The organism is Prochlorococcus sp. MIT 1327 (assembly GCF_047304785.1).
Lineage (GTDB): Bacteria > Cyanobacteriota > Cyanobacteriia > PCC-6307 > Cyanobiaceae > Prochlorococcus > Prochlorococcus marinus_D.
The window spans coordinates 919904-975773 of the sequence record NZ_CP138972.1 but is presented as its reverse complement, the minus strand read 5'-3'; the positions used below and the strand labels follow the sequence as shown (position 1 = coordinate 975773).

The 55870-nt window shown below is 51.7% G+C and carries 59 protein-coding genes, 6 tRNA genes and 3 rRNA genes (2 of these 68 cut by a window edge); 37 read left to right on the top strand and 31 right to left on the bottom strand.

Annotated features, from left to right (window positions below; genetic code table 11):
* Positions 1-293: the 5' portion of a DUF4079 domain-containing protein gene (locus SIB80_RS04730; protein ID WP_063419684.1), read on the bottom strand. The gene continues 358 nt to the left of window position 1, outside the view; the window shows 293 of its 651 coding nt (coding positions 1-293); the start codon lies at positions 291-293; its stop codon lies beyond the left edge, outside the window.
* Complete coding sequence (cobI, locus tag SIB80_RS04725) at positions 293-1057, bottom strand: precorrin-2 C(20)-methyltransferase (RefSeq protein ID WP_063419685.1); 765 nt, start codon at positions 1055-1057, stop codon at positions 293-295. The genes SIB80_RS04730 and cobI overlap by 1 nt, the downstream gene beginning before the upstream one ends.
* A 62-nt stretch (positions 1058-1119) precedes the next feature.
* Here cobI and SIB80_RS04720 point away from each other — a divergent pair, with 62 nt between their 5' ends.
* Positions 1120-1677, top strand: a complete 558-nt coding sequence (locus SIB80_RS04720; protein WP_063419686.1) for a 1,2-dihydroxy-3-keto-5-methylthiopentene dioxygenase — start codon at positions 1120-1122, stop codon at positions 1675-1677.
* 371 nt (positions 1678-2048) lie between these two features.
* Here the strand turns inward: SIB80_RS04720 and SIB80_RS04715 are convergent, their stop codons facing one another.
* The 3 genes from SIB80_RS04715 to aroQ form a co-directional block, all read right to left on the bottom strand.
* Complete coding sequence (locus SIB80_RS04715) at positions 2049-2339, bottom strand: Nif11-like leader peptide family natural product precursor (protein WP_236066036.1); 291 nt, start codon at positions 2337-2339, stop codon at positions 2049-2051.
* Between the two features lie 264 nt (positions 2340-2603).
* Entirely contained in the window at positions 2604-3218 is a 615-nt protein-coding gene (locus tag SIB80_RS04710; protein WP_063419687.1) for a tRNA-(ms[2]io[6]A)-hydroxylase, read from the bottom strand.
* Positions 3215-3664 (bottom strand): type II 3-dehydroquinate dehydratase, encoded by a 450-nt coding sequence (gene aroQ, locus SIB80_RS04705; protein ID WP_063419713.1) that lies wholly within the window; start codon positions 3662-3664, stop codon positions 3215-3217. The genes SIB80_RS04710 and aroQ overlap by 4 nt, the downstream gene beginning before the upstream one ends.
* Before the next feature lie 24 nt (positions 3665-3688).
* On the opposite strand from aroQ, the gene SIB80_RS04700 reads away from it, so the two are divergent.
* The 3 genes from SIB80_RS04700 (at position 3689) to SIB80_RS04690 (ending at position 3937) form a co-directional block, all read left to right on the top strand.
* Positions 3689-3811, top strand: coding sequence for a hypothetical protein (locus SIB80_RS04700; protein WP_255327626.1), 123 nt, complete (start codon positions 3689-3691; stop codon positions 3809-3811).
* Positions 3774-3855: transfer RNA gene (locus SIB80_RS04695), tRNA-Tyr, on the top strand. The genes SIB80_RS04700 and SIB80_RS04695 overlap by 38 nt, the downstream gene beginning before the upstream one ends.
* Positions 3856-3865: 10 nt before the next feature.
* Positions 3866-3937: transfer RNA gene (locus tag SIB80_RS04690), tRNA-Thr, on the top strand.
* Positions 3938-4125: 188 nt separating this feature from the next.
* Here SIB80_RS04690 and SIB80_RS04685 read toward each other — a convergent pair.
* From SIB80_RS04685 to SIB80_RS04675, 3 genes are all read right to left on the bottom strand, one after another.
* On the bottom strand, positions 4126-4395 hold the full coding sequence (locus SIB80_RS04685; RefSeq protein ID WP_011129573.1) for a DUF1651 domain-containing protein: 270 nt from the start codon (positions 4393-4395) through the stop codon (positions 4126-4128).
* Between the two features lie 48 nt (positions 4396-4443).
* Positions 4444-4623 (bottom strand): hypothetical protein, encoded by a 180-nt coding sequence (locus SIB80_RS04680; RefSeq protein ID WP_041374894.1) that lies wholly within the window; start codon positions 4621-4623, stop codon positions 4444-4446.
* 281 nt (positions 4624-4904) lie between these two features.
* Entirely contained in the window at positions 4905-5132 is a 228-nt protein-coding gene (locus tag SIB80_RS04675; RefSeq protein WP_011826774.1) for a hypothetical protein, read from the bottom strand.
* A gap of 294 nt (positions 5133-5426) precedes the next feature.
* On the opposite strand from SIB80_RS04675, the gene SIB80_RS04670 reads away from it, so the two are divergent.
* Positions 5427-6026 carry a hypothetical protein gene (locus tag SIB80_RS04670; protein WP_063419688.1) on the top strand — a complete coding sequence of 200 codons (600 nt, stop codon included), beginning with the start codon at positions 5427-5429 and terminating at the stop codon, positions 6024-6026.
* Between the two features lie 102 nt (positions 6027-6128).
* Positions 6129-7523 carry an alanine/glycine:cation symporter family protein gene (locus tag SIB80_RS04665; RefSeq protein ID WP_236066032.1) on the top strand — a complete coding sequence of 465 codons (1395 nt, stop codon included), beginning with the start codon at positions 6129-6131 and terminating at the stop codon, positions 7521-7523.
* Between the two features lie 18 nt (positions 7524-7541).
* Here the strand turns inward: SIB80_RS04665 and SIB80_RS04660 are convergent, their stop codons facing one another.
* Complete coding sequence (locus tag SIB80_RS04660) at positions 7542-8993, bottom strand: glycoside hydrolase family 13 protein (RefSeq protein ID WP_205909564.1); 1452 nt, start codon at positions 8991-8993, stop codon at positions 7542-7544.
* Positions 8994-9033: 40 nt separating this feature from the next.
* Here SIB80_RS04660 and SIB80_RS04655 point away from each other — a divergent pair, with 40 nt between their 5' ends.
* The 3 genes from SIB80_RS04655 to SIB80_RS04645 all read left to right on the top strand — a co-directional run bounded on the left by SIB80_RS04655 (position 9034) and on the right by SIB80_RS04645 (position 12113).
* Complete coding sequence (locus SIB80_RS04655) at positions 9034-9174, top strand: hypothetical protein (RefSeq protein ID WP_169189840.1); 141 nt, start codon at positions 9034-9036, stop codon at positions 9172-9174.
* 25 nt (positions 9175-9199) lie between these two features.
* The gene (locus SIB80_RS04650; RefSeq protein WP_063419689.1) at positions 9200-10579 is read left to right on the top strand and encodes an aldehyde dehydrogenase family protein; all 1380 of its coding nucleotides are present in this window, start codon (positions 9200-9202) and stop codon (positions 10577-10579) included.
* A gap of 100 nt (positions 10580-10679) precedes the next feature.
* Positions 10680-12113, top strand: coding sequence for a LysM peptidoglycan-binding domain-containing protein (locus SIB80_RS04645; protein ID WP_063419690.1), 1434 nt, complete (start codon positions 10680-10682; stop codon positions 12111-12113).
* A gap of 18 nt (positions 12114-12131) precedes the next feature.
* Here SIB80_RS04645 and SIB80_RS04640 read toward each other — a convergent pair whose 3' ends face one another.
* Together SIB80_RS04640 and SIB80_RS04635 are read right to left on the bottom strand one after the other, a co-directional pair.
* Positions 12132-13625 carry a RecQ family ATP-dependent DNA helicase gene (locus SIB80_RS04640; RefSeq protein ID WP_236066034.1) on the bottom strand — a complete coding sequence of 498 codons (1494 nt, stop codon included), beginning with the start codon at positions 13623-13625 and terminating at the stop codon, positions 12132-12134.
* 62 nt (positions 13626-13687) lie between these two features.
* Positions 13688-14728, bottom strand: a complete 1041-nt coding sequence (locus tag SIB80_RS04635; RefSeq protein WP_063403532.1) for a hypothetical protein — start codon at positions 14726-14728, stop codon at positions 13688-13690.
* A 130-nt stretch (positions 14729-14858) separates the two neighbouring features.
* On the opposite strand from SIB80_RS04635, the gene SIB80_RS04630 reads away from it, so the two are divergent.
* Genes SIB80_RS04630 through mtnC form a run of 4 tightly spaced genes read left to right on the top strand, consistent with a single transcriptional unit; the run spans position 14859 to position 17316 of the window.
* Positions 14859-15065 carry a photosystem I reaction center subunit IV gene (locus SIB80_RS04630; protein WP_063399026.1) on the top strand — a complete coding sequence of 69 codons (207 nt, stop codon included), beginning with the start codon at positions 14859-14861 and terminating at the stop codon, positions 15063-15065.
* Between the two features lie 5 nt (positions 15066-15070).
* Positions 15071-15946 (top strand): DNA-formamidopyrimidine glycosylase, encoded by an 876-nt coding sequence (locus tag SIB80_RS04625; protein WP_063419691.1) that lies wholly within the window; start codon positions 15071-15073, stop codon positions 15944-15946.
* Between the two features lie 12 nt (positions 15947-15958).
* Entirely contained in the window at positions 15959-16579 is a 621-nt protein-coding gene (mtnB, locus tag SIB80_RS04620; RefSeq protein WP_063419692.1) for a methylthioribulose 1-phosphate dehydratase, read from the top strand.
* Complete coding sequence (gene mtnC / locus SIB80_RS04615; protein ID WP_063419717.1) at positions 16579-17316, top strand: acireductone synthase; 738 nt, start codon at positions 16579-16581, stop codon at positions 17314-17316. Before mtnB ends, mtnC begins: the two co-directional genes overlap by 1 nt.
* 107 nt (positions 17317-17423) lie before the next feature.
* Here mtnC and rrf read toward each other — a convergent pair.
* The 5 genes from rrf to SIB80_RS04590 form a co-directional block, all read right to left on the bottom strand.
* Positions 17424-17540, bottom strand: a 5S ribosomal RNA gene (gene rrf, locus SIB80_RS04610).
* Positions 17541-17647: 107 nt separating this feature from the next.
* A 23S ribosomal RNA gene (locus SIB80_RS04605) occupies positions 17648-20524 on the bottom strand.
* A 491-nt stretch (positions 20525-21015) separates the two neighbouring features.
* Positions 21016-21088, bottom strand: a tRNA-Ala gene (locus SIB80_RS04600).
* Between the two features lie 9 nt (positions 21089-21097).
* Positions 21098-21171: transfer RNA gene (locus tag SIB80_RS04595), tRNA-Ile, on the bottom strand.
* Positions 21172-21355: 184 nt separating this feature from the next.
* Positions 21356-22840: ribosomal RNA gene (locus tag SIB80_RS04590) — 16S ribosomal RNA — on the bottom strand.
* Together the 16S, 23S and 5S rRNA genes with 2 tRNA genes alongside form the textbook arrangement of a ribosomal RNA operon.
* Before the next feature lie 693 nt (positions 22841-23533).
* Here SIB80_RS04590 and SIB80_RS04585 point away from each other — a divergent pair.
* Positions 23534-25021: a glycoside hydrolase 100 family protein gene (locus SIB80_RS04585; protein ID WP_011131014.1), complete on the top strand. Its 1488-nt coding sequence runs from the start codon at positions 23534-23536 to the stop codon at positions 25019-25021.
* Positions 25022-25061: 40 nt separating this feature from the next.
* On the opposite strand, the gene petD is transcribed toward SIB80_RS04585, so the two are convergent.
* Positions 25062-25544, bottom strand: a complete 483-nt coding sequence (petD, locus tag SIB80_RS04580; RefSeq protein ID WP_011131015.1) for a cytochrome b6-f complex subunit IV — start codon at positions 25542-25544, stop codon at positions 25062-25064.
* A gap of 94 nt (positions 25545-25638) precedes the next feature.
* Entirely contained in the window at positions 25639-26295 is a 657-nt protein-coding gene (gene petB / locus SIB80_RS04575) for a cytochrome b6 (RefSeq protein WP_011131016.1), read from the bottom strand.
* A 59-nt stretch (positions 26296-26354) separates the two neighbouring features.
* On the opposite strand from petB, the gene ctpZ reads away from it, so the two are divergent.
* From ctpZ to SIB80_RS04540, 7 genes are all read left to right on the top strand, one after another.
* Positions 26355-27695 (top strand): carboxyl-terminal processing protease CtpZ, encoded by a 1341-nt coding sequence (gene ctpZ / locus SIB80_RS04570; RefSeq protein WP_063419327.1) that lies wholly within the window; start codon positions 26355-26357, stop codon positions 27693-27695.
* Positions 27692-28933: an HD domain-containing protein gene (locus SIB80_RS04565; RefSeq protein WP_063419326.1), complete on the top strand. Its 1242-nt coding sequence runs from the start codon at positions 27692-27694 to the stop codon at positions 28931-28933. Before ctpZ ends, SIB80_RS04565 begins: the two co-directional genes overlap by 4 nt.
* 38 nt (positions 28934-28971) lie before the next feature.
* Positions 28972-29649 carry a septum site-determining protein MinC gene (gene minC / locus SIB80_RS04560; protein WP_063419325.1) on the top strand — a complete coding sequence of 226 codons (678 nt, stop codon included), beginning with the start codon at positions 28972-28974 and terminating at the stop codon, positions 29647-29649.
* 153 nt (positions 29650-29802) lie between these two features.
* Positions 29803-30618 carry a septum site-determining protein MinD gene (minD, locus tag SIB80_RS04555; RefSeq protein ID WP_063419324.1) on the top strand — a complete coding sequence of 272 codons (816 nt, stop codon included), beginning with the start codon at positions 29803-29805 and terminating at the stop codon, positions 30616-30618.
* Positions 30619-30622: 4 nt separating this feature from the next.
* On the top strand, positions 30623-31003 hold the full coding sequence (gene minE, locus SIB80_RS04550) for a cell division topological specificity factor MinE (RefSeq protein WP_063419323.1): 381 nt from the start codon (positions 30623-30625) through the stop codon (positions 31001-31003).
* Between the two features lie 76 nt (positions 31004-31079).
* Positions 31080-31334 (top strand): response regulator transcription factor, encoded by a 255-nt coding sequence (locus SIB80_RS04545; RefSeq protein ID WP_236065979.1) that lies wholly within the window; start codon positions 31080-31082, stop codon positions 31332-31334.
* Positions 31325-31396, top strand: a tRNA-Thr gene (locus SIB80_RS04540). Before SIB80_RS04545 ends, SIB80_RS04540 begins: the two co-directional genes overlap by 10 nt.
* A gap of 123 nt (positions 31397-31519) precedes the next feature.
* Here the strand turns inward: SIB80_RS04540 and SIB80_RS04535 are convergent.
* Entirely contained in the window at positions 31520-31693 is a 174-nt protein-coding gene (locus tag SIB80_RS04535; protein ID WP_169189901.1) for a hypothetical protein, read from the bottom strand.
* A 482-nt stretch (positions 31694-32175) separates the two neighbouring features.
* Between SIB80_RS04535 and SIB80_RS04530 the strand changes: the two genes are divergently transcribed.
* On the top strand, positions 32176-32472 hold the full coding sequence (locus tag SIB80_RS04530; RefSeq protein WP_011131024.1) for a hypothetical protein: 297 nt from the start codon (positions 32176-32178) through the stop codon (positions 32470-32472).
* A 1103-nt stretch (positions 32473-33575) separates the two neighbouring features.
* Here SIB80_RS04530 and SIB80_RS04525 read toward each other — a convergent pair.
* From SIB80_RS04525 to SIB80_RS04495, 7 genes are all read right to left on the bottom strand, one after another.
* Entirely contained in the window at positions 33576-33803 is a 228-nt protein-coding gene (locus tag SIB80_RS04525; RefSeq protein WP_063419321.1) for a hypothetical protein, read from the bottom strand.
* A gap of 725 nt (positions 33804-34528) precedes the next feature.
* Positions 34529-35119 (bottom strand): L-threonylcarbamoyladenylate synthase, encoded by a 591-nt coding sequence (locus tag SIB80_RS04520; protein ID WP_063419320.1) that lies wholly within the window; start codon positions 35117-35119, stop codon positions 34529-34531.
* Positions 35091-36011 (bottom strand): peptide chain release factor N(5)-glutamine methyltransferase, encoded by a 921-nt coding sequence (gene prmC / locus SIB80_RS04515; RefSeq protein ID WP_063419319.1) that lies wholly within the window; start codon positions 36009-36011, stop codon positions 35091-35093. The genes SIB80_RS04520 and prmC overlap by 29 nt, the downstream gene beginning before the upstream one ends.
* A 9-nt stretch (positions 36012-36020) precedes the next feature.
* Positions 36021-37157: a DNA-processing protein DprA gene (locus SIB80_RS04510; RefSeq protein WP_063419318.1), complete on the bottom strand. Its 1137-nt coding sequence runs from the start codon at positions 37155-37157 to the stop codon at positions 36021-36023.
* Between the two features lie 12 nt (positions 37158-37169).
* Complete coding sequence (locus SIB80_RS04505) at positions 37170-37625, bottom strand: acyl-CoA thioesterase (RefSeq protein WP_063419317.1); 456 nt, start codon at positions 37623-37625, stop codon at positions 37170-37172.
* Between the two features lie 526 nt (positions 37626-38151).
* The gene (psbM, locus tag SIB80_RS04500; protein ID WP_011131030.1) at positions 38152-38256 is read right to left on the bottom strand and encodes a photosystem II reaction center protein PsbM; all 105 of its coding nucleotides are present in this window, start codon (positions 38254-38256) and stop codon (positions 38152-38154) included.
* 154 nt (positions 38257-38410) lie between these two features.
* Positions 38411-38773 (bottom strand): 2Fe-2S iron-sulfur cluster-binding protein, encoded by a 363-nt coding sequence (locus SIB80_RS04495; RefSeq protein ID WP_236065978.1) that lies wholly within the window; start codon positions 38771-38773, stop codon positions 38411-38413.
* Between the two features lie 252 nt (positions 38774-39025).
* Here SIB80_RS04495 and psbB point away from each other — a divergent pair, with 252 nt between their 5' ends.
* From psbB to SIB80_RS04440, 11 genes are all read left to right on the top strand, one after another.
* Positions 39026-40558: a photosystem II chlorophyll-binding protein CP47 gene (gene psbB, locus SIB80_RS04490; RefSeq protein ID WP_063397604.1), complete on the top strand. Its 1533-nt coding sequence runs from the start codon at positions 39026-39028 to the stop codon at positions 40556-40558.
* A 51-nt stretch (positions 40559-40609) separates the two neighbouring features.
* A complete protein-coding gene (locus SIB80_RS04485) occupies positions 40610-40717 on the top strand; it encodes a photosystem II reaction center protein T (RefSeq protein ID WP_011131033.1) in 108 nt (35 codons plus the stop codon).
* 213 nt (positions 40718-40930) lie between these two features.
* On the top strand, positions 40931-41407 hold the full coding sequence (gene nrdR / locus SIB80_RS04480) for a transcriptional regulator NrdR (RefSeq protein WP_063419315.1): 477 nt from the start codon (positions 40931-40933) through the stop codon (positions 41405-41407).
* 101 nt (positions 41408-41508) lie between these two features.
* On the top strand, positions 41509-42612 hold the full coding sequence (locus tag SIB80_RS04475) for a 30S ribosomal protein S1 (RefSeq protein WP_063419314.1): 1104 nt from the start codon (positions 41509-41511) through the stop codon (positions 42610-42612).
* 16 nt (positions 42613-42628) lie between these two features.
* Complete coding sequence (locus SIB80_RS04470; RefSeq protein ID WP_063419313.1) at positions 42629-43441, top strand: HAD family hydrolase; 813 nt, start codon at positions 42629-42631, stop codon at positions 43439-43441.
* Complete coding sequence (metK, locus tag SIB80_RS04465; RefSeq protein WP_063419312.1) at positions 43438-44697, top strand: methionine adenosyltransferase; 1260 nt, start codon at positions 43438-43440, stop codon at positions 44695-44697. The genes SIB80_RS04470 and metK overlap by 4 nt, the downstream gene beginning before the upstream one ends.
* A gap of 7 nt (positions 44698-44704) precedes the next feature.
* Complete coding sequence (locus tag SIB80_RS04460) at positions 44705-45988, top strand: FGGY-family carbohydrate kinase (protein WP_063419311.1); 1284 nt, start codon at positions 44705-44707, stop codon at positions 45986-45988.
* A gap of 189 nt (positions 45989-46177) precedes the next feature.
* Complete coding sequence (locus tag SIB80_RS04455) at positions 46178-46453, top strand: DUF2470 domain-containing protein (protein ID WP_011826823.1); 276 nt, start codon at positions 46178-46180, stop codon at positions 46451-46453.
* A 66-nt stretch (positions 46454-46519) separates the two neighbouring features.
* Entirely contained in the window at positions 46520-47197 is a 678-nt protein-coding gene (locus SIB80_RS04450) for a ComF family protein (RefSeq protein WP_413351885.1), read from the top strand.
* A 696-nt stretch (positions 47198-47893) separates the two neighbouring features.
* Positions 47894-47966 (top strand) — tRNA-Phe (locus SIB80_RS04445).
* 10 nt (positions 47967-47976) lie between these two features.
* Positions 47977-48231, top strand: a complete 255-nt coding sequence (locus SIB80_RS04440) for a hypothetical protein (RefSeq protein WP_011131041.1) — start codon at positions 47977-47979, stop codon at positions 48229-48231.
* Positions 48232-48380: 149 nt separating this feature from the next.
* Here SIB80_RS04440 and SIB80_RS04435 read toward each other — a convergent pair whose 3' ends face one another.
* Complete coding sequence (locus SIB80_RS04435) at positions 48381-48710, bottom strand: hypothetical protein (protein WP_063419309.1); 330 nt, start codon at positions 48708-48710, stop codon at positions 48381-48383.
* A 527-nt stretch (positions 48711-49237) separates the two neighbouring features.
* Between SIB80_RS04435 and SIB80_RS04430 the strand changes: the two genes are divergently transcribed.
* The 3 genes from SIB80_RS04430 to SIB80_RS04420 are packed head-to-tail and all read left to right on the top strand — an operon-like array spanning position 49238 to position 50581.
* The gene (locus tag SIB80_RS04430; protein WP_063419307.1) at positions 49238-49426 is read left to right on the top strand and encodes a hypothetical protein; all 189 of its coding nucleotides are present in this window, start codon (positions 49238-49240) and stop codon (positions 49424-49426) included.
* On the top strand, positions 49416-49949 hold the full coding sequence (locus tag SIB80_RS04425) for a phycobiliprotein lyase (RefSeq protein ID WP_063419306.1): 534 nt from the start codon (positions 49416-49418) through the stop codon (positions 49947-49949). The genes SIB80_RS04430 and SIB80_RS04425 overlap by 11 nt, the downstream gene beginning before the upstream one ends.
* Before the next feature lie 17 nt (positions 49950-49966).
* Positions 49967-50581, top strand: coding sequence for a chromophore lyase CpcT/CpeT (locus SIB80_RS04420; RefSeq protein WP_063419305.1), 615 nt, complete (start codon positions 49967-49969; stop codon positions 50579-50581).
* A 317-nt stretch (positions 50582-50898) separates the two neighbouring features.
* Here SIB80_RS04420 and SIB80_RS04415 read toward each other — a convergent pair whose 3' ends face one another.
* Positions 50899-52248, bottom strand: coding sequence for a HEAT repeat domain-containing protein (locus SIB80_RS04415; RefSeq protein WP_063419304.1), 1350 nt, complete (start codon positions 52246-52248; stop codon positions 50899-50901).
* A 505-nt stretch (positions 52249-52753) separates the two neighbouring features.
* Positions 52754-52963 carry a hypothetical protein gene (locus SIB80_RS04410; protein WP_169189832.1) on the bottom strand — a complete coding sequence of 70 codons (210 nt, stop codon included), beginning with the start codon at positions 52961-52963 and terminating at the stop codon, positions 52754-52756.
* Between the two features lie 1069 nt (positions 52964-54032).
* On the opposite strand from SIB80_RS04410, the gene SIB80_RS04405 reads away from it, so the two are divergent.
* Entirely contained in the window at positions 54033-54953 is a 921-nt protein-coding gene (locus SIB80_RS04405; protein WP_063419301.1) for a HEAT repeat domain-containing protein, read from the top strand.
* 3 nt (positions 54954-54956) lie between these two features.
* Here the strand turns inward: SIB80_RS04405 and SIB80_RS04400 are convergent, their stop codons facing one another.
* Positions 54957-55301: a hypothetical protein gene (locus SIB80_RS04400; protein WP_240951574.1), complete on the bottom strand. Its 345-nt coding sequence runs from the start codon at positions 55299-55301 to the stop codon at positions 54957-54959.
* Positions 55302-55760: 459 nt separating this feature from the next.
* On the bottom strand, positions 55761-55870 hold the end of the coding sequence (locus tag SIB80_RS04395) for a bleomycin hydrolase (protein ID WP_063419299.1). 358 nt of this gene lie beyond the right edge of the window; only the last 110 of its 468 coding nucleotides appear in the window; its start codon lies beyond the right edge, outside the window — the gene reads right to left on this strand; its stop codon occupies positions 55761-55763.

Below are 55870 nucleotides of genomic sequence, written 5' to 3'. Positions count from 1 at the left end.
AGTCGACCAACGCCAGCCAAGCCCCCAGGCGCCGCCTCGAACCAAGCGGCCAAATAGCTATGAAAAAAGGCGATTAACACTGCCACCAAAACACCTCCGGCAACCCAGCGGCCATGATCGGCATGTTCAACAGGCACCGAGGCAGGCAGCGGATTGATCTGCAAGCGCCGCTCGCGAGCCAAAGTGCCAAGCCGAATCGTGGCACCCACCACGGGATAGACAAACAAAATAATCAGCACGGGGTGCAACAAGCCAAACCACTGCATGGCGGTCAAAGAGAGAGCACTCGACATCAGGGCATCACCTCCGGCCAGCCTTGGCGCACCAACAACAACGAAAAATAGGGCTTAGCTGTTGCGGGCACCTCGCTGGCCTGCAACACCTGCTGATCGGGCCAGCCCAAATGCTGGGCAAAGAGTGCTGATTGCAATAAATTCCGCTCTTCGAGCATGGGCCTCACCCAGGCCCAGCGGTGCGCCAACTTGAGCAACGCCAGCACACGCCCAGCACCAGCAGCATCCTCTAGTAGAACCTCAAGCTCGCTGGATTGATCGGGGGTCGGCAAAAGCAAAAGTTGTTCCTGCTGCATCGCCAAGGGCCACTTACCTGCAGCAGCGGCGGCTGCAACGGCCGTGACCCCTGGGATCAGCCGAACCTGGCAATCAGGATGATGCTTCTTGAGAGCCAGCAAGATGTAAGAGCTTGTGGCAAATAGAGACACATCACCCTGACAAAGCACCACCACTCGCTCTCCTGCAGCAACGGCAGTTGCCAGTTGATCACTGGCCTCTCGCCAAGCCTGCTGGCGCGGTTCAGCGGCAGCCACCATCGGAAAAAGCAATGGCAGTTGGCGTTGCTCAGCACGAATCCATCGCGAGGCAATGCTCGCCGCCATCCCTTTGCCCCCTTGCCGTGCCACGGGATAGGCCACAACAGTGGCCGCTTCAATCGCCTCAATGGCAGCCAGGGTCAACAGGGCAGGATCACCAGGGCCCACCCCGACCAAGGTGAGAGCTGTAGTTGAAACAGCAGGGCTCGACAAAGCCGAACGAAACATTCAGCCGTCGTTCTAAGACGCCACGATCAAGATGGCTGCAAAGACCCCTTCAACCTCTGGGAATGAGTCGCCTCAGCATCCACCCCGAAGGCAGCACCAACGCCACAAGCCCGGCGGACCCCTTATTGGCGAGCGATGATCCTGCAGTGATCAAAGCCGAGCTGGCCAAACGGGGCATTGCATTCGAGCGTTGGCCAGCCAAAGTCACGCTCAATCAGAACTCAAGCGAATCCGACATCCTTGCGGCCTACGCCGCCGAGATCGCCCGAGTGCAGGCTGATGGCCGTTACCCCACGGTGGATGCAATCCGAATCACGCCAGACCACCCCGATCGTGAAGCGCTGCGCCAAAAATTCTTAGCCGAACACACCCATGCCGAAGACGAAGTTCGCTTCTTTGTAGAAGGGTGTGGCTTGTTCTGCTTACACATCGGCGCGGAAATGCTGCAAGTGCTCTGCGAACAAAACGACTGCATCAACGTGCCTGCCGGAACTCGCCATTGGTTCGATATGGGCAGCAAGCCACAGTTTTGTGCTGTGCGCTTCTTCGATAACCCAGAAGGCTGGATTGCAAACTTCACAGGGGATGCGATCGCCGAGAGATTCGCCAAGCTGCCATGAGGCTGAAGTTGGCTTCAGCTATGCATGCAGTGAGTGATCTAAGTGAACCTTGGCAAGGAATGCCTTGAGCTGTTCTTCTGGCAAGTATTCATAAGAGACTTTTTATTATCAAAGAGTCAACCTTACATGTGCCTATTGTCATCAATAAAACTTAGGGATTTGATGAGGCAAAGCATTATTGAATAGCACAAGAGTCTCTCTGACATTAATTTAGTATCTGCAAGACAATCGTGCAGGCATCGTATGTCGCTTTAAGCGAGTAGTGAGGTGTTATAGAAAAAAGCCTGTGATTGCAGGGCTTTTAGTTGCTCTAAGGTCATGGGATTTAAGCCTTAAGGAAGCCATAGCGATCATTAGCAAATCATGCTTTTCTAGAAATTTTTCATCTGGCATGTGAAATTAGCTGTATCGCACGGGTTAGAGGCATTACATGACTGACACTCAGGACAACCAGTCGAGCCACCTCCAGCCACGCCTTCCAGATCTTTATCAGACAGGTTTTGGCGATGTGCATTTAGGTCTTCTGTGGTGATCACAAACCCAGCAGCTTTGGCAATAGCAACAACATCAGTACCTTCTGCCTTGAGTTGTTCCTGCAACGAGGTGTCGGCTTGAACTTTGGCGATGAATGCCTTGAGTTGTTCTTCGCTCGTTGATGATATTTAACTTTCGGGAGTATACCCGTCCATCCTTCTAAGGAATTACCAGAACCCACAGAAAGCGAAGCGATCAACGACACGTAAAAAGACTGCTTAGTTCATACCGATGCAGCTTGATCGACAATCCTCTAAAGCTATGTTCATAATATATTAATAACTGTAGCTAGATTTATCTTGCGCCCTTACATCTCTATTACCTGGGCTTGAAAACATAGAACGTATTGCTGGTGATAGTTCAGGTTGCTTCCTTGGTATCTTTTTTCCTCTTCAGCTATGCATGCGCGGCTGAGGATGCAAGTTGGCGAGGATCCCTGCCTCCACCTCTGCCAACTCCTGCAAACGAGCAATGATCAGCTCACGCTGAAAACGCTGCTCACAGAGCCTCCAATAGAGGCCGAAATGACGCGCCTCACTGGCCAGGAGATCTGCATAGAGCTGACGCAACTCCAGATCAGCTAGGTGGGTGGCAAGCAACGACATGCGTTCATGGCTACGGGCTTCGATCAGGCCTGCCACCAGAAAACTATCGAGCATGCGCTGCGGTTCATCCCTACGGATCTGTTTGGCCAACACTGCGCCATAAGGGGGTGCAGCCAGAGGCTCCAGATACCGCCCTCTGGCCTTCAGCAACGTGAGCACACGCTCAAAATGCTCCAGCTCCTCTCTTGCCAAGGGGCTGAGAACTTCTGCGAGCCCAGGCTCACACAAGTAGCGAAACATCAATTGCACGACGGCACCCGCCGCCTTGCGCTCGCAATGAGCGTGATCAATCAGCAGCTCGAGCGGATAAGCAATCGCCAGCTCCAACCAAGCATCACTGGTGGGAGCCGCCAGCCATTTGATCGTGGCGTTTGACGTCTTAGCAGCAGCAAGAGCACTCATAGAACCTGCTGCTGCTGACGCAAATGAGCCAGCAGCCCTTCCAAAGCAAGGCGATAGCTCAATGCACCAAAACCGCTCACCACACCCACAGCCCGATCTGCAAGATAGGAATGATGCCGGAAGCCCTCACGGGCATGGGTATTGCTGAGATGCAACTCCACGTATGGAATCGCTGCTCCGAGCAGAGCATCCCGTAAAGCAATCGAGGTGTGGGTATAGGCCCCAGCATTGATCAGGATTCCTTGCACCTGGCCGATGGCTTGATGGATGCGATCCACCAAAGCACCTTCAAAGTTGCTCTGGAAACACTCAAGCTGAACCGCTTCTGCCTCCGCCTGAGCGAGCAGGTCTGCCTCAATCGCTTTCAACGTCATTGCGCCATAAAAACCAGGCTCTCGTTGACCGAGAAGGTTGAGATTGGGGCCGTTGAGCAGCAGCAGTCGCATGGCCCTGAAGCATGAAGGGGGTGAATGGATCGTATCGATCCCCACAAGACCTTCCCAGACATTCAGCCACAAAGGTGCGATCTGCTGGTAATGTCTGCAGGTGTGGTTCGGGTCGGTGCCCGAGTGGTTAATGGGGGCGGACTGTAAATCCGCTGGCTCTGCCTACGTTGGTTCAAATCCAACCCGGCCCACCTTCCACATGCCCTTGTAGCTCAGTGGTAGAGCACTCCCTTGGTAAGGGAGAGGTCCCGGGTTCAAATCCCGGCGAGGGCATTGAACCCGGGACCTACGAAAATCCAAGGGCCCTCAAGAGACAGCAAACTTTCTTTTGGTGTGCCGAGGCAGGCGATTGAGAGACATAAAACCCATCTCCTGTTGTCAAAATCTTTCAACCAAGCAAAAGGATGGCTTGTTTTTTTGCTGGTTTTGACGACGAGGTGTTCAGGTTTGTTCTTGGTGTCTCAAGGGTCTAAGCCAAGCCCCCATTGCGGCTCCACACGGTGCCATCCATCTGCCCTCAACTTGTTCCAGATCTCAACGGCATCACGCTTCGGCAAGTGCCTCCTACTTTTGAGCAAGGCAGGAGAGCCGTCAGGCATTGCTCGCCCTTTATCCATAAACACAAACAGATCGCTGCTCCAAGACTTTTGATCGCGATGAAAGCGAAGGGACCAGTGCTTGTTGGGATCAATCAACCAACCTTCTGGCTCACATGCTGAACTGCCACCCATAACGCCCCTCAGTAGTAAATATGTATTACTGCAGGGATAGGGAGTGCGTCAAGCCCTCTTCGCTAACTCCTTGTAAGCCCAATAGCCACCGGCGGCAATAATCGCCAAAGGCACAAGGGCTCTAAGAACCGAGAGAGCAACAAAGAGAAGCAGAGAGAACGCACCGAATTTCTTGACGATTGTCTTTGTTTCGTCGCTCATCGCATCCCAACGCTCGATCAAAGACATGGTGGCTGGACTGCATGCTGATCTGCTTTCTACCCAATACCTCTTGCGATGCAACCTCAAGGGCAGCAATCAATAGGCGAGCCCAGCCTTGCTAGTTCGCTCAAAAGGCTCTTGATAATCAGTCAAGCCAAGTAAAAGCACTGTCTAGTTCACCCCAATGACATCCCAAAAGCCTTTGGCTATGGCTAGGGAAAGCCACTAGATCTCTTCTTGCACCAATGGGAACGGGCACGATGGAGACCCGTTGTGGCTCAGGGGCCTTTCAACAGGCCCCCGCAAAATCAAGTTGGCTGCACTTGATAAACCTTTGAGCGGCCATTGCACTTCCTCACACCCCAGGAAATAGGAGCCTTCGACTTCGTGATTTCTTGTTCAACACAGATGTTTTGATTATTTGCCCAGTGCGCAACAGGCGCCAAGCTGAACGCAATAAAAGCAAGAGACAAAGCAGCTATTAGCAGAGCAGCTGCCGTAACCACAGGTAGCACAACGCTTTTCAGTGTCTCCATGTCATTGGCTCCTGGGAAGTCAATGCCAGCTTAAGAAAGCGAGGAGGCCTTTTTAAGGCGCTGACAACCCTATGGAACGCGATCAATAGCATACGTTATCACATTATTTGATTATTTCATTGTTCCGTTATTCCACCGTTCCATTACTCAAGCTCATCTGAGCTGACGGGCATAGAAGAAGCAAGCAAGAGGAGAGAAGCCCCCGATCACAACAGCTGCCAGAGGACGCACCTAGTAAAGTCTTAACTGACTTTCAAGAGCAAAGTTAGCGCAAGACGTCACATCTGCTAAACATTGAATCCATCAGCTACAAGCAACATTTATGCGCAGCCATCACGCATTCACGCCTCTAGCGATCAGACCCTTCTCGATCGCCGTCTCCCAATAAACGTCGACATTCATTTAAATATCACAACCAAGGAAGTAGGCGTTGATCATTTCTTTGAAAATTCAATCACACCACTACGCCGATCTAGAAAGGCAGGAAGCAGCAACAACGTCTACTGCAATGCCAATAGACAGTTCTGCAACGACAACAACACCTTCAGCAGCGTCTATCGCAACAACCTCTCCAGAGTCAAGCCTTGCTGGCTCGCTCTGCTGACAAGTCGCTCTATTGAAAACAACTCTGCGGCAAGCAGTCTTGAGCAAGATTTAGACAGCAGCGACAGCGATGACTCCATTACCGGCACAAGCTCCTTCGACATCGCCGCAACCGATAGTGGGAACAGTGTGTATCAACCGTCAAACACTGCTCTGTCATTCAATAGGCATGAGAAAGGATCTAAGTCGCTCTTAAAGCTGAAGCGACACAAAAGAACCTGGGATGGACCACAACTAAATACTGTGCTCACCGCCACCCTCCAAAACAAGACTAAAAGGACCAACCTTTAAACAAGGGTTTCTACTGCTGATGTAACAACCTCAAAGACAAGCTGATACGAACATTGCCCTCAGCAGGAGCCTCTGAGACCATCTTTGGCAGCCTTTGCAAAAATGGATGTGTTGCCAGCGTCGCTCTTGACGAATTTATCCTTACAACTCGGCCAGTTCCCAAGCGGACTGGAAGACGCCGTCGAGGCCATCAATAATCCGATCAACGGCTTTGCCTGGGGTTGGCCCACAGTCATCCTGATTGCAGGCACCGGCATCTTGCTGATGGTTGGGCTGGGCTTTATGCCCTTACTGCGCATCCCCTATGGCGTGCGCATGCTGCTTCGCAATCCAACCTCCTCTAGCGAGGGCGAAATCAGTCCATTCCAGGCACTGATGACCTCGATGGCGGCAACGATCGGCACGGGCAACATCGCCGGTGTCGCTGTTGCGATCGCCATGGGCGGCCCTGGGGCTGTCTTCTGGATGTGGCTAATTGCCATTTTTGGTATTGCCACCAAGTACGCCGAAGCCTTACTTGCAGTTCACTTCCGCGAAGTGGACCCCCTCGGCAATCATGTCGGTGGTCCGATGTACTACATCCGCAATGGCCTAGGTCCAAACTGGGCCTGGCTGGGCGGATTCTTTGCCCTGTTTGGAATGCTGGCGGGCTTTGGCATTGGCAATGGCGTGCAATCGTTTGAGGTCTCCAGTGCCTTAGCCACGATCGGCATCCCTCGGCTTTTAACGGGTGTCGTGCTTGGAGTGCTTGTCTTTGGAGTCATCATTGGCGGCATCAAACGCATCGCCCAGGCTGCATCCGCCATCGTTCCTTTGATGTCGTTGTTTTATGTGATTGCTTGCCTGGTCATCATTCTCAGCAACATCAGCGAAGTGCCAGCAGCGTTCTCAACGATCTTCTCCAATGCCTTCACAGGAGAAGCCGCTGCCAGCGGCACGTTGACCCAAGTGATCCTGATGGGCTTCAAGCGCGGCATCTTCTCCAATGAGGCTGGTCTCGGTAGTGCGCCTATCGCTCACGCTGCCGCCAACACCAATGACCCAGTCCGTCAGGGCACTATCGCCATGCTTGGAACCTTCATCGATACTTTGGTCATCTGCACAATGACGGCTCTGGTGATCATCACCACCGGCGCCTATCAGAGTGGCGAGTCAGGCTCTGATCTATCAATCGCTGCCTTCAACAGTGGCCTTGCAGGCTCAGGTTGGGTCGTCACTGCTGGCCTCGTGGTGTTTGCCCTAACAACAGTTCTTGGCTGGGGCTTTTACAGCGAACGCTGCACTGAATATCTCTTTGGGGTGCAAGCCATTCTTCCCTTCCGCCTGGTGTGGGTCGCTGTGGTTGTGATCGGCGCTGTTGCCGGCAATCGCGGTGTGGTGTGGGACGTAGCTGACACACTTAATGGTCTGATGGCGATTCCTAACTTGATCGCACTGGTGCTGCTCTCAGGCACTGTCTTCCGCCTCTCCAAAAACTACCAATTTGAAGAGGGCTAAACGTAGAGGTGATCTTGATCAGTGAAACAACACTGCTGATTGAGGGCCTAATCCCCGGCCATTGCATTCAAATGCTCCTTCCAGCCAAAGAGGGTCTGTCGATGAGCCTTTCGTCGGCAACCATGACCTGCGACTGCGATTGACCCACCCCTGAATCGACGCCTCCGTTTGCGTTGTGGCTGGCTCGGGCTGCATCCACCAAGCATGAAGTGCATCAGCTCCAATCGGTTGCCATTGCAAACCGCCATCAGCCAACGCTGGGCAACGTTGACGCAGATCACTCAACGACTGAATGAAATCGCGCAGGTCTGCAGGCCAAGGCGTATGCCAAGGGAACCCTTCGCGGCAACCTGGTTCAGGGCCACCCTGCAAACCCGCCTCTGTGCCGTAGTAGATGCAAGGCGCCCCTGGTTGCAAAAACAGCAACAGCAAGGCCAACTTCAACGCCGCAAGATCACCCTGAAGTGTGTGCAAAGCTCTCGGCACATCGTGGCTATCAAGCAGGTTCAACTGGCTGCGGTTCACCTCAGGTCGATACCAACCCAGCGTTGTTGCCAATAGCTCAACAAAAGCCTCCCCACTCAGAGGGTCAAGGGGATAGGCAGGATTGCGATACCGACGGCGTAATCGCTTACCAGCAACCCAGCAAAGGCTGCTCCAACCCATCCGATAATTCATCACCCCATCAAAGTGCTGCCCCTGTAGCCACGGTCTCGCATCACCCCAGATCTCAGCCAAGATCCAAGCGTCTGGATTCACTGCCTTAACCATGTGCCGAAACTCCAGCCAAAACTCAGCAGGCACCTCATCAGCAACGTCAAGTCGCCAACCATCGATTCCCTGCTCGAGCCAATAGCGGGCTACGGCAATCAAATACTCACGCACAGGGGCATGGGCATGATTGAACTTTGGCAAGGCTGGATCGTTCCACCAGCAGCTGTAACCACAATCCTGCCCACGCCGTGGATAGGGATGAAGCGGCCATTTCCGCACCTCAAACCAATCGCGATAGGGCGAAGCCTCACCATTTTCCAAAAGATGATGAAAAGCCCAGAACCCGCGACCACATTGATTAAACACGCCATCCAAAATGATGCGCATCCCGCGGCGATGCACCGCCTCAATCAAAGCCTCTAGCGCTGCATTGCCACCGAGAAGCGGATCCACCTGCAAGTAGTCATAAGCGTGATAGCGATGATTAGCGGCAGAGCTAAAGACGGGTGTCAAGTAAAGGCAGCTGATACCAAGCGCCTGGAGATGATCAAGGGCCTCGATCACCCCGTAGAGATCTCCCCCCTGAAAACCCTGCTCAGAAGGGTCACTACCCCAGCAGCGCAAAGCCAAATGCTGATGAGCTAAGACACGGCCACTACAACGAAAACGATCAGGGAAGATCTGATACACCACCGCCTGGGCAACCCAGCGGGGAGTGTTGGTCAGCCCATCGATCTGCTGCATGCCCCATTGCATACCAAGATCCCACCGCTAGCACTTGAACAAGAGAACAGCCATGGATGATCAGCTCCTAAGCCTGGCCCTCGCTCAGGGCACCAGTAGCTCCAGGGCCGCCGTCTTCAACCCCGCAGGTCAACTGATCGCCAACGCTTGTGCCCATCCGCCAAAAGCGCCGACACCACTGCTAGACACCTAGACACGAGTAACAATGGTGTCAGACCTTGCTTCCTGAGAACTTTCTGCTGAGTGAACTGCGCAAGCCAGTCATTTCGGGCCTCACAAGACCAGAAGCCTGGCGCAGAAAGCAACTCAAGCAAATTGAGGTCCTCATCGAAAAGCACCAAGACGAGGTGCTTGATGCCCTGGCAACGGATCTAGGCAAACCACCAACCGAGGCATTGTTTGAGCTGATCGCTCTGCGTGGGGAACTCAAACTGGCTCAACGGCAGCTCAGCCGCTGGATGCAACCCAGGCACGTACAAGTGCCTTTAGCCCATCAGCCAGGTCAAGCCGAGGTGATCCTCGACCCCCTGGGTTGTGTTCTGATCATCGGCCCCTGGAATTACCCCTTCTCTCTAACCCTCCAACCACTAATTAGTGCTCTGGCAGCAGGCAATACAGCAGTGCTCAAACCTTCCGAGCATGCCCCTGCCACCTCTCGAATGATCGCCCATGTGATCCCTCAACATTTCTCCAGCGAGGTCGTACAGGTGATCGAAGGGGATGGAGCCATTGCAGCGGCACTGATCAAGCAACCCTTTGATCACATCTTCTTTACCGGCAGCGGCGCCATCGGCCAGAAGGTCATGGCTGCTGCCGCCGAACATCTCACTCCGGTGACCCTGGAGCTAGGAGGGAAAAGCCCAGCCATCGTGATTGATGGCGCCGATCTCTCGGTCACGGCTAGGCGATTGGTATGGGGGAAGGGTCTCAATGCTGGTCAAACCTGCATCGCCCCAGACCATCTACTTATCCAAGAACAACTCAAACAGCCTCTACTGCAGGCGATGAAAGGAGCCATTACTGAGCTCTATGGAGGCGATCCGCTGCGATCACCCCACCTCGCCAAGATCATCAACGATCGTCATTTCCAGCGACTACAACACTTGCTTGATCAAGCAAAGCAGCGCGGCAAGGTGCTCTCAGGCGGACAAATTGACCCCGATCAAAGACGCATCGCTCCCACTCTGATTGACGTGGACAAGCGCGACGATCCGCTGATGGAGGAAGAGCTCTTCGGCCCACTGCTGCCTGTCATCAGCGTGCAAAGCCTTAATGAGGCTCTCGCTGAGGTCCGACAACAACCAAAGCCCCTGGCCCTCTATCTCTTTGGCGGAACACATGCCGACCAACAACAGCTCCTCAACACAACCAGTTCAGGCGGAGTGTGTTTCAACGATGTGGTGATGCATGTAGGCATTCCTGAGCTGCCCTTTGGTGGAGTCGGGGCCAGTGGCATGGGGCGTTATCACGGCCTGGCTGGTTTCGAAACCTTTTCCCATCAAAAGTCTGTCTTACGTCGCCCCTTCTGGCTAGATCTCAAATTGCGCTACCCCCCCTACAAGGCCAATCTGGCGTTGCTCAAAAAGGTGCTGGGATAATCAAGCCGCTTTTTGCAAGGGCATCATTTCGGGATGCTTGAAAAGGGCTAGCGTATCTGTGGAAGCAGCTTATCTTTCACCAAACTGTAGAGAGAGATTGATGCGCCGGATCATTGTTAGCGCTCTAGCCCTGACAACACTTCTACCGCTGCCATCCTGGGGTGCCAGCGTCACAGTGAGACCCGGTGACACCCTTTCGGAAATCGCAACGCGATATCAGGTATCCCTTCGGGCCTTGATGCGGCTGAACGGCCTAGCCAATGCAGACAACCTCTTCATCGGCCAGACCCTCAAACTGCCAGGTAGCGCATCAGGCACAGTCACGGCTGGAGCAAGCCGTCACACGGTACGAAGTGGCGAGACCCTCAGCACCATTGCTGTTCGCTACCGAGTGCGCCAGCAGGATCTCATCACCCTCAATGGTCTGAGCAATGCCGACAATTTATATATCGGCCAAACGTTGAAATTACCGGGAGGTGCTTCCGGGGCAATCAGAGCTGGCGCCAGTCGTCACAAGGTTCGCAGTGGCGAAACCCTCAGCATCATTGCTACCCGCTACCGAGTTCGCCAACAGGATCTCGTCGCCCTCAATGGCCTTGCCAATGCCGATACCTTATTCATCGGCCAGACCCTCAAACTGCCAGGCAGCTCATCAGGCACAGTCAGAGCTAGCGCCACTCGTCACACAGTACGCAGTGGCGAAACCCTCAGCACCATTGCGGCCCGCTACCGAGTTCGCCAACAGGATCTCGTCGCCCTCAATGGCCTTGCCAATGCCAACCATGTCGAACGTGGCCAAACCCTGAAACTGCCCCAAGGGGCTGTTGTTACCAAACCCAAAGCAGCAGCAAAGCCCAAACCTGTAGCCATTCAGGCAAATCCAAATGCCACCTCCCATACCGTGGCTCGAGGGCAAACATTGAACCAAATCGCTGGGGCTTATCAAATCCCTTTAGCAACCCTGATCAAGATCAATGGGATCAACAACCCCAACAAGTTATTAGTCGGCAGCAAACTGTCTCTACGGGTCAAACCATCAACAACAACCAAGCCAAAATCCACCACGACAGTTGCCATCAAACCGACTGCAAAAACCACCGTTAAACCAGCTTTTAAACCAACCGTTAAATCCACCACCAAGCCTGCTGCAAAACCACAACCCAAGCCCAAGTCCACCACGACAGTTGCCATCAAACCGACTGCAAAAACCACCGTTAAATCCACCACCAAGCCTGCTGCAAAACCGCAACCCAAGCCCAAATCCACCCAGCAAGTTGCTGCCAAGCCTTCGCAAACGCAATGGCGCACTTACGGTTCACTTCAAGTGGACTGGGCCAATTGGAAGTTCATGGGAGGAAGCTACGTGGCCCCAACCCTCAACAAAGATGGCAAAGCCCTTTATCTGGCTGTGAACTGCCCAGCGCGCAAGATCAATACCACCGGCACGAATGGATCTTGGAAAACTTGGGGCGCTCCACAGCAGCGCTTTGAGCATGATCTCGTCAAGGATCTCTGCAAAGCCAAAGGCGGCTAAATGCATCGAGGGCTGCACTCAGGCCGCATAGTGCAGCGGCCAGGGTTGGCGTAAAAAGCGCCGACCGCTCTCACGTAAATAGAGCCGCTGGACACCATCATTACTCTCCGTAATCAGCTCTTCCTGCACCAACCTGCGAGCTAACCAACCCCAACGCACTTGCTTGCGGCCTGTAGTGGACGAAAGGCTTTCACTGAGACTGCGAAGATTCATGCCCTTGCGATCTTCGAGCACCTCAAGCACAGCAAAGGCTTGCTCAGACCAATCACGGCGGCGGGCAGTCTGCTGACAGCGATCGCAGCGACCACAAGGCGGCACCAATTCACCAACGGCAAGCAAAAGCCCTTGTTCCAGGCAAAACTCCCCTTCTGCTACCGCCTCGATACGCCGCAACTGTTGCTGCGCCAGCTCCAACCGCATCTGAATCTCCTGCGTAGCGTTCTCATCAGCACAACGGCGAGCGGAAGCATGCATCGCCCAACCAAGGCTGGTGCGATCACCAGGAGAAAACAACACCAAGCAATCGGCCGGCAGTCCATCACGCCCGGCCCGGCCAGACTCCTGCAAATAGCCCTCCGGCGTTGCAGGCAGATTCAAATGCAGAACCAATCCCACATCGCTGCGATCTACACCCATACCAAAGGCCACCGTGGCCACCAGCACAGGCTTCTCTTGATCTAGGAAATCAGCCAGCGCCTGCTGGCGCACCTCCGGGTCAAGCCCGGCGTGATAAGCAGTAGCCGCAACATCCTCAGCCTGCAACCGCTCTGCCCATTGCTCCACAGAGCGACGCGTTCTGGCATAGATCAGCGTGGCACCGCGTGATCCTTTCAAAGCCGCAAGCACATCAGGCAAGGGATCTCTCGATCGCCTGCGCATGGCGTAGTGGAGATTATTGCGCTGGGCCGAGCAAACCTGCACCTGCGGCCGGCGAAGAGCCAAGAGGCGGATGATGTCGGCACGCACCCTTGGAGCCGCAGTAGCACTGAGAGCAACCACAGGCACACCTGGGCAGAGGCGGCGCACCTGCCCCAGGCGGCGGTAATCAGGCCGGAAATCATGGCCCCAAGCACTGATGCAATGGGCCTCATCAACAGCTAGTGCCACCAACTTTCCCTGCGCAGCTGTGTCCTCGATCAATTGCCGCGTGGTCTCACCTTGCAAGCGCTCGGGAGCCAGATAAAGCAAACGCAAGCGCTCATCTCGCAGGCGAACCAGTGCATCGCGACGGCGCTCCGGATCCAGGCCAGCATGCAAACAAGCGGCGGCAATCCCCCGCCGTTGCAGCTGCATGACCTGATCCTCCATCAAAGCCACCAAGGGAGAGATCACCACCACCAGACCATGACGCAACAGCGCTGGCAGCTGATAACAAAGGGATTTACCACCACCGGTGGGAAGCACCGCCAGAACATCCTGACCCGCAAGAATCGCTTCCACCACAGGACGTTGACCAGGCCTGAAACCATCCCAGCCATAGTGATGCTGCAGGGCCTCGATCAGTGGATCCACTTCACACCACCAATAGCGCCCTCAAGATAACGAGCGCCAAGCCTGATGGCACGATCTCGAACTCAAGACAGCGGCGGCGGCTCGAGCTGGTCAGGAGCCTCCTCCACCAGCTGCAAGCGAACCCGTTTCCCTCCCGCCAACTCCCCAAGCGACACCCTCAAGGTTGCCCCGCTAAGGCTCTGCAAAGCACCCAAAACATCACGGAGATAAGGGGTACTGCTGCCACTTTCCACCCAAAGGCGTTCCTGCAAGCCACCCAATCGTCTCCAGGCCGTATGCAGCTTCAGAACGGAGGCTTCTAAAGACTGAGCCTGAGAGACAGCATCAGCCAGCAAACCCAAAGCATCGAGACGCTGAGCCTCATGCATGGCCTTCTCCAGGTTGAGTTCACCTTGCTGGAAAGCCCTCACCGCCTCGCTGGCCTCTGTGGTCTTACTGATCCAACGTGCTGTGCTGGTGACATCCTTAATGCAATCCAGTTCTGGCTCCTCCCGCAAAGCTCGCCTGAGATCTTCCTGCTGAAGCTCCGGCAGTTTTGCCAGCTCCCTTACCAGAGGAGCCACAACCTTGGGAGGCAAAAGATTCTCCTGCGTGCGCTGGCGGATCTCCTCCGGCAACAGGGGGCTTGTGGCAGACGTGAACTCATCTGTCAATCGGCGAACCTGCTTGCGAGTGATCTCTTGACCTTCATTGGCTGCCTCGGAAATCATCATCTGCACTTCTGGAACAGCCTGCGTCGTTTCCATGAAGGCCCTTTTAGAGAATTGATTCACGCTGCTCTCCTCCAGCATTCCTTCTGCCAGCAAGTTCTCAGCCGAATCAGCCAGCTGAATCAGGGCATAAGCACGGGTCTTACTGATCTCCCGTTCACGCAACCACTGCAAAAAGCCAGCACCACGCCCCTCACCACCGCGCTTCTCACGATCCCGCACTGCCCTAAGGATTCGCCCCCGCCAAATCTCAGTTTGCAAATCAAAGCGATCGCACAAGGCCCAGGCTTGCTCGAGTCGAGCAAGAAACTCCATGGTGCTGATGTCGTCCTGCTCCGGATCGGGCAGATCCAACTCAATAGCAGGAGGATCAAGAGCAACGGACGAACTCACCAAAACACACCTGACTTAAGGCTGGATGCTGCCATGGCCTACACCCAAAGGGGCGACATTCTGTGACGCATGGGTCAACTCACACACTCACGGCGATAGTCTTATGTGTGAATCCAATACCTGCGCAGCGATGGCGATCTCAAAAGGCGACAAAGTTCGCATCAGGCGCCAAGAGAGTTACTGGCACAATGAAGTGGGCACAGTGGCCTCTGTCGACACCACCGGCAAATATGGGGTACTGGTTCGCTTCGAGAAAACGAACTACTTCGGCATGCAAGGTACCGATAACGGCAACCTCACCAACAGCTTTGCTGAATCAGAGCTCGATCGCGCCTAAGGCGCTTGCCAGAATTACCTGAAGTTGAGACGGTCCGCCGCGGATTGGCAGACCGTCTTGTTGATTTTCAGATCGGCCAAGTTGAGGTTTGCCGAGAACGAGCAATCGCAAGCCCTGGCGGTTCTGCCCTATTTATCAAGATGCTCTGCGGAATGCACGTGGGCTCATGGTTAAGACGTGGCAAGTACTTAATGGCGTCTTTACATCATGATGTTGGCCAGCCATCAGCTGATTCAGAACCAGATCCTGATGGTGGATGGTGGGGCGTTCACCTGCGCATGACAGGGCAATTTCAATGGCATGAGGCCATCAGTTCACCCTGCCCGCATACACGCGTACGCATCTGGAACAAAAAAGATGAGGAACTGCGCTTCGTTGACACCCGCAGCTTCGGACAAATGTGGTGGGTTCCACCTGGCAACGCCCCGGAAACAATCATCACAGGTCTGCAAAAACTTGGGCCAGAGCCATTCAGCAGCGCCTTCAATTCCTCTTACCTAAGCAAACGCTTGAAGGGTTCGAAACGACCAATCAAGTCAGCACTTTTGGATCAATCCATCGTGGCAGGGGCAGGAAACATCTATACCGATGAAAGCCTTTTTGCCGCCAGAATCCGTCCCCACACTCCAGCAGGTCAATTAAAAAAGGTCGAACTTGAACGCTTATGCGCCTGCCTCACGGAGGTCCTCAGAGTGAGCATTGGTGCTGGAGGAACAACCTTCAGCGACTTCAGAGATCTTGAAGGCGTTAACGGCAACTACGGTGGTCAAGCCTGGGTGTATCGCAGAGGAGGCCAAGCCTGCCGGATATGCAGCACGCCCATCCGCCGTGAAAGCCTCTGCGGTCGTGGCACCCACTGGTGCCCCAATTGCCAAAGATGAATCCTGGCAAAAATGTTCGATTCACAGCAACAGCGGCAAGCTCTAAGCGACACCATTCGCGACTTCCACAAACGCGGTTGGTGTGATGGAACTGGCGGTAATTTCAGCCTAGTACTACAAAAAACGCCATTGAGATTATTGATGGCACCTAGCGGAATTGAAAAAAGAAATATCGAGGCAGATGAACTCATTGAAGTCAACAGCTCGGGTAACGTGATTCAAGGAGAAGGTAGAGCTAGTGCTGAAACAGATATGCATTTAAAAATCATCGAGCAGACCAACGCCAAGGCCGTACTGCACACACACTCGATTACAGCAACATGGCTATCCAACCACTATAAAAACACGGGGAAACTAACAATTGAGGGCTGGGAAATGCTGAAAGGGCTGCAAGGGATTAATAGCCATTCCACATCAATCACTCTGCCAATCCTATTAAACAACCAAAATCTAGCCAAATTAAGCCAAGCAGCAGGCGAATTAGTCCATGATGCAGCCTATGGACTACTGGTCGCAGGGCACGGTTTATACGCTTGGGGGGAGAGCCTCAACGAAGCAAGACGTCATGTAGAAATCTTGGAGTTCCTACTAGAGCTCTGCTGGCGTGAACAACTTATAGCCAGCCAAAAATGATGATCACTCACATCTTGCTGGATATTGAAGGCACCACATGCCCTACAAGTTTTGTTAGCTCTACTCTCTTTCCTTACGCTAATAGCCATCTAGAAGGATTCCTAAATGAACACAGAGAAAACAATGAGATTCAATCTCTTATAGATGAAGCATGGCATGAATGGAAAGCTGATCATGATCAGAGCAGCAAAGATCTTCTAAGCAAAGCACTAAGGGAGAACAGCAGCGAAATCGAGAACATCTGCGGTTACCTTCAGCATCTAATAACAATTGATCGCAAGTCTAGTGCTTTAAAAGATCTGCAAGGCAAGATCTGGCGAGAGGGCTATGAGGAAGGTGACATCTCCTCTTCACTCTACCCAGAAACTATCGAGGTACTAAGCAAACTAAAACAAAAAGGTTATGTCCTTTCAGTATATTCATCAGGCAGCATATCAGCTCAAAAGCTCCTCTACAGACACACGACTAATGGAGATCAAACAGCACTCTTTAGCCACTGGTTTGATACTCGTACTGGCAACAAAAAAGAAAGCAAAAGCTATAGCGATATCTCCATAGCTATGAACATTCCCGTAGAAAAGGTGATGTTTGTTAGTGATAGCTGCGCAGAATGTGATGCCGCAAAAAAAGCAGGGATGAGTGCTTTATTCAGTCTTAGGGAAGGCAATCCAGAACAAGACCCATGCGATCACAAAGCAATCAAAGAGCTCTGGTGTCTATTTGATTATCTTCTTTAAAAATCACACTGACTTGCACATCAAAAAAGCCACCCCTACGGGTGGCTTTTTCTTGGTAAATCAACAACTCTTTCTCGAGATTGATGATCTACATGCGGAAATGTTTTACCTGGCATTGAGCTATTTTCTCAGAGGGCTACCCCCAAAATATCGTCGCCGCTGATGCGTTTCACAACCGAGTTCGAGATGGATCGGAGTGGTTCCACATCGCCATGAACACCAGGATAAAATCATTCCCAAGGAGTGAACCTTGAGAACTGCATAGGTCATCATCCTTGCGAATGATGCTCTGAATTGAATAAAACTTGTTTCTCGGGCAAGAACCAAATGGATGGTCAAGCCCTCGGTCTATTAGTACTCCTCCGCTGCATCCATTACTGGACTTCCACGTAGAGCCTATCAACGGGTGTTCTTCCCGTGACCTTACTGGCTTATGCCATGGGAACACTCATCTTGAGGTGGGCTTCCCACTTAGATGCTTTCAGCGGTTATCCACTCCGCACATGGCTACCCAGCGTTTACCGTTGGCACGATAACTGGTACACCAGAGGTGCGTTCCTCCCGGTCCTCTCGTACTAGGGAGAAATCCTCTCAATGTTCCTGCGCGTACACCGGATATGGACCGAACTGTCTCACGACGTTCTGAACCCAGCTCGCGTACCGCTTTAATGGGCGAACAGCCCAACCCTTGGGACCGACTTCAGCCCCAGGTTGCGATGAGCCGACATCGAGGTGCCAAACCTCCCCGTCGATGTGAACTCTTGGGGGAGATCAGCCTGTTATCCCTAGAGTAACTTTTATCCGTTGAGCGACGGCCCTTCCACTCAGAACCGTCGGATCACTAAGGCCGACTTTCGTCCCTGTTCGACTTGTAGGTCTCACAGTCAAGCTCCCTTCTGCCTTTGCACTCGTCGACTGATTTCCAACCAGCCTGAGGGAACCTTTGCGCGCCTCCGTTACCTTTTAGGAGGCGACCGCCCCAGTCAAACTGCCCACCTGATACTGTCCGCTCCCCGGATAACGGGTGAACGTTAGAACCCTAGCTCTGAAAGAGTGGTATCTCACCATTGACTCAGTAGCACCCACGAGCACTACTTCAACGTCTCCCACCTATCCTGCGCATTCAGAGCCCGGGCACAATACCAAGCTACAGTAAAGCTTCATAGGGTCTTTCTGTCCGGGTGTACGTAGTCCGCATCTTCACAGACAATTCTATTTCGCCGAGCCTCTCTCCGAGACAGCGCCCAGATCGTTACGCCTTTCGTGCGGGTCGGAACTTACCCGACAAGGAATTTCGCTACCTTAGGACCGTTATAGTTACGGCCGCCGTTCACCGGGGCTTCAGTCGCCAGCTTCGCTTACGCTGACCGGCTTCCTTAACCTTCCGGCACTGGGCAGGCGTCAGCCCCCATACATCGTCTTGCGACTTAGCGGAGACCTGTGTTTTTGGTAAACAGTCGCCTGGGCCTCTTCACTGCGACCAGCTCTCGCTGGCACCCCTTCTCCCGAAGTTACGGGGCCATTTTGCCGAGTTCCTTAGAGAGAGTTATCTCGCGCCCCTCGGTATTCTCTACCACCCTACCTGTGTCGGTTTCGGGTACTGGCAGTTATGCCTTAACGGGTATAGGGCTTTTCTTGGAAGCATGACATCACCAACTTCGCTGCCGTAGCAGCTCGTATTCACGCCTTAGCTCAGAACGTTTTCGCCGCTCCTCAACGCCTCGAACGCTTAAACCAGTAACCAACATCTGGCTTGGCTAGCCTTCTCCGTCCCCCTTCCCAAAACATAACCGGTACAGGAATGTTGACCTGTTATCCATCGACTACGCCTTTCGGCCTCGCCTTAGGTCCAGACTAACCCTCCGCGGACGAGCCTGCCGGAGGAACCCTTAGGGTTTCGGGGCATGGGATTCTCACCCATGTTTTCGCTACTCAAGCCGACATTCTCACTTCTATGCAGTCCACGCCCGCTTACGCTAACGCTTCGCCCCACATAGAACGCTCCCCTACCATTTAACAAGTTAAATCCGCAGCTTCGGTACAACACTTAGCCCCGTTCATTTTCGGCGCAGGATCGCTCGACCAGTGAGCTATTACGCACTCCTTTGAGGATGGCTGCTTCTAGGCAAACCTCCTGGTTGTCTGGGCAATCCCACCTCCTTTATCACTTAGTGTTGATTTGGGGACCTTAGCTGGCGGTCTGGGCTGTTTCCCTTTCGACCATGGAGCTTATCCCCCACAGTCTGACTGCCTAGTTACACACAGGGTATTCAGAGTTCATCTCGATTAGGTACCGCTCTCGCAGCCCGCACCGAAATGGTGGCTTTACCCCCCTGCTGGAGCACTAGACGCTACGCCTCAACGTATTTCGGGGAGAACCAGCTAGCTCCGGGTTCGATTGGCATTTCACCCCTAACCACAGCTCATCCGCTGATTTTTCAACATCAGTCGGTTCGGACCTCCACTTGGTATCACCCAAGCTTCATCCTGGCCATGGTTAGATCACCCGGGTTCGGGTCTATAAACACTGACGATCGCCCTATTCAGACTCGCTTTCGCTATGGCTCCACCATTTCCGGTTTAACCTGCCAGTGCCTATAAGTCGCCGGCTCATTCTTCAACAGGCACACGGTCACCCGATTTAGTCGGGCTCCCATTGCTTGTAGGCTCATGGTTTCATGTTCTATTTCACTCCCCTCCCGGGGTTCTTTTCACCTTTCCCTCGCGGTACTGTTGCGCTATCGGTCACACAGTAGTACTTAGCCTTACGAGGTGGTCCTCGCGGATTCACACGGAATTTCACGTGCTCCGTGCTACTCGGGATACAGCTAGTTCAGTTCAGTTTTCGGTTACGGGACTTTCACCCTCTGTGGTGTGCCATTCAAACACTTCTCCTAACATCCCTGATACACATTACTGTCCCACAACCCCGATGGTCGAAACCATCGGTTTAGGCTCTTCCCCGTTCGCTCGCCGCTACTTAGGGAGTCGTTTTTACTTTCCTTTCCTCCAGCTACTAAGATGTTTCAGTTCGCTGGGTTGGCTCGCACCAGCCTATGGATTCAGCTGGCCGTACTAGGGGTTGCCCCATTCGGAAATTCCCGGATCAAAGCGTGTGTCCAGCTCCCCGAGACTTATCGCAGGTAACTACGTCCTTCATCGCCTCTGTGTGCCAAGGTATCCACCATGAGCCCTTTGTAGCTTGACCAATTAATCTCTATAACGCTTCACGTAGTTGAATACGTATTCTTAGCAATTCACCTGGCTTCAGTCTCAAACTTCTCCAGTTAAACTGAATTGTTTGTCATTGAAGATGGTTTGAATGACCAATCAAACTCTCGATGCCTCGATGACATCGAAAGAACGCTATAGAGTCTCGGCTCTTGACTCAAGAATCAAACATCATTCTCGTTCATCAACCTCAGCTCTCTACTGACGCAGATTGCACTAGCTGATTCCCAAGAATCATGCATCCATGAGATGCTTTATTCTTTCCAGACTTACCTATGCAGTTGTCAAGGTTCTGCTGAACATCTCTGCAATTCTTGCGAATTACAGTGAGCCCAGCGTCCTATCAACCTAACCTCAATTGATTGAGACCTGGAATGATAAGAAGCTAGGGTCTGCCAGCAAACTTAAATTCTAAATCACATCACACAACGATTCTCACCATTGGCTCGTTGTCAGAAGATTCGTCAGTGGAGGTTAGCGGACTCGAACCGCTGACATCCTGCTTGCAAAGCAGGCGCTCTACCAACTGAGCTAAACCCCCAACACCGAATGGGCCATCCTGGACTTGAACCAGGGACCTCACCCTTATCAGGGGTGCGCTCTAACCACCTGAGCTAATGGCCCAGGAGTAACCCTTGCGGGGTGTGACCTAGACAAGTTTAGGAACTAAAATCAATCATCAGTCTCCAAGCTGATTACTCAGCTTTTCTTTGATTCTCAACTTGAGGTACCGATCGACCTAAGGTGACAGGATTTCGGCCTAAGAATTAAAATACTCAGACATCAAAATCATTGTTTTGTCTCCCTGTTAGGAGGTGATCCATCCGCACCTTCCGGTACGGATACCTTGTTACGACTTCACCCCAGTCATCAGCCCCACCTTCGGCGTCCTCCTCCACAAGGGTTGGAGTAACGACTTCGGGCGTGGCCAACTTCCATGGTGTGACGGGCGGTGTGTACAAGGCCCGGGAACGTATTCACCGCAGTATGCTGACCTGCGATTACTAGCGATTCCTTCTTCACGTAGGCGAGTTGCAGCCTACGATCTGAACTGAGCCACGGTTTATGGGATTTGCTTGTCCTCGCGAACTTGCTGCCCTTTGTCCGTAGCATTGTAGTACGTGTGTAGCCCAGGATGTAAGGGGCATGATGACTTGACGTCATCCACACCTTCCTCCGGTTTATCACCGGCGGTCTCTCTAGAGTGCCCAACTGAATGCTGGCAACTAAAAACGTGGGTTGCGCTCGTTGCGGGACTTAACCCAACATCTCACGACACGAGCTGACGACAGCCATGCACCACCTGTCACTGCGTTCCCAAAGGCACTCTCTCGTTTCCAAGAGATTCGCAGGATGTCAAACCCTGGTAAGGTTCTTCGCGTTGCATCGAATTAAACCACATACTCCACCGCTTGTGCGGGCCCCCGTCAATTCCTTTGAGTTTCACACTTGCGTGCGTACTCCCCAGGCGGAACACTTAACGCGTTGGCTACGACACCGAGGGGGTCGATTCCCCCGACACCTAGTGTTCATCGTTTACGGCCAGGACTACAGGGGTATCTAATCCCTTTCGCTCCCCTGGCTTTCGTCCATGAGCGTCAGTTATGGCCCAGCAGAGCGCCTTCGCCACTGGTGTTCTTCCCGATATCTACGCATTTCACCGCTACACCGGGAATTCCCTCTGCCCCTACCACACTCAAGCCAATCAGTTTCCACTGCCTTGATGGAGTTAAGCTCCACGCTTTAACAGCAGACTTGAAAAGCCGCCTGCGGACGCTTTACGCCCAATAATTCCGGATAACGCTTGCCACTCCCGTATTACCGCGGCTGCTGGCACGGAATTAGCCGTGGCTTATTCCTCAAGTACCGTCAGATCTTCTTCCTTGAGAAAAGAGGTTTACAGCCCAGAGGCCTTCATCCCTCACGCGGCGTTGCTCCGTCAGGCTTGCGCCCATTGCGGAAAATTCCCCACTGCTGCCTCCCGTAGGAGTCTGGGCCGTGTCTCAGTCCCAGTGTGGCTGATCATCCTCTCAGACCAGCTACTGATCGATGCCTTGGTGAGCCATTACCTCACCAACTAGCTAATCAGACGCGGGCTCATCCTCAGGCGAAATTCATTTCACCTCTCGGCATATGGGGTATTAGCGGCCGTTTCCAACCGTTATCCCCCTCCTGAGGGCAGATTCCCACGCGTTACTCACCCGTCCGCCACTAACCCGAAGGTTCGTTCGACTTGCATGTGTTAAGCACGCCGCCAGCGTTCATCCTGAGCCAGGATCAAACTCTCCGTAGTAGATCAAACCCTCTCGCAATCAACCCTTACAGGCTCATCACTCAGTCTGATTTGCTTCACCCACTCATTCGCACTGGCGTACGACAAGCAGTTGTTGCCCCCTTCCTCTGACAGAAGGATTACAAGAGTGCACTTCAGAATCTCTTCCTTCTGTGACTTTCCAGGATCTCAGATCCGGTCGTTGCTTTCACCTGTCACACCTTTGACATCAATCCTCGCCCGTGAAAGCAAAAATTGATGCTGTAACAGGTTTCTGCAACTAATTTCTTTTGACGGGACCTCACACTCTCGTCGCATATCTGCTCAAACCCTTTGATCAGCTTTTGATCGCTGCTCATCGGGCCTAAACGCGACAAAAGCGTCAGTTCCTAAACTCTTAAGTTGTCCAGGTTCTGCTCCTCCACTCCCTTGTAAGGAGTGTCAGGCGCTGCGATCTTGCGATCGCTTCTAAAACCTACAACACCAGCGGATCGCTCCTCTGCTCTTGTAAGCGCCCACTGACGCCTCAAGCTTTCGCTATCAGCACCGCGTGGGTTGCGCTACAGGGCTCAGCCCTTCGCGCAGTCCAAAAACATAGCCCATTTCATACCCCTCTCGCAATCTTTTCTCAATCGCTCTCATCTCCATAGTTGCTTCCACTGTTGGTCAAGGCTGCCATCACTAGCGTTTGGCAAATGCATTGCATATCAGTCCATGGCCGGACGCTTAAACCAGCAAAACCAGAGGGTTCGTCCCAACTCCAATGAAGACCAGGTCGTGGAGCAGGTCAAGGAGCATTTCGAACGCACGCTGATCGAAGTCGGCGGCACTGTGGCCGGCAGCGTGGCGGCTCTTGAGCATCAGCCCCATAACAAAGCGCTCAATTACGGCGAGGTCTTCCTGCGCGACAACGTGCCCGTGATGATCTACCTGCTCACCCAAAAGCGTTACAAGGAGGTGAAGCAATTTCTCAGCGTTTGCCTAGATCTGCAAAGCACCACCTATCAGACACGCGGGGTGTTCCCCACCAGCTTCGTTGAGGAACAAGGCGAACTAATTGCTGACTATGGCCAGCGCTCAATCGGCAGGATCACCTCTGTGGACGCAAGCCTTTGGTGGCCCATTTTGTGCTGGCTTTATGTCAAGCGCAGCGGTGACAAAAACTTCGGCACCAACCAAAAGGTCCAACGAGGGGTGCAGCTGATGCTCGATCTCGTGCTGCATCCCACCTTCGAGGGCACTCCAGTTCTATTTGTGCAGGATTGCTCATTCATGATTGACCGCCCCATGGATGTTTGGGGGGCACCACTTGAAGTGGAAGTCCTGCTCTATGCCTGCCTGCGCAGCTGCATCGAGCTAATGGAACTGAGTCGCAAAACTCATGTCAGTCGGCTTCTCGACCAACGTCTCTTACTGACCCGCCAATGGGTGCATGACCTACGTCAATTTCTGCTGAAGCACTACTGGGTCACCAGCAAGACCATGCAGGTGCTGCGGAGAAGGCCCACAGAGCAATACGGCGACAACCAGCACCAAAACGAGTTCAACGTGCAGCCACAGGTCGTTCCCGACTGGCTTCAAGACTGGCTTGAAAACCGGGGTGGCTATCTCATCGGCAACATCCGCACCGGACGACCTGACTTTCGTTTTTACAGTCTCGGAAACTCCCTAGCCTGCCTGTTTGGGCTGCTCACCGCCCCTCAACAGCGCGCGCTGTTCCGACTGGTGCTTCACAACCGACAGCATCTGATGGCTCAGATGCCCATGCGTATCTGCCATCCGCCCATGGAAGGGGCGGAATGGCAGAACAAGACAGGTTCAGACCCGAAAAACTGGCCATGGAGCTATCACAACGGCGGACACTGGCCCAGCCTGCTCTGGTTCTTCGGAGCCTCAATCTTGTTACATGAACGGCGTCATCCTGAGGCCGACGTGCTGCTGATGGGTGAAATGCGCGCCCTACTGGAGGAGTGCTACTGGAGCCAATTAAACCAACTGCCGCGTCAAAAATGGGCCGAATACTTTGATGGACCAACAGGCACCTGGGTAGGACAGCAGTCAAGGACCTACCAAACCTGGACCATGGTGGGATTTCTACTTCTCCACCACCTTCTACGCGTCTGCCCCGACGACGTGTTGTGGTTGGATCTCGATGAACTGCTGCCAACTCATGAAGTGAACGCAACAAAAAACCCGGCATGAAGCCGGGTTGATGCGAGCAAATCTTGACTTTTAAAACTTTTCAGAACAAACCCAGAGTTAGCGACTTGTCGATGGGGAGACAAGCACCGATACCGAGATAAATCGTAATCACAGTTCCGAATAGAAAGAAGGCCATCGCAATTGGCCTGCGGAATGGATTCTGATACTTATTAACGCTTTCGATGAAGGGAATCAACATCAACCCGAGAGGAACAAGGGTTTGCAAAGCAATGCCAAGCAGCTTATTCGGAACAACCCGAAGAATCTGAAACACCGGATAGAGATACCACTCAGGAAGAATCTCTAGAGGCGTTGCAAAGGGATCTGCTTTATCACCCAACATCGCGGGATCAAGAACAGCAAGACCAACAAGGCAAGCAAACGTGCCCAGAATCACGACTGGGAAGATGTAAAGGAGATCATTCGGCCAAGCAGGCTCCCCGTAGTAGTTGTGCCCCATGCCCTTGGCCAGTTTTGCCCTCAATTTTGGATCAGAGAAATCGGGCTTCTTAAGAATGTGCATGGGATTTTGGCCGAATAGTTAGCGAATGAAGTAGGTGATGAACTGAAATATAAAAACGTGAAGGAAGTGGGATTTGAATCTGAATGATTAACGCTTACAACGGACCTGAAATGCCCTGCTTCCTGATCATCAGGAAATGCATGAGCATGAACACTGCAAGTAGCCAGGGCAGCACAAAGGTGTGAAGGCTATAAAAACGAGTCAGGGTGGACTGCCCGACGCTCTCGCCACCGCGAAGCAATTCGACCATAAAGTCTCCAACCACGGGAATAGCAGCAGGCACGCCTGAAACGATCTTCACAGCCCAGTACCCGACTTGATCCCATGGGAGGGAATAGCCGGTTACCCCGAAAGAAACGGTGATCACAGCCATCACAACACCGGTAACCCAGGTGAGCTCTCGCGGACGCTTAAAGCCGCCAGTGAGGTAGACGCGAAAGACGTGCAAGATCAGCATCAACACCATCATCGAGGCGCTCCAGCGATGCACAGAACGAATCAACCAGCCGAAACTGACATCTGACATCAGATAGCTCACAGAGCTATAGGCCTCAGTCACAGTGGGCTTGTAGTAAAAGGTCATCGCGAAACCTGTCGCGAACTGAACCAGGAAGCACACCAGCGTGATTCCGCCTAAGCAGTAGAAAATATTGACGTGCGGAGGCACGTACTTGGAGCTGACATCGTCAGCTATGGCCTGAATCTCAAGACGTTCCTGAAACCAGTCGTAGACAGGTGAGGAGTTCGTCATGCAAATGAGGGTCCGGATTGCGAGAGTCTACTTAACGTCCTGCATGGACAGCACCCGGCATGAAGCCAATGTTGCCGACTACTAACTCCAGATCACATCCGCTGCGGCGCCTATGGCTTGCGTGGCTGAGCCTGGGTCTTGGCGTGCTGCTGATGGCGGCTCCAGCCATGGCATTGAATGATGCCCAACAACTGGTCGTTGAAAGCTGGCGGCTCGTCAACCAGGGATATCTAGACCCAGCCAAGTTCGATGAGGTGCACTGGCGAAGGCTAAGAGAGCAGGCATTAGAGAAAACAATCAACCGTAGTAACGAGGCCTATGAGGCCATCGAAGCGATGCTGCTTCCACTTGAAGATCCCTACACAAGACTATTGAGACCAGACGACTACACCGCCATAAAAGCCGCCAATTTGGGCAGCGAGATCAACGGCGTTGGCCTACAGCTGGGGGCCCGCGCTGAAGATGGCCAGGTCGTGGTTATCGCTCCGCTTGAAGGATCCCCCGCGGCCGATGCAGGCGTCACAAGCGGCACGGCCTTACTCAGCGTGGATGGCCAGTCTCCACAATCCCTTGGCCTCGAAGCCACAGCTGCAAGGCTGCGGGGAGAAGTGGGCTCACAAGTTGTCGTAAAGCTGCAACCCCTAAATGGATCTAGCGAAGAACTCACCCTCGAGCGACGCAGTGTGGATCTCAGGCCAGTACGGACCCGCCGACTGAGGAGTGCTAAACACACCCTGGGCTACCTACGCATCACCCAGTTCAGCGAAGGAGTACCCGAACAGGTCAAAGAAGCACTTCAGGAACTGTCAGAAAAAGAGATTGAAGGTCTAGTTCTAGATCTGCGCAATAACTCCGGTGGGTTAGTGAGCTCTGGACTAGCAGTAGCGGATGCCTTCCTGAGTGGCTCTCCAATCGTGGAGACACGCAACCGAGAGCGCATTAACGAAGCAATCCCTTCTGCAATTGAAACCCTTTATGACGGTCCGATGGTGACACTGGTCAACGGAGGGACTGCCAGCGCGAGCGAAATTCTGGCTGGTGCCCTGCAAGACAACAGCCGCTCACAGCTGCTTGGTAGCCGCACGTTTGGCAAGGGTCTGATCCAAACACTCACCAACCTGAGCGACGGCAGTGGCCTGGCCGTGACGGTAGCCGGATACATGACTCCAAGCGGCCGAGACATTCAAAACCAGGGCATCGAGCCGGATCGAACTCTGGATCCTCCTGAACCCCTCAATCCTGGCGGAGAAGAAGACCGTTGGTTGCATGATGCTGAACTCTGGATGGAGGCCCAACTCGACCGCGATCAGGATGCCCAGTTAGAGACCACAGAAGATCTTCAGCTCGATAGTGCTGAAGATGTTGAATTCAAAACTCAGCAGAATCGTGATGATCCATGAGTCTGCGCACGTATCACGACCCTCTCCATCGCGGCATCACCCTCAATGCCAGCGATGCAGCAGAGGCCATGGTGATGCAGTTAATCGATGCGGCGCCATTCCAGCGGCTGCGCCGCATCCGTCAGCTTGGGCCAGCCTTCCTCACCTTTCATGGAGCTGAGTCCAGTCGCTTCACCCATTCCCTTGGTGTGTTCCATCTCGCACGCCTTGCTCTGGAAAGGTTGCTGCAGTTCGACTCAGGCCTAGAGGAACATCGCGGGCTGCTCTATGGAGCGGCCCTACTGCATGACCTCGGCCATGCCCCCCTAAGCCATACCGGAGAGGAAATATTTGGTCTGGACCATGAGACCTGGTCGGCGCGTTTAGTCAGAGAACATCCCGCCGTGCGTGCGCCCCTTGAGGCCTACGCCCCGGGCACTGCAGATGGAGTAGCCAATCTTCTTGAACGGGGCAGTTCACCCCACAGCGTGATCAAGGCTCTGGTTAGTAGCCAACTGGACTGCGACCGACTCGACTATCTCTTGCGAGACAGCTACAGCACAGGAACCCATTACGGCCAGCTCGACCTCGAGCGAATCCTCTCCGCCCTCACCCTGGCGCCTGATGGAGCCATGGCCATTCATCCAAAAGGCCTCATGGCAGTTGAACACTACCTAGTCGTACGCAACCTGATGTACCGCAGTGTCTACAACCACCGTCTCAATGTTGTTTGCAACTGGCTGCTTGAGCAGGTGGTGCGCACCGCTCGCCAATTCGGAGCTGCTCATGTTTGGGCCGACAAGATCATGGCCACCTGGCTCTGGAGCCTCAATCAACTCGACCTCGACACATTCCTGGCCAATGATGACCTGCGCACCGGCTATCACCTCCTGCGTTGGCAAGACGAGGGACCTGCACCTCTAGCCGAACTCTGCAAACGCTTCCTCAATCGCCACCTCCTGAAAGCCCTTGCAGTGGAACATCTAAGCCATAGCAACCAGCTAGAGGTCCTCACTCTGGCTCGGCAACTAGCTGAACGCCAAGGCTTCGATCCAGCGCTCTGCTGTGGATTACGCCATCAGCAACAGCGCGGGTATCACCCCTACAAAGGAGGGCTACGTCTTTGGGATGGAAGGCAATTGCGAGCCCTCGAGCAAGCCTCTCCTCTGGTCGCCAGCTTGATTACCCCAGCCGACTCTTCATGGTTGATTTATCCCCGAGAGATTCATGGGGAGCTTCAAGCTGCGCTGGCAACCTAGACGGACTGGTGGCCTAGCGTCCTCATCTGAAAAGGGTCTTGGAGATCGAGGTGAGCGAGCCTGAGGCACAACGACTCACACTCCCCTGGTGCCGAGAAGCACATTGGCGAGAAACATTGCCGGCCATGCTCAATGAACTTGATCCTGGGCCCACCGAACTCGATTGCCGCGACTGGCAACTGGGTTGCCGGGACCTGCATCAGCTGAGGGAGCTGCTGAACAAAGAAGGAGTGACGCTGACCAGAATTCACGCCAACTTGCGAGAAACCCTTGTCAGCGCTGCTGCTCTGGGTTATCCAACGCATATGGCCTCTCCACAGGGAAACAGCTCCAAAACACGCTCTGGCGAGACACAACCCAAGCCCAAGACGCCCCAAAAACTGCTCTTCCACCAAGGCACTCTGCGATCAGGCGACCATCTGAGCGCAGAAGGAGACGTGCTGCTACTCGGGGATGTCAACCCCGGCGCACGCATATCAGCTGGAGGCGACGTGATGGTTTGGGGGCGACTCCGCGGCATTGCTCACGCAGGACAGGATGGCGACACCAAAGCAAAAATTGTGGCCCTACAACTCAGACCACTTCAGCTGCGTATTGCCGATGCAGTTGCTCGAGGCCCTGAAGATCAACCCCAACCTGGCTTAGCAGAAGAGGCCCGACTTGAAGCAGGCACAATCATGATCGAACCTGCTAGGGCTAACAGATTCAACGGTTAATTCTTCAGCCTCAAAAGGCAAACACACATCACGATTAAGCCTCCGGCTCATACCCCGTTGAACAAAGCCCATTTGTTCCATTGCAAACCTTGGACCATTTCTCTTGGGCCTATTGCCTACGCCACTTAAGCTGACCGCACTTTTCAATGGCCCGTGGCGCCAACGACACGCAACATTCTGATCTGCTCCGGAAAAGGAGGTGTCGGCAAAACCACCCTCACCGCCAACCTGGGTATCGCTCTTGCCAAGCTTGGAGTTCAAACCGTTGTGTTGGATGCAGATTTCGGCTTGCGCAACCTCGATCTACTACTGGGCCTGGAGAACCGAATCGTCTACACCGCCCAGGAAGTGCTCTCAGAGAACTGCAGGCTTGATCAGGCCTTGGTGAAACACAAGCAGGAGCCAAACCTCTCCCTTCTGCCCGCCGGGAACCCCCGCATGCTCGAGTGGCTCAAACCTGAGGACATGCAACGCATTGCCGCGATGCTGGCCAAGCAATTCGACTATGTATTAATTGATTGCCCCGCGGGGATCGAAGACGGCTTCAAAAATGCTGTTGCTGCCGCCAAAGAAGCAATCGTGATAACAACGCCTGAGGTTTCGGCAGTGCGCGATGCCGACCGTGTCATCGGCTTACTGAACACCCATGACGTAAGCCCTGTTCAGCTGGTGCTCAACAGGGTGCGTCCAAAGATGATGGCCAATCAAGAGATGCTGGCCGCAGACGATGTGACCGACATCCTGGCGCTGCCCTTGCTTGGTTTAGTTCTAGAGGACGAACAGGTGATTGTGAGCACCAACCGCGGAGAGCCGCTCACCCTCAGTGCCAACAACTCTCCAGCCTCTCGTGCCTACTCCAACATTGCGCGTCGCCTTCAAGGGGAAGATGTTCCTCTGATCGATCCGGCCAAGGAAGGACTAGGACTACGCGAAAAGGTGTGGCGCTTGATGCAAACCAAGATCTTTTGAAGTAATGGCAACCACTCTGCGAGACATTCTTGACAAATTGCTGGGCCGCCAACCAGCCAGTGCCAAAACGGCAAGGGAGCGCCTTCAGCTTGTGCTTGCTCATGACCGCAGCGATCTAAGCCCTGAACTGCTCGATCAAATGCGGCGCGAAATCTTTGAGGTCGTTGCCAAGTACGTGGAGATTGACCTTGAGGAAGGCGAAGTAAGCCTTGAAACCGAAGATCGCATGACGGCCTTAGTGGCTAACTTGCCGATCAAACGTTCCCAAGCCAAGGCTGTCAGTAACCAAGCCAAGGCTCTCAGTAGCCAAGAGAAGTCTGTCAGCAGTCAAGAGAAGGGTGTCAGCAGCCAAGAATCCGTGTCAACTCCTGGAGCAATGGAATAGGGCGGAGAAGAGGGGGAATCCTGAAAGAAATTGCTTTGCTGCTATGCAGCCAAAAAATCAATCAAACTCTTTTCCATTGCCTCCATCAGCTGGATCGCAACGACTAAGCCCAGCCGAGCAATCCGTAGTGACTTTGTTGCTTGAGGGTCTCAGTAACAAAGCCATCGCACAAAGACTGATCCTTAGTCCACGAACCGTGGAAAGTCACATCAGCCATGCCCTCGCCAAAACCGGCTGTCAAAGCCGACTCGAACTCACCTTGTGGCTGATTGCCAACTGTCAGCCAGAAGCAGCCACCTCCGTCGTTACACTTCCAGGATTGCCGGCTTAGCTCAGTGGTAGAGCAGCGCTTTTGTAAAGCGAAGGCCATCGGTTCAAATCCGTTAGCCGGCATTTCAGAAAGATGAATGTCAACCAACAGCCGAGCTGCCAAACAAGAAGATCAAGGGAGCACAAGAGCCCTTCCTTTTGGACACACGTGTCGAACGTCCTGTTTTAAAGAACACTTCAAACCTCTCAACCATCAGCCTGATCCTTCACCTTCCCTGCGAGCAACCAAGCTCCAAGCAGCAACAGCACCCAACCCAGACCCCGTAATTCAAAAATCGGTGTAGTAATCAAAGTCACCTGCTCTAACAGCCAATGAAAGCTGGCCTGAAGAAGCAATACCAAGCCGATCAGCCAGAGCATGTGAAGGAAGACAATTTAGGCATCAAAGCCACTTTCACGTGACTGACAACATTGTGAAGAGTTGATGGTGACCATCTTTAAACAACTTTCTAATTTCTAGACGCCGCAATCAAAGGATCTGAAGCTTACAAAGAGGTTCTAACCCTAAGCTCAAAAAAATGCCACCAACCAAATAGAACCATCGACAACACTGAACACGGGGGCAACGACCAAGACAGTCGCAAGGAAACCTTGATCAGGAAATCAGATCCAATGGCAAAATATGAAAGCAAACAAAATACAAAATAGCCGCTCAAAAATCTCCAAGGACAATAAATATCCACTGCCAATAGAGATTTCTCAATCCCATTTGATGAGAGGAAGGTGCATCAAAAGCAGTAAGCAAACACAACAAAAGGTAATGAAGGATTGATGGTAGCAATCGCATTTAGGCCCAATAGAGAAGGTCTTGCTAGGATCCTGCGAAAATAAGAGCCAAGGCAATGAGGTTTATAGAATTCCTGGACCAGCGCTTCTGCAATTCACAGGAGATTAGAGAGATTAACCATCGAGGCATATCTGCAGGATTTGACGGCTTCAGAGAAGTGTGGGAACTCGATTATCTTTACGAGCATTTTGAAGCCGATATCCATGAGATCATAGAGGAGACAGGATATTTAGACTCTGACTTAAAAGACGAATTTGACAACGAAGAGACACTTAGAATGAAACTCGTATGGTTTGCAGTTAGCACATATTGCCTAAGCAGAACTGATGCACTTGTCGAGGCAAAAGATTAAGGTCTTTAGCAATGAACCACTAAAGCAAGGTTGACAGCGAATCAATCTCTTAGCCTAAGGGGCATAAGATCTCAATAACAAGTACAGAAACAACAGCCAGTCAGATTGATGAATGTTATTTCCATTAAATTATTACCCCACTAGGCTGATTAAGAAGATGGTCAAAAGAAACAAATGACGAATGGGATAGTGTGGGGAAGTTCTTAGAGGCAGACTAGTTGCATCTTAAGCGATTAAGAGTTTCTCGGAAGAGGGCAGCCAAGAGAGAGACTTGTATCATATTTCAAATGTTTCAATGGACCATTTTGAAATACATAAAACAAGAAAGCTCCAATATATTCCCGGCCAGAATATGGAGCCTTGCCATGCTTAAGCGAGGGCCCATGGCAAATAACTGCATCTCCTATTCCTAGGGATAAGGATTCAATCTTATCGCTTTTATAAAAGTCAAGAGACCATTCAGAGTCTTTTGACAAGCAGCATGAAACACCTATTTCAGAGCTAGGCTTCAAACCAAAGTGAGGGGGGAGAGCATGCTAATGACAATAAATTTGACCAAAGAAATAAGCAGGAAACAATCTATCCTTGAAATTTTCCTGAATTAAAGGTTACAAGCATAACAGTAACGAATCAAGAAAAATAGGTGAATATTTAGAAAACAATTCAGAGTCATCAGCAAGCTTTCTGTAAAAGCCTGAACCATAGTCAACTGACATTAAAATCCTGAATTGAAGTGATAAAAACTCACACAGCTCATTAGAGATTGCCTTTCTAAGCGTGGTAGTTTTATCAGACATTAATTCAAGAAAAGCAATATAACTATAATTGCAGAGAATCGGAAGAAAGAGTTATTAAAATACTTGTCAATGCAAAGCGCTGATGGAGTGGTTGACAATGCGGCAAGAAAAATAAACTCTGTAATTTATTACCAAGCATGACTTTGCATTGTCTACGATGAAATTACTAGAAGGCAATAATGAAAGCGCATCATTAAGACTGGTAACAGGATATATCACAGGAACAAAATCATGCTTAGTTGTCAATGCTACCAAGGTTAAATGAAGACGATCTAGTTTTAGACAAGAAAGCATTTGGACTTGACATCAAACACGAAGTAGTAAAGCTTTTAACTGATTAAGAGATTCCTCAACAGGGAAATTTCTTTTGGAAACAGCTTCAAGCAGGATTTTCTGTAGCTTTTCTAAACTTTGGCCTTTGCAAAAAAAATAACGGCTGGCACCAAAATTCAAATGGTCACCATCTGTTTGATCGAAACAATGCAAGTGCTGGGGAAGAGTGACAATATTGATCAAATCACCATCATCAATCATCCTATTAGCAGTTCATAAGTCTCACAAAAGAGCAAATGCAACTATCCCCAGACAAATCAATCTGCAACTTTCACCTCTTGCTGCAGCACCTAGGTCACATAGCAATGATTTGCAGACGCAACGCAAATTCAACAGGGCTATTTTTTGTCAACCCATTCGCCCATCTAATACACAGCAATTCGCCTAATACTCAAACAAAAATATCAAAGCGTCCCAAAAGCGCATCTATTGTTAAGGTCTTGGCACTTCGGCTCTGGTATTTCTATCTTTAAAAAGCACATCAAGGTGTTGGGTGAAGCTCACAAAACTCTCTCAATCAGAGTTCGATAGAGGCTGTGAACTCAACAATGTCTTAAAAGAGTGCTGGAAAGCTTTTTACAGCCTGACAGCTCAAATGAATAATGTGGAGACAGATAGCACAAAATATCTTCAACTCGATAGGCTTCGCCAGACTTGTGAAAAAAACATCGACGAATTCAAGCAGGAGCTAGATGAACTCAACTGGCTGATACGAATAGGGATTCGTGACTAGGCCGCAGAGCAGCAAAAGCTTTACCACCAATCAACAACAGCTCTTCTCTTTACAAGCAACAAGCAACAGCCTCAACAAATCACCGCGTTGGAGACGAGTTTCAGAGATCACTCAAGTGGTCTCTGAAATGCACCTCTTAACAAGTTCGGTTCGACCATTTGAATCGTCAGGCTCTCTTGATCAGGCGATTCATTCAAAGCTCAAGCACCACTGCACCACGTCGTAACTCATGCCAACGCCCGGCCCCTTGCCAAGCCACCACCGTGCTGGCCAAACCAGAAGGCGTCGGCCATGGCAATGGCCCCAACAATGGCAATCCTGGGAAACAAGTATGAGCAGCATCTGCCGAGAAAGTGGGCGCAGCACCAGACAAATTCGCGCTCGTGGTAGCTAGTGGCCCGCTCTGCTTCAGCAAGTTCCTCAGCATTCCACAATCCGGTACTCGCAACCCAAGCGTGAAAGCTCCAGGATTAAGAGCCTCAACAAGCACACCCGAAGCCGGTACAACCAAGGTGAGGGCCCCTGGCCAATAGCGCCTGGCCATCGACCAGGCATCCTCCAAAGCAAGCGGCAAAACATGCGCAAGTAACTCTTCAGGAGTAGCTCCCATCAGGATCAGAGGTTTGTCGGCCGACCTCTGCTTGATGGTCCACAACTGTGCAGCATGAACAGGAGCGGCCGCCAAAGCTGGCAAGGTGTCTGTGGGCAACAATGCCGCTGAACCAGCATGCAATCTGGATGCCAAGGCACTGGCGTCAAGAACAGCCGAAGGCAGAACTGCCATGGTTCAAAGAGTCGTTATGTTCAGGATGCCGAGCAATGGCAAAGCGCCTTACCCCCAGTAAATCTGACTTGTACTCCACATTCTCCAAACCCTGCTGACGCATCAAAGCCAGCACGGCATCGCTCTGGTCATGGTGGTGTTCCAAGAACAGCCAACCACCAGGCTCTAAGGCCTGCATGGCACCAGCAATGATTTGACGAGTGGCCACCAACCCATCAGCTCCCCCGCATAGAGCCAAATGCGGCTCATGATCACGGACCACAGGTTCAAGTTGAGCCATTACAGCTTCTGGGATGTAGGGAGGATTGACCAGCACCAAGCTGAACTCTCCCCACCAAGGCCACAATGGCTCCCACCAACTGCCCTGATGCAGCTGCCATAAGGCATGGGGCGCAAGCCTTTGCAAGTTCCGTTTCGCCAAAGCCAAGGCCTCGATGCTGCAATCCACTGCATGTCCACGCCAAACAGGGAGAGCGCGAGCCAATGCCACAGCTAGTGCTCCTGAACCTGTGCCCAAATCGGCCCAGCGACCAAAAGGTTTCCGAGCCAATGCTTGCAAAGCAAAATCCACCAACAGCTCAGTCTCCTGACGGGGAATCAATGCCGCCGCACTGACCTCCAGCTCAACCTCCCTCCAAGGGCAGCAACCGATCAAATGCTGAAGAGGAATGTGATGATCAAGATGTTGTTTCCAAATCATTGCCAGCTGATCAAGGGATCGCTCAAGCAGCACTGAACGTCGTGGATCGAGATAAAGCTGCTGAAGATCGCTCCAGCGCAAACCTCCACCCAAATCAAGCAACCAGTCAAAATCAACAGCACGGCCTCCTTCAGCCAACTGCAAACGACGCCAGGCCAATAGCTCTGCTGCGGAAATCTCCAGCAATGCCATCGAAACAGGCTAGGCCAAATGCCAATGCAACCCAGGCTCTGCCACCACAACACCCTGCAACTCCAACTGAAGCAATTGTTCTGTCAATCGCGCCGAAGACAGATTCAGACCGGTCATCAAATCCTCCAGGGACGCCCCATCGCCAATGGCCTGTAACAGTGCTGTATCGCCATGCTGGCCGGTTCGTGAGCTAGAGCGAGAACCAGATAAATCAAAAGCAACCGAAGGAGAATGAACCGCCAGCGGACCAGTACCAAGTTGTTTTACAAGAGCTTCAGGGCTTAGCAAAGGGGAAGCCTGATCCAACAACAAAGCATTGCTACCAAGGGCCGACCATCGCCTTGCATCTCCGGGCACGACAAACAGCTGACATTGCTGCTCTATTGCCCGCCGCGCTGTAATCAAGGCTCCACTTCTCTCGGGGCACTCGACGACGACCACAGCTTTTGCCAAGGCCACCAATAAGCGATTACGGGCTGCAAAACAACCGCGCTTGACCAAAATCTCCCTGGGCTGCTCTGTGACTAGCAGCCCTTGAGCCGCGACCAGAGCTTGAAGGCCCTCATTCTGCCTGGGATAAACCTTCTGCAAAGGTGTGCCCAGCACGCCCACAGGAGCACCACCGCCTTCCAAACAGCCGCGATGGGCAGCCGCATCAATCCCTTCTGCAAGGCCACTAATCACAGGCCAACCCGCTAGTGCCAAAGCACGACCCAAGGCTTCAGCCACACGCAAACCATGGTTCGAAGGCCGTCGTGTGCCAACAATTGCTACCGCCCTACGGGCCCCAAGGCATCCCAAAAGCTCCTGCCGGCCCTGCCAAAAAAGCGCCAAAGGGGGGCGCTTCAAGGCACGAAACCCTTCAGGCCAAAGCAAATCCACAGGCAACAAGACATCCTCCGGCACGTCGACCCTTGGACAAGTTCCCCACTTGCTGCGGTGGAGGCTCAAGTCTTTGAACAAGGCTGTCGGCCAGGAGAGCACCTTGCGCAATCTTTCCTCAGGCCAAGTCCATAGCTCAGCCAGACTGACCTCGTGAGCCTGGCCTAGCGCCTCGAGGTCCCTCATTCGAGCAGCTCCAATCCCTGGACAGCGGCTCCAAAGCCACCACCAATGCCGACATTCCACAAGCAAAATAGTACGCATGAACCAATGATCTTACAGGCTCGGCGCGGCCCCCTGCTGTAGTTGCCGTAAAGCACTCGCAAGAGGCTCTGGGGGTTGACGTAGCACCCGCCGCCTCGAGCCCATGACATTGAGCAGCACAAGATCCACCTGAGCATCAGCGACCCGATCCCCTGCCTCCGATGCAAAAACTGTGAACCAGGGCCATCGCACCCCATCGCAGGGCAGAGACCAACTCTCCAGCTCTACCACCTCACCATGGCGAAGCGCACGACGATAGTGAATCTCAAGACGCACCACAGGCATCTCCAATCCGGCTGCGGAGATGCGCTCATAGGGCAAACCTGCCTGCGCCAAAGCCTCCACACGAGCCTCCTCCAGCCATGCCACATAGGCCCCATGCCACATCACCCCAGCGTGATCTGTGTGCTGCGGTAACACCCGCTTACGCAGCTTCCAAGGCTGCGTCTTCTCACTCTTCATCAACATGCTGGACTCCTAGCTCACTCGCCATAGGCTGCTGCAAAGCCTGGTAAAGCTTGCAAAAGAACCTACTGACCAAGAACTAGCTCGAAGCAATCCTGAAAATGCTCTACCCGAACTGACCTTCCCAAGTTCAAAACAGCTGATATCTGTCGACTAAGTCTGGATTCCTGAAAGTTGTCCATCTAGATAGCGGAACCCCACCAAAAGAGTTGCAACCCCTTCCCCGCCAAGACATTGGCAAGTTAATGAGACTCAGCCCCAACGCAATCGAAACACCCATAAAGCAGGGATGAATCAAAGCGAGGGCGGTCCAAATGGCGGTTGAAGAGAACGCAGATCTAGTTTCAATTGCTAGGAAGAGTCGCCAATAAGATCTGATCAAGGGCCTTTGGGACCTCGACAAGCTGGTTGGGAGTTCCGGTGAGCAACTTCACCTGAGTTGATGAAACCGCTTCAGTCCTGATTGACCAGGACCAAGAACGCAGTTGAAACTGGCAAGCGGATGGCCTTCAAACCAGCAAGAAGTTGATCAGCTTTTGTTGCTGTTGGTCTGGATGTAAAGACCAATCAGAAACAACATCGGAACCGCTACGAACAGGAGGGTGGCTAGGAAGCCGAAGTTGTTTACAGGCATGGCCGCAGAGGATTACTCCGGGAAAGTATCACCCGCAAGCTACCCAAACTGCAATCTGCTCAAGCCTCGTCACCGGGCGTAGCAGCCCACGCCCTTTCAAAACCAGCTGAGTTCAGACCATCAACCCCTCTGATTCGAGGGGTTAGCTGGCCTATTAAGGCAGCTTTTGCGCACGCGCCGCCTCAAGACGACTCTTGGCATTAAGCAGGGCTTCCTGTGGTCGTGTCACGACGATCACTGACGACATAACAATGGTCTGACAAGCAAGACGCCAATTCTCAGGGCGACGCCTGAGCTTGATTTCCTCAACCTCAGTTCGTGGTGAAAGCGCAGCAACTTTGCTCTCCCCCTCAATTCCAACAAAACAAGTAATGCACTGACCACAACCTCCACAGTTCCCAAGCTTTCCTTTCAGCCCGTAGAGCTCCATTCCCTCGCGCAAGGCAACCTCCCTGAGATTTTCGCCCTGCTTGCACTCAACATCTTTGCCTTCCCGAACAAAGCGAATGATGGGCATGGATCTTGAACGCAAAAGACAAGCCATTTTGTCTCAAGCGCGGCATTGCAGTTTGTAACCAAGCCTGAATATCAGCAAAACCTCAGCATGGCGAAATCGATAACCCTCCAAGCCCACTCTTTTAAGAGCTATTCATGTATCACTGCACGTTGCAGCTAGCGACAACCTTCTCCACACTTAATGGTGCACGTCTTACGATCTGCGGGTCTGGCTGCATTAGCAGCTTCGTTTCGTTCCCCCCGAACCTGACCCATGGGATTGCCCTGGTATCGGGTGCACACGGTCGTTATCAACGACCCCGGCCGACTTCTGGCCGTGCACCTCATGCACACAGCCCTGTTAGCCGGCTGGGCCGGCTCCATGGCCCTCTACGAATTAGCCATCTTCGATCCTTCGGATCCCGTCCTCAACCCCATGTGGCGGCAAGGCATGTATGTCATGCCGTTCATGACCCGCTGCGGAATTACTGGCAGCTGGGGGGGCTGGAGCATCACCGGTGAAACCGGTGTTGATCCAGGCCTCTGGAGCTTCGAAGGTGTTGCTGCCGCTCACATCATCTTCAGTGGCCTGTTAATGCTGGCCGCAATCTGGCATTGGACCTACTGGGATCTTGATCTTTGGCTTGATCCACGTACTCAAGAGCCTGCTTTAGACCTTCCAAAAATCTTCGGCATCCACCTGACACTTGCAGGTGCAGTTTGCTTCGGCTTTGGAGCCTTCCATCTATCAGGACTTTATGGTCCAGGGATGTGGGTCTCTGATTCCTATGGACTAACAGGTCATATGGAAAACGTCGCTCCTGAATGGGGAGCGGCTGGCTTCAATCCATTTAGTCCAGGCGGCATTGTGGCGAACCATATTGCGGCAGGAATCTTTGGATTCCTTGGTGGCCATTTCCAAATGCTCAACCGCCCACCTGAACGGCTTTACAAAGCCCTTCGAATGGGCAATATCGAAACAGTCCTAGCCAGTGGCTGCGCGGCTGTTTGTGCTATCGCCTTCATCGTTTCAGGAACGATGTGGTATGGATCTGCTGCCACACCTGTTGAACTGTTTGGACCTACCCGTTATCAGTGGGACCAAAATTTCTACAGAACTGAAATCAACCGTCGTGTCCAATCAGCCATGGATGACGGTGCTACTCAAGAGGCGGCTTATGCCGCTATCCCTGAGAAGCTTGCCTTCTACGACTATGTCGGTAACAGCCCTGCAAAGGGTGGTCTATTTAGAGTTGGCGCCATGGTGAATGGCGACGGCCTTGCTACTGGCTGGCTCGGTCACATCTCTTTCCAAGACAGGGCAGGCAATGATCTCCAGGTACGCCGGATCCCGAATTTCTTCGAGAACTTCCCTGTATTACTTGAAGATCAGAACGGAGTCGTTCGTGCTGACATCCCCTTCCGCCGTGCTGAAGCAAAGAATTCCTTTGAGCAGCAAGGCGTGACGGCAACCATCTATGGAGGTTCTATGGATGGGAAAACCTTCACTGATACCGCTGATGTAAAGCGTCTCGCTCGTAAGGCTCAACTTGGTGAAGCCTTTACTTTCGACCGCGAGACCTATGCTTCAGATGGTGTTTTCCGAAGCTCGCCTAGGGGCTGGTTCACCTTTGCTCACGTCAACTTTGCGCTCTTGTTCCTGTTCGGTCACTGGTGGCATGCAGCTAGGACCTTGTACCGCGACGTGTTTGCCGGAATCGATCCTGACCTTGGCGACCAGGTTGAATTCGGTGTTTTCCAAAAGTTGGGCGACTCTTCTACTCGTCGCGTTCCAGGGCAAACTTAAGCCCTCCAAAGGCGCTACACCTTCAGCTGATCGACCCTACGGAGACTCTCAATGGATGCTTTTGCTTACACCCTCTTAATGACCCTGGTGGTTGCCACCCTGTTCTTCGCGGTTGCATTCCGTGATCCGCCGAAAATCGGCAAAGACAGTGGCAAATAAAACGCCAATCTCTTCAAAGCCCCGCTTCGGCGGGGCTTTTTTTTTCTCTTTAAGCACTTCTTCCTCCAATCTCGTTGATCCAAATAATCATGCAGTCTCATTGTCTCGCAAAGGATTTACTGCACTAAAGCCTGAGAATGCAGTTCAACAGGTCCTTCTCAAGGCTCGAATTACTGTCTAGACTTAGTTCACTAAGTTTGGAGTCTTACGGGCATGCAATGCCCCTCCTGCCAAAACACTGATAGTCGGGTACTTGAATCCCGCGCTGCTGATGCCGGGCGAAGTGTAAGAAGGCGCCGTGAATGCTTACATTGCGACTTTCGCTTCACGACCTACGAACGCGTCGAAACTGTTCCAATCACAGTTTTGAAGCGCAATGGCAATAGGGAGACTTTCAATCGCAGTAAAATCCTTAATGGCCTTTCGCTGGCCTGTCAAAAAACCGGTCTCGAGCAAGACAGACTTGAATCAATGGTGAATGAGCTTGAACTGCAACTTCAGCAACGAAGTGGGCGTGAAGTGAATAGTGCTGAAATCGGCGAAATGGTGTTGGACCAACTATCCGAAATGAGCGAGGTCGCTTACGTACGCTTTGCGTCGGTATATCGTCATTTTCGTGGAATCAATGATTTCGTAGCAGCACTTGAAGGCATTCATACCAACAAGGAACAGCTCGCAGCCGTTCGCTGAGAATAAGGAGTCAATCTGTAGAGTGATCAATTAATTCCGAAAGGTCGGCGGGCCACTCGGATTTCCCTGCGCACTGCCATAGGGCAGACCGCCATCCAACAATGTCTGCGACTCCTACTGAACAAGTTCAGGACTCTGCTGCTGAAAGCACTAGCAGCGAGCAGGTAATCAATACCACTTCTGAAACAGCCGAAGCTGCCAAGCAAGCCTTGGCTGAAGAAGACCTGAGCATTCCAGAGGATGTCCCAACAGCCGATGACCCGAGCAGCAGAGCAGCCAAAAACGACCTGAGTGGAGCTGGATTCACCCTCGATGAATTTGCATCACTACTGAGCAAGTACGACTACAACTTCAAGCCCGGTGACATTGTCAACGGCACGGTGTTTGCCCTTGAATCAAAGGGCGCAATGATCGACATCGGGGCCAAGACCGCAGCATTCATGCCCCTTCAGGAAGTTTCGATCAATCGGGTCGAAGGACTCAGCGACGTCTTACTCCCCGGAGAGATCCGCGAGTTCTTCATCATGAGTGAGGAGAACGAAGACGGACAACTCTCCCTTTCAATCCGCCGCATCGAATACCAACGTGCATGGGAACGGGTAAGACAGCTGCAAAAGGAAGATGCCACCATCTACTCCGAAGTATTTGCGACCAATCGCGGGGGTGCCCTGGTAAGGGTGGAAGGCCTGAGAGGATTCATCCCCGGATCACACATCAGCACCCGCAAGCCAAAGGAAGAGCTTGTCGCGGACTTCCTACCTTTGAAATTCCTCGAAGTCGACGAAGAACGCAATCGATTGGTCCTGAGCCATCGCCGTGCTCTTGTGGAAAGGAAGATGAATCGCCTCGAGGTTGGCGAAGTCGTCATCGGCGCCGTTCGCGGCATCAAGCCCTACGGAGCCTTCATCGACATCGGTGGCGTGAGTGGCCTACTTCACATCTCCGAAATTAGTCACGAGCATATCGAGACCCCCCACTCGGTTCTTAACGTGAATGATCAGATGAAGGTCATGATCATCGATCTCGATGCGGAGAGAGGTCGAATTTCACTATCTACCAAGGCCCTTGAGCCCGAACCCGGAGACATGCTCACCGATCCACAGAAAGTCTTTGACAAAGCCGAAGAAATGGCCGCCCGTTACAAGCAAATGCTGCTCGAGCAGGCCGAAGAAGGCGAAGATCCAGAAGTTGTCCCCCTCGACTAATCCTGATCGCTAGCCCATGCCTCAACTGTTGCTGAGGGGGACGCCCATCGGCAAGATCCAAGGGGTGCTGTTCGACAAGGATGGCACCCTTTGCCATAGCGAACCCCACCTGCTATCTCTGGCAAAAGGAAGAATCGAACAAGCCATTCGTAGGTTTCACCGAGGGAATGCAAGCGAAAGTGTGGTTTGCAAAATTCAGGAACTTCTCTCTGCTGCCTATGGACTCAACACTGAAGGACTCGATCCAGGCGGAACCATCGCCGTAGCGTCAAGGCATCACAACCTAATCTCCACAGCAACGGTGTTCTGTCTGCTCGGAGAAGGCTGGCCACAGGCTCTTGCTCTGGCCAATGAAGTGTTCGCAGCTGTGGATGCTCTTGAGAATGAAGGGCCCTGCCTAGCAACAACGAGAACTCTGCTACCAGGTGCCCTTTCGCTCTTGCAAGCGCTGCGACAACAAGGGGTGATCTGCGCCGTGATTAGCAATGACAGCGCCTCAGGGATTGAGACCTTCCTGAACCAAAACAATCTTCATGACACGGTGACCGGGCTCTGGAGCGCTGAGCATCAACCAGCCAAGCCCAATCCAAATGCCGTCAAAAGACTCTGCCAGTTAATGGGATTAGCCCCAGCCCACTGCGCCTTGATTGGTGATGCCGATTCCGATTTACAGATGGCTCGCCAGGCTGGTATAGGTCTCAGCCTTGGTTACATGGCCGGCTGGAATCAACCCCCAACACTGACGAACTACCACCACCTCATCCACCACTGGAATGATCTAGTCGTCAAGGCAGACCCTAAAATTACGCATAACTTCAGTTCTCCATGAGCCGTTACGTCTTCACCTCTGAGTCCGTCACAGAAGGGCATCCCGACAAGATCTGTGATCAAGTGAGTGATGCCGTTCTAGACGCCCTACTCGCTCAAGACCCGAGCAGCCGAGTTGCCTGTGAAACAGTTGTCAATACAGGGCTCTGCCTCATCACAGGCGAAGTGACCTCAAACTCCCAGGTTGATTTCATCCATCTTGTTAGAAACGTAATCCGCGAGATTGGCTATAGCGGTGCTCGTGCAGGTGGATTTGATGCCACCAGTTGCGCCGTGCTCGTTGCCCTGGATCAACAATCACCAGACATCGCCCAAGGGGTTAATGAAGCCGACGACCATTCAGGTGATCCTCTTGACAAGGTGGGAGCCGGAGACCAAGGGATCATGTTTGGCTACGCCTGCGACGACACCCCTGAGCTGATGCCCCTACCGATCAGCCTCGCCCATCGCCTTGCCCGTCAACTCGCTGCAGTCCGTCATGACGGGTCTCTGAGCTACTTGCTACCTGATGGGAAGACCCAAGTCAGTGTGGTCTACGAAAACGACCGTCCTGTCGCGATCGACACGATTTTGATCTCCACTCAACACACCTCGGAGGTAGAGGGCATCTCGGATGAGAATGGAATCCGTGAGCGGATCACTCAAGACCTCTGGACCCATGTCGTAGAACCAGCGACTGCTGACCTCCCCCTCAAACCCAATCGTGAGGCGACCCGCTTTTTAGTCAATCCAACCGGTAAGTTTGTGGTCGGAGGCCCACAGGGGGATGCTGGCCTTACTGGCCGAAAGATCATCGTAGATACCTACGGCGGCTATGCCCGCCATGGTGGTGGAGCCTTTTCGGGCAAAGACCCAACCAAAGTGGACCGCTCTGCCGCCTACGCCGCTCGATTTGTGGCCAAGTGTCTTGTAGCAGCAGGCCTCGCTCAACGTGCAGAGGTGCAACTCAGCTATGCCATTGGCGTGGCTAAACCCGTCTCGATCCTAGTGGAATCTTTTGGCACCGGAAAAGTAACAAATGACAAACTCACAGCCTTGGTGCAAGACCATTTTGACCTGCGACCTGGTGCCATCATCGAACAATTCAAGTTGCGAAAGCTGCCTCAGCAACGCGGAGGACGGTTCTACCAAGACACTGCTGCCTATGGCCACTTCGGCCGCCCTGATCTAAATCTTCCCTGGGAAGACGTTACGGACAAGGCCTCCACTCTGCTTCAAGCAGAGGCCCAACAACAAAAACAGGGAAGCAGCCTCTAGAAACCCCATGCCTAACTCGTCCCTGGCGCTCGGCATCGACCTTGGCACCAGCGGCGTACGGCTTGCCGTGCTCAACGAGCACGGCAAGCTGATCCACACAAGCACAGCGGACTATCCAAAAGGGCTTGAGATCCCTGAAGACTGGAAAACCTGCTGCACAGAGCTAATTCGGGCTTTGCCCACCAACCTTCGGCTGGCCCTGAGGGCATTAGCCGTGGATGGCACATCAGGAACTCTGCTGGCCTGCGACCACACTGGGACAGCCCTTAGCAGAGCCCTTCCATACAATCTGAGCTGCCCAGAGCAAAGGCAAACACTCATCTCCCTCGTATCCCATGGAGAACCAGCCTCAAGTGTGAGCAGCAGCTTGGCAAGGGCTCTACGACTAATCAGCACACATGGCCAAAGCGTTCTGCTACGCCATCAAGCGGACTGGATCAGCGGCTGGTTGCTAGGCAATTGGTGCTGGGGAGAAGAAGGCAACAACCTGCGCTTAGGCTGGGATTTAGTCAATCAGACCTGGCCTGCCAGCATTGCCGAAACAGCCTGGCGGGCAGCACTTCCTGAGATCGTAAGCAGCGGCAAAGTTCTGGGTACGGTGGCACCTGAGCAGTCCCAAAGCCTTGGCCTACCGAAACAACTCCTCGTAGTAGCAGGGACCACCGACGCCAATGCTGCTGTTTTAACTGCCAATGCAGGTCCCGACGACGGCATCACCGTGCTGGGCAGCACCCTTGTGCTGAAACGTTTTACGGAAGGTCCAATCCGTGGTGCTGGCATCACCAACCATCGCGTTGGCGGACGATGGCTCTGCGGCGGAGCCTCCAATGCCGGTGGCAGTGTCCTTCGACAACTGTTCAGTGATACCGAGCTCAAAGAGTTAAGCCGCCAGATCAATCCAGAGTTCAACAGTGGTCTAATGCTGCGCCCTCTTCCCGGCCCCGGCGAACGCTTCCCAATTGACGATCCCACACTCGAACCACAGTTAACTCCACGACCTGTGAGCGATTCCCTCTACCTCCATGGCCTACTGGAAGGCCTCGCACGCATCGAATTGCAAGGCTGGCAACGTCTCAAAGAACTTGGCGCGCCCCCTCCCAAGCAAGTGATCAGCCTGGGAGGAGGTGCACGCAATCCCCAATGGCGTCGATTAAGAGAACGGATCCTTGGCATACCCGTCAAGACTTGCACCAACCCACCAGCTGCAGGAGTAGCCCGTCTGGCCTTGCAAGCGATCTCTCCTCAACACAACTTGATTAGTACCAAGCAAGAATCGGATCACCAGCGCTGAATGGTGCTAACCAAATGGCATGACCACAATTTGACTGGACTGGTTGTCATGAAGAAAAGTTCAATGAGCTTCAATGTGATCGAACTAGAGATACTTCCTTCTTTAACAACGCTTTGACTAACTCCTCTTGGTAAGAGCTCACTTCAGGCTCTCCAATCTCTAGTCTCAAAATTTCCAACACCACTGCTTATGAGCTCCGACCCCCTCACCCCTGATGTCAGTGCACGCATCTGTCGCCACATGAATGGCGACCATGCCGAGGCTGTCATGAATTATGCGCGTTACTACGGAGGAATTAAAGACCCCCAAACAGCCAAGATGATTTTAATCACCTCGGAAACGATGGAACTTGAAGTGGATGGGGATGCCTTAGAGATCAAGTTCGACCACACCCTCACCGATAGTGAAGATGCCCATCACACTCTGGTGGCCATGCTGAAAGCCATGCCGAAATCATCTGGCTGATATGGCCTCATCAGGGAACCCTGCCATAAGAACAAGGGGAATCCTTGTTTCAGAAGCTGAACTGCATTGCTTTCATCCCTGATGCGAGCAGGTCATGCCCTGCTCATGCAACCCCAGTGCCCCATCTGCCGGGCAGCGATTACCTCAGATACCGAGTGTTCCAAGCCTTGCCTGAACTGTTGCATGAAACTCGATCTACCAGCCGATGGCTTAAGAGGCTTCAGTCCCCTGAACTGGCGGGCGCTGGGTTGGTACGAAGGTCATCTCCGCCGACTGTTGTTGAATCTGCGTCGCAATCGGAAGCTCTCAGCGATCCACGCCTTAGCAAAACTGCTGACCCCGCTCGTCCCCATCAACGCTGTGCTGGTCCCGATTCCGAGCTGGAAAAGCCTAAGCCGAACAAATCCTGTACCCCAGCTTCTGGCCAGTAGCTTATGCCGTCCCTGCCATGGCCTCTTACGCCGCCGCCATGCAACCGTGGGACAACACCATCTCGACAGACAGCTACGCCAGCGAAACCAAATTCATTCATTCGAAGCGGTGCCAGACCTTAGCAACAACGCAACTGACTGGTCCTTTCATCAGGTTTGGATTGTTGATGACATCCTCACCACTGGTGCCACAGCTCTGGCAGCCAGAAATTGCTTGCAGAATCTTGGCATTACTGTAGGTGGTGCGATCTGCCTAGCAAAAACCCCAAAACAAAAGAGCAAATACAACCCCAAAACCATTCGCAATGGGTGAGTCTGGCCAACAGGGCGACTGCCAGTCCAGAAGCAATGTTTAGCTTTAGCCGAAAAGATGCATTGTCAAGAATTAGGCCACGAGTCAAAAGAACAAACGCCGTCATAGATACCAACAGGGCATGGCCTTTACCTTCAATTGAAAAGCGCATAGGGCAGGGAATGCAGAAAGCCAACAGAGCGACAAGATCAACTGCTCGAAAACGACACCGAACCAAACCGGCAGCCTGAGTAAGCATGAGAATTCCTCTAGCCAGATGGGCCAACCAGGAGGAAACATGCAGGCTGATAGCGCTTTGTCCAACAGACTGCCCCCAGCCCCCGAGCATCAAGTCATAGAAGGGAGGGTGTGAGTCGGTTTTCTGCTAATCGAAGATGGAAAGAACTGCGAGCTAAAACACCTGAATCACAGTGCGCAGCTCATCACCGCAAAGACTAGAGCGATCGATCAGGCAGAAGGCTTTGATGGCAAAAAACAAGCTCACCATCAACGCAGGAACGACAACGCCACTGCTGATCTACTGATGAGCTTTGGACTGCCCCCTTAAGCATCATGATCATCGCCGCCAAGACGCGATTGGGTTTGCGCCACAGCAAGCTTGCTGACCCAGTGGCCTAAGGCAATGATTTCATCACCACCCTGACAAGGCTTTGCCTCACCCAGTGATTTAAGATTCCGAGGTCGCGAAGGCGACTAGCCGGGATAGCTCAGTTGGTAGAGCAGGCGACTGAAAATCGCCGTGTCCCCAGTTCAAATCTGGGTCCTGGCATCAATTTAAGATGCCCATTGCCGTGTCTTTCTCTCCGTCCAACGAAAAGAGCGACCGCCTGTTCAATAATGCAGACAATTTTGCGATGATATTTGATGAGGCCTGGAAGAACTATCAGTCTAAAAAAGAAGGAAATAAGCTTAGTCAGGAGACTAAACTAAATCTAGTCCTAGACACGATCAAGGACCACCCATTCCTATTGGGATCTCCATCCATTGCCAAAGAAGTGGCTCAATTTCGCATCCGACTTCTTGATCTGATCTAAAATATAGATCAGGTTAAAAGCAGATTTGTTTGCGCATCCTCCACGCATTGAGTATCGCCAACATCATCGTCAAAAGCCCCATCCCCACTCTCAAGGCACTGATCAACATTCCCCTCTCCCTGGATATCTTCTGTCTTCAAATTAAAGGTTTAGTCTGATTCACTATTCTCAGGCTTAACCTCTTGAAGGATCTGCCCTTCTGATGAAATAGCGTAAGCGAGGTTGAACGAGGTACATCGGTCTGGATCAACGTCTAAAAGCCCCTTTAGGTGCCTCACGCGCTCCTCACTATCAACAAGGAGCTTCTTAGTGGCTTCATAGCAGCCATCATCCTTCAAACATTGACTACTCTCAAGTATCGTGACCCTTTCTTCAAGCTGAATCAGCCTCAAAATCAAGGCCTCACTCAACTGACTAAAACCATGCAGTTGCTTACTAAGCAACTTTTCAAAACAGGCCTTGTTTTCACGGACCGTCATCAGTTATTTCATCCCAGAAAGAATCTTGCCGATGTTATCGGTGCCACGCTGCCTGTCCATCTCAGAAGCTTCAACGAGGCAAAGTTGGTTTCATCACTCTCCTCCAATTTCTACTGCGAGACCAAGACAAGCTTGAGCAGATGAAGCAAGAAGCGATTGACTGGTGGAGTAATTTTCCAGAGATTAGATAGAGCTTGTTTTAGTTTGGGCAATCGCCTGGGTCAATGGCCAGGCAGCGAAAACGAGCGAGACTGCTCGCAAGTATTTATACCTAAGAGGCTTCTGATTGCTCTTCTCCTCTCGCCTGCTAGCGACTGACAAGGATGCATCTATAGGTTGATGACCTTATATCCAAGCCAAAAAAATCATGAAGCCATGCAAACTGAAAACAATTAAAGATTTTAGCTTCAAGCTCACAGGAAGAGACCTCTTGCTTGTTTATCATGGCCAAAGGGAGATGATTTCCCTGCAAACCATTGAGCTGTCGACAGGGCGACAAACTGAACTTTCCATCACCGAATTTCCCCATGCCTCTGTTTCGCCCCCCTTCAAGTGAACAACCGGGTGATCAATCTGCCCTAACCCCCTCAGGGAAAGAAATCCCCATGGCGATGTCGATGATGGTTGACTCAATGGTACGCATGATTCAAAAAGCCAGTGGCAATCAGCCAAGTGGTCAAAACAAAGACTCAAACGAATCTCTTGATGAACATTGAGCAGTTCGTTGCTCAAAGTGAAGGTACATGGCGGTCAATGCGAAGTAGCCATTCACTAGCCTTCCAACAATTTGAGGAAGTACTAAGCGAGATTCGCATCCAAAAGGTCAATAGCGAAGATCCCGAAGTTATCCAACTCCTCAAGTCCACGACAAGTCACAACAGCATGACCGTATCGCCGTTCAAAATGGAATGGCAAGCTGAAAGTGACTGGGAGCCAAATGTAAAGTCAGAGGTCACATCGGGCTCATGCCTTTTAATACCTATCCCAAAAACCCATGAGAAAGGGGTGATCTTAAGAAGTAGGGGCTATGCAGAAGCTGAAAAAGCTGTCTCAAATTATGAATTCCTATCAGACGGGACTTTCCTGCTGATGACCAAATATGGGCAATCTATTGCTGAGGAGAGAATCTGGTTTGTTTCCAAACACATTCGGTGCCGATCATCAGTTCTACGAACATCAGAAGGCTCAGGCGTCCTGCAAACATCTTTTGCCTCGGAAGTGCGCAGGCTAAAAAACTAAAGGATCAACAAAAAAAGATGCGTCAGAGTTCATTACTACGTTTCGCCAAAACATTAGCTGCTCACTACAGCAACAAGGAGCAAGCTCAGAAAAATCCAATCCACTTTGCCAGAATCAATATCTACTTTAGGCCACTATTATGGGATGTATTGAAAGGGCCTGGATATTATTCAGAGCAAAGTTATGACTATGATCCATGGCGTCCTTATCGTCAGGGCGTGCATAAATTACTAGCAAGCAAAGAAGCATTCATATTGGAGAATTATAGCTTGCAAGAGCCTAAGCGCTTGGCTGGCGCGGGGTTTTACCCTGACCTTCTCAATCACCTATGCGCTGATACGCTCATTCCAAGACGGGGCTGCTCTATGCACTTCGAGGAAGTCAAACCAAACCAATATCGAGGACAAGTTGAACCTGGTAAAAACTGCCTAGTTCCTCGCAACAACACCATGACTTATCTGGTCAGCGAGGTGGAGTTTGATGAAAAAATTTGGATTAGTCGAGATCGCGGATTTGACCCCAAAACACATGAACAGCTCTGGGGCTCAAAGCACGGTCCACTTCACTTCCAACGTATTGTCAATCTAGGCGATCATCTTAACGAAAGCTGGTTGCGCTCTGCCTCACACTGAATTAACACATCAAAGAAAATAGTGATATGTCGTAAGCCTGAAATAACAAGAGGCAGAAATGCCATGACAGTTCAATGCATCTATCAACTGTCCCATGCTCTCAAATCCTGCTTTCCAGGCCCACTAAGCCATTGCCATTTTTTACCTTGCAAAAACCAGGGCCTCTCGAACACTGAGAGATAAAAGCATGAAGGAATTAATAGGCTCAATATCTTGATAGTTGACCAGCAAAATAATAATAAATAAAGCACTAAATCTATAGTCAATGCTACTATCCAAGATTCACGAGCAAGGCGAATCAGCAAAAAAGAATCCCCTTACCTTACAGGAGGAGAAACCCCGATACGATTCATCTCAAGACTGTTAACCTTAGCTCGAACAAAGCGATGTGGGTCCTCCTTATTTCTAGCCACATTCTCTACCAATACGCCCCATTCTTCTACATGAAGCAAAGGCTCAATAGCCAATAATGCTGCATATCGACAGGCCCAGTAAGGAGACTTCTCTGGGTTCAGCCATTGAGACAAATAGGAACAACCAATCTCGGGGCTATATTGCATCAGCGTAAGGATGGAAGCTGGCTTGAATTTAATAAAATCAGGCCAACGCCGATCAAGTGCAGAGAAGCAGAAATCCTGAATTTTCTGTTGTGCTGTTTCCGGCCAATCGGTCATACATCTAAAAAGAACCATAAAGAAATAGAGCGCGCCATAATCCTTCTTTGCTCGTTCCCAGCATTTCAACAACAAAGGCCAAAGCTCTTTTGGATTGCGACTACGCAAGGTCTGAACAGCCAGATAACAGCGACTAAAATCAGTCCCGAATAGTTCCTCAATCAGGAAGGCATCTTTAGGGGATTCATCATAATGATGCACGAGATCAAGATCATCTGGGTCATCAAGCATCAGCCCATCCAAAATAACCAGCAAATCAAGGCCATTCTTCTTTACCACCTCTTCAGGCCAAAGAGCATTCAAGGCCCGCATGCGAAAGGTCGGAGATACAGGTGCCCTTAAAGTAGCCTTAAGTAAATCAAATTCACCTGCATCGATAACATCCTGAATTGCAAGATGCCGATCCATCTGAACAGGAAGGGCCAGATGCAACTCCAGCTCCAGCAATCGATCTCTTTTGCCGCAAAGCCTAAACACTGCAGCAAGAGCAGCACCACGAACCCCAGGGTTGGCATCATCCTGCAAAGACTCAATTCTTGGTGCCGCTGAAACCACCCCAAGGCAAGCCAGGCTCTGAATCAACACGCGCCGATGCTGCTTGGGATCATCTAGCAAAGACATCATGACTTGATGTAGATCAGGGTCCTGACAATCCAACTCTTGAAGGGCCCAAGCAGAAATCTCAACCAAATTTGGATCAGTGCTTGTGAGGCAGCGACCAATGGCAGGAATTGCAGCGGTACATCGAAGACGAGCCAAGCCCTCAACGGCCTTTTTACGGGCAATCACAACAGGAAGTTCAGAGGACTCTGACTCAACCAGGCGCAACAAAGCCCGTTCAGTCTTGGGTCCAGGGAATTTGCTTAGGTGAAAGGCTGCCTTGTAGTAATCACTGGCCAACTCCAACTTATTGATAGGCGTACAAAGAATCTTGAGTGCCTCTTCCTGGCTGAGAGATGGAAGATGATCGAATGGGCTCTTCAGCTCTTTCACTAGATCAGAATATGAACGAGGAACAAGGCCGAAAGGTTGACCAAGTCATTACTCTGGAACAATGCATTCCTATCTCAGTCATCTTTTAAGAAGTAGTAGGCAATCTTGAACTCTGCTGTTTTGCGAAAGGGGCTGATCTTATGTTAGAGGCATGCCTCCTGGAGGAAGCTGGAATAGCAAAGTATCGCTACAACTGATCATGAGTTACAGGGTCAACAGAGGCAACACTCATTGAAATATCTAATAGCCAAATTGATCCTTATCATCTTGCCAAGGCCCTCAAAAACCTCTCATTCAATCATTCTCTCCCATAGCAAATAGCCTCAGTGTTGACTACGGAATGACTCTTTACGACTGACAAGGAATCGAAATACCTGCCCCAATGCAGAATGGGAAAGCCTAGCCTAACTTCAGCAATAAAAACATTCTAGACGCTTCGACTTGAAGATGCATTATTTAGAGGAGTGAAAACATTGCAACGCAAGTAATAGGCCAATTCATAAGTTTATGCTGCTGGCTGCTCATTGGCAGGGACCTCTTTTGCTACTAAAAAGATAGCTTCAATCATGGCCAACTGATTCAGCCAGAAAAGCTTACTTCTATCTCTTTTCCCTAATGCGACAAAGCAGAAAAAAGAGAAATAATGCCCAGAGCTCCACAAATAGCCACTAAAAGAAGCGTCAGCTAAAGAGCAAAACATTAGGTTCGAAGCCATAGCTACATGAAATCTATGTGCCAATTTAGGCCGCAAAGTATCATCGACTTATCCATTACTTGTCGGCAAAGAAATATACCATCATTAACTGAATGAGAATGCCGCGCTATTGCCCGCCCAATTGAGCTCACTTATGAATAGTTCACGTAGCTCAGCCTCAACCAAAGAAGCTATTTCTGCTTCCATGCTACAACCTGTAGCTTTTGATTCATCCATATGAGTCATATTGATCAACAATAAAACATGTTTTGAGATAGAAAAGCTGTGGGAATAAGCAAGGGATTCCATTCTATGGAAATAGAGCGCAGCGCTAAAACTCTTAGTACATTGACTGACATACAATCTGGGAAGGAGTCGAGACTTGCGCAAGCATTGGTAATAGCCTTAAAAACAAAACCAACTTTCAACTATCCAACAAGAGGGCTGGAGTGCCTCAATAATCAAGTTCGACTCTGAATAATCAAGCTTCACTGAACAGCTTATCGTCGCTTTACTGACCACTATTATATCGACAAGTCAATCACCCCAAAAAAGAGAACCTCTAATGGCTTCAGATCAATACTTCAAAGACCCTTTTAGCTTCTATCACCATCCTGAGGCTGTTCTAGCTAATAGCAATTATCAAGCTGTTGGAATCTAGAATCTCCAGCACAGCCAAACTTAACTGCTTATCAAGCAAAGCAAACACAATCCCAGGATCCTTTCAAGGGCAAATAACTATCGCAATAACTCTGACCATCCCTTAAACAAATTCATAACAGCTGACCTTCCAAAGACAATCAGGATGACAAAGGGTTTAACTAACTTCAAGGCTAAAAAACGCAGCAAAACCTTCGGTCAGGATCCTTACTAGTGCAATTCCAAAAGAATGAAGGCACAATTTCTAATTACAGCCAAAATCCTGCACAATTCACAAACGACATCATGGTCTCATTGTTATCCCCTTAGCCTTCTATCAGGCAGGCTTGCATAAGGGGCTTAACCGTTAAAACAGTGGATCCGTTGATCTCTCGACTCTAGTCATTACCTTGCTCACATCGATAATGCATGCATTCTCAAGTCGACAACATTGACACAGGAGCACCCCTTCAGCATCAATACTGACGAGTCGTTGCTGAATGAAGACGAAGCCGCTGAACTGGCCGATGAATTAAAGGCCATGCTCAGACGTGGAGACACGCCGAAAGCCGATGCAGAGCAGATTCAGCGCATGGTGTCTGGTCTTGGCGATCATCGAGGATTGCTTCGACGTACCTTTGCAGAAAGTCTCGGTCTCGTAGGCAAGGCCGCGGTGCCAGCACTTTGTGTGGCCCTACAAAAGCATTCAAGTGCCACGGTGAGGCGCGCCGCCGCAAAGACCCTCAAACTGGTGGGCGATCCAAGCACCTTGCCAAATCTCCTCGAAGCCCTTCTCAACGATCCAGACCCTGTCGTTCAGGGATCAGCGGCAGGAGCCATGGCGATTTTTGGTGCAGATGCAGTAGAGCTCCTGCTAGATGTTCTCATGAATCCCAACAGCACAGCAATGCAATGTGGATTCGCCAGCTGGGGGCTGGCCTTTGTGGGAGCTCAAGCACCTGATGCTCTTCGCAATGCAGCCCAATCCGACCATGCAGAAATTAGAGCGGCAGCCATCGCCGGCCTGGGAGAGCAAATACAAGCCTTGGGTGATACGGATGCTCGAGAGCTTCTCCTGGGAGCTTTAGTTGACCCTGCCAGCGATGTGCGTGCCGAAGCAACCATATTGCTTGGCAAGCTACACGAACCATCCTGGGCACAGCCAATGTTATTGGCCAGGCTCGATGATTTACACCCTCAAGTCCGAAAGAATGCAGCCTTGTCTCTAATGAAACTGAAGGCAACGGAAACACTCAATGAACTGCTTGCAAGAAAGTCTGCAGAACAAGATGAAAGCGTCAATAGAATTTTGCAGCTCGCAATTGATCAGCTTTCGAACGAAGGTATAAAAAAACATAACAATGAAAGCTAGTCATTATTGAGTACTGGGCTTGCCTGCATTACGTTGCTCCAATGTATTGAGAGCATCAATTACGCTCCCTCGCAACAAATCATCAATTAAATCGTCCACCTGAAGCTCTTTCAAGCAAGCTTCAGCTGCAGGATCATCAACTTCCCCAAGAGCAGTTACTGCAATAGCAGCCAGCAAGATATTATTACTTTTGCAACTCTGTAGCAGAAGTGGAAGCCCCTGCTTGCCGAGAAGAGATAGAAGCGGAACCACTGTAAGGATCAACTCAGGGATATCATCTTGTAGAGCCAATTCGACAACTTCTATGGCCTCTTTTGGGAAGGCTTCACCAGGGAACTTAGCTGCCACTTGCACAAAAGCCTTGAGACAACTTGTGCGAACTATCCTATTCTCACTGGCATGAAATATCTGCGCTAAAGGGAGCAAGGAGCGTCTACCAAATACACCAAGGGCTTTTACAGATGCTCTTCTAAGTTCAATATCCGTCTGATCCAGATTTGCCAGCAGCCTAGGCATTGACTCCTCAGGCCAGTAGCGAGACATTTTCAAATAAGCTTCTTCTTTGATTTGTGGATTTGGATGAGCAAAGTCATCAAATAAATCCTCAAGATCAGGCTTACAGTTTTCATCCCTGCTCATGTATGTAGGCTCAGCACATCTCAAGTCACTAGCGATAAGAGTAATTCAGAAGAGCTTGGGGGAGATCTTCAAATCAAATAGATTCCCAATGCTTTTACAGACAAGGCCAACCAAGCTAAAAACAAGCTGCGCAGACCTTGAGAAGTAGCAGCCTAAAGGCATTGAGATTCAGGAGAGAGCATTAATCAGGTAGTTAAGAAGGTCCTTAAACTCGTCGGCAGCTTGCTGATCCATATCACGAGGAACACATACACGCTCACGGATGTAGCTAAAGGCCT

Bases quoted from the DNA above. Each gene is read 5' to 3' on its own strand.
- SIB80_RS04475 (WP_063419314.1), top strand. From the start codon at position 41,509: ATGTCTGCGACTCCTACTGAACAAGTTCAGGACTCTGCTGCTGAAAGC.
- SIB80_RS04700 (WP_255327626.1), top strand. From the start codon at position 3,689: ATGGATCGTATCGATCCCCACAAGACCTTCCCAGACATTCAGCCACAA.
- SIB80_RS04565 (WP_063419326.1), top strand. From the start codon at position 27,692: ATGAGTCTGCGCACGTATCACGACCCTCTCCATCGCGGCATCACCCTC.
- psbB (WP_063397604.1), top strand. From the start codon at position 39,026: ATGGGATTGCCCTGGTATCGGGTGCACACGGTCGTTATCAACGACCCC.
- SIB80_RS04510 (WP_063419318.1), bottom strand. From the start codon at position 37,157: ATGCGTACTATTTTGCTTGTGGAATGTCGGCATTGGTGGTGGCTTTGG.
- SIB80_RS04440 (WP_011131041.1), top strand. From the start codon at position 47,977: ATGCCCATTGCCGTGTCTTTCTCTCCGTCCAACGAAAAGAGCGACCGC.
- psbM (WP_011131030.1), bottom strand. From the start codon at position 38,256: ATGCCTGTAAACAACTTCGGCTTCCTAGCCACCCTCCTGTTCGTAGCG.
- SIB80_RS04420 (WP_063419305.1), top strand. From the start codon at position 49,967: ATGCGTCAGAGTTCATTACTACGTTTCGCCAAAACATTAGCTGCTCAC.
- SIB80_RS04455 (WP_011826823.1), top strand. From the start codon at position 46,178: ATGAGCTCCGACCCCCTCACCCCTGATGTCAGTGCACGCATCTGTCGC.
- SIB80_RS04425 (WP_063419306.1), top strand. From the start codon at position 49,416: ATGAACATTGAGCAGTTCGTTGCTCAAAGTGAAGGTACATGGCGGTCA.
- SIB80_RS04585 (WP_011131014.1), top strand. From the start codon at position 23,534: ATGGCCGGACGCTTAAACCAGCAAAACCAGAGGGTTCGTCCCAACTCC.
- SIB80_RS04410 (WP_169189832.1), bottom strand. From the start codon at position 52,963: ATGGCTTCGAACCTAATGTTTTGCTCTTTAGCTGACGCTTCTTTTAGT.
- mtnC (WP_063419717.1), top strand. From the start codon at position 16,579: ATGATCACTCACATCTTGCTGGATATTGAAGGCACCACATGCCCTACA.
- SIB80_RS04720 (WP_063419686.1), top strand. From the start codon at position 1,120: ATGAGTCGCCTCAGCATCCACCCCGAAGGCAGCACCAACGCCACAAGC.
- SIB80_RS04520 (WP_063419320.1), bottom strand. From the start codon at position 35,119: ATGGCAGTTCTGCCTTCGGCTGTTCTTGACGCCAGTGCCTTGGCATCC.
- SIB80_RS04675 (WP_011826774.1), bottom strand. From the start codon at position 5,132: ATGGAGACACTGAAAAGCGTTGTGCTACCTGTGGTTACGGCAGCTGCT.
- SIB80_RS04535 (WP_169189901.1), bottom strand. From the start codon at position 31,693: ATGCTCTGGCTGATCGGCTTGGTATTGCTTCTTCAGGCCAGCTTTCAT.
- ctpZ (WP_063419327.1), top strand. From the start codon at position 26,355: ATGAAGCCAATGTTGCCGACTACTAACTCCAGATCACATCCGCTGCGG.
- petD (WP_011131015.1), bottom strand. From the start codon at position 25,544: ATGCACATTCTTAAGAAGCCCGATTTCTCTGATCCAAAATTGAGGGCA.
- SIB80_RS04485 (WP_011131033.1), top strand. From the start codon at position 40,610: ATGGATGCTTTTGCTTACACCCTCTTAATGACCCTGGTGGTTGCCACC.
- SIB80_RS04660 (WP_205909564.1), bottom strand. From the start codon at position 8,993: ATGCAATGGGGCATGCAGCAGATCGATGGGCTGACCAACACTCCCCGC.
- mtnB (WP_063419692.1), top strand. From the start codon at position 15,959: ATGTTCGATTCACAGCAACAGCGGCAAGCTCTAAGCGACACCATTCGC.
- aroQ (WP_063419713.1), bottom strand. From the start codon at position 3,664: ATGCGACTGCTGCTGCTCAACGGCCCCAATCTCAACCTTCTCGGTCAA.
- petB (WP_011131016.1), bottom strand. From the start codon at position 26,295: ATGACGAACTCCTCACCTGTCTACGACTGGTTTCAGGAACGTCTTGAG.
- nrdR (WP_063419315.1), top strand. From the start codon at position 40,931: ATGCAATGCCCCTCCTGCCAAAACACTGATAGTCGGGTACTTGAATCC.
- prmC (WP_063419319.1), bottom strand. From the start codon at position 36,011: ATGGCATTGCTGGAGATTTCCGCAGCAGAGCTATTGGCCTGGCGTCGT.
- SIB80_RS04470 (WP_063419313.1), top strand. From the start codon at position 42,629: ATGCCTCAACTGTTGCTGAGGGGGACGCCCATCGGCAAGATCCAAGGG.
- SIB80_RS04435 (WP_063419309.1), bottom strand. From the start codon at position 48,710: ATGACGGTCCGTGAAAACAAGGCCTGTTTTGAAAAGTTGCTTAGTAAG.
- cobI (WP_063419685.1), bottom strand. From the start codon at position 1,057: ATGTTTCGTTCGGCTTTGTCGAGCCCTGCTGTTTCAACTACAGCTCTC.
- SIB80_RS04665 (WP_236066032.1), top strand. From the start codon at position 6,129: ATGGATGTGTTGCCAGCGTCGCTCTTGACGAATTTATCCTTACAACTC.
- SIB80_RS04680 (WP_041374894.1), bottom strand. From the start codon at position 4,623: ATGTCTTTGATCGAGCGTTGGGATGCGATGAGCGACGAAACAAAGACA.
- SIB80_RS04430 (WP_063419307.1), top strand. From the start codon at position 49,238: ATGCCTCTGTTTCGCCCCCCTTCAAGTGAACAACCGGGTGATCAATCT.
- SIB80_RS04710 (WP_063419687.1), bottom strand. From the start codon at position 3,218: ATGAGTGCTCTTGCTGCTGCTAAGACGTCAAACGCCACGATCAAATGG.
- SIB80_RS04505 (WP_063419317.1), bottom strand. From the start codon at position 37,625: ATGTTGATGAAGAGTGAGAAGACGCAGCCTTGGAAGCTGCGTAAGCGG.
- SIB80_RS04460 (WP_063419311.1), top strand. From the start codon at position 44,705: ATGCCTAACTCGTCCCTGGCGCTCGGCATCGACCTTGGCACCAGCGGC.
- minE (WP_063419323.1), top strand. From the start codon at position 30,623: ATGGCAACCACTCTGCGAGACATTCTTGACAAATTGCTGGGCCGCCAA.
- SIB80_RS04530 (WP_011131024.1), top strand. From the start codon at position 32,176: ATGAGGTTTATAGAATTCCTGGACCAGCGCTTCTGCAATTCACAGGAG.
- metK (WP_063419312.1), top strand. From the start codon at position 43,438: ATGAGCCGTTACGTCTTCACCTCTGAGTCCGTCACAGAAGGGCATCCC.
- SIB80_RS04685 (WP_011129573.1), bottom strand. From the start codon at position 4,395: ATGGGTGGCAGTTCAGCATGTGAGCCAGAAGGTTGGTTGATTGATCCC.
- SIB80_RS04630 (WP_063399026.1), top strand. From the start codon at position 14,859: ATGGCGATCTCAAAAGGCGACAAAGTTCGCATCAGGCGCCAAGAGAGT.
- SIB80_RS04645 (WP_063419690.1), top strand. From the start codon at position 10,680: ATGCGCCGGATCATTGTTAGCGCTCTAGCCCTGACAACACTTCTACCG.
- SIB80_RS04655 (WP_169189840.1), top strand. From the start codon at position 9,034: ATGGATGATCAGCTCCTAAGCCTGGCCCTCGCTCAGGGCACCAGTAGC.
- SIB80_RS04495 (WP_236065978.1), bottom strand. From the start codon at position 38,773: ATGCCCATCATTCGCTTTGTTCGGGAAGGCAAAGATGTTGAGTGCAAG.
- SIB80_RS04525 (WP_063419321.1), bottom strand. From the start codon at position 33,803: ATGATTGATGATGGTGATTTGATCAATATTGTCACTCTTCCCCAGCAC.